The organism is Mucispirillum schaedleri ASF457 (assembly GCF_000487995.2).
Taxonomy (GTDB): domain Bacteria; phylum Chrysiogenota; class Deferribacteres; order Deferribacterales; family Mucispirillaceae; genus Mucispirillum; species Mucispirillum schaedleri.
Genome location: NZ_CP097562.1, coordinates 728,014 through 785,684 on the forward strand (window position 1 = coordinate 728,014; position 57,671 = coordinate 785,684).

The 57,671-nt window shown below is 30.5% G+C and carries 43 protein-coding genes and 1 other RNA gene (2 of these 44 only partly in view); 15 read left to right on the forward strand and 29 right to left on the reverse strand.

Going from position 1 to position 57,671, the window contains the following annotated elements:
- A protein-coding gene (dapF, locus tag N508_RS03490) for a diaminopimelate epimerase (protein WP_023275016.1) crosses the window boundary here: on the reverse strand, positions 1 to 286 show its 5' end (the start). Its footprint begins 527 nt before the window's first position; only the first 286 of its 813 coding nucleotides appear in the window; it begins with the start codon at positions 284 to 286; the stop codon falls past the left edge of the window.
- A 175-nt stretch (positions 287 to 461) separates the two neighbouring features.
- On the opposite strand from dapF, the gene smpB reads away from it, so the two are divergent.
- The gene (smpB, locus tag N508_RS03495) at positions 462 to 929 is read left to right on the forward strand and encodes an SsrA-binding protein SmpB (RefSeq protein ID WP_040636605.1); all 468 of its coding nucleotides are present in this window, start codon (positions 462 to 464) and stop codon (positions 927 to 929) included.
- A 97-nt stretch (positions 930 to 1,026) separates the two neighbouring features.
- Positions 1,027 to 1,375, forward strand: a transfer-messenger RNA (tmRNA) gene (ssrA, locus tag N508_RS03500).
- Positions 1,376 to 1,465: 90 nt separating this feature from the next.
- Here ssrA and N508_RS03505 read toward each other — a convergent pair.
- The 6 genes from N508_RS03505 to N508_RS03530 form a co-directional block, all read right to left on the reverse strand.
- Positions 1,466 to 4,372: a DEAD/DEAH box helicase family protein gene (locus N508_RS03505; RefSeq protein WP_023275018.1), complete on the reverse strand. Its 2,907-nt coding sequence runs from the start codon at positions 4,370 to 4,372 to the stop codon at positions 1,466 to 1,468.
- On the reverse strand, positions 4,372 to 6,735 hold the full coding sequence (locus tag N508_RS03510) for a DNA methyltransferase (protein ID WP_023275019.1): 2,364 nt from the start codon (positions 6,733 to 6,735) through the stop codon (positions 4,372 to 4,374). The genes N508_RS03505 and N508_RS03510 overlap by 1 nt, the downstream gene beginning before the upstream one ends.
- A gap of 172 nt (positions 6,736 to 6,907) precedes the next feature.
- A complete protein-coding gene (locus tag N508_RS03515) occupies positions 6,908 to 10,078 on the reverse strand; it encodes an efflux RND transporter permease subunit (protein WP_023275020.1) in 3,171 nt (1,056 codons plus the stop codon).
- A gap of 4 nt (positions 10,079 to 10,082) precedes the next feature.
- Positions 10,083 to 11,171: an efflux RND transporter periplasmic adaptor subunit gene (locus N508_RS03520; RefSeq protein ID WP_040636503.1), complete on the reverse strand. Its 1,089-nt coding sequence runs from the start codon at positions 11,169 to 11,171 to the stop codon at positions 10,083 to 10,085.
- A 130-nt stretch (positions 11,172 to 11,301) separates the two neighbouring features.
- On the reverse strand, positions 11,302 to 13,368 hold the full coding sequence (locus tag N508_RS03525; RefSeq protein ID WP_040636607.1) for a heavy metal translocating P-type ATPase: 2,067 nt from the start codon (positions 13,366 to 13,368) through the stop codon (positions 11,302 to 11,304).
- Positions 13,369 to 13,372: 4 nt separating this feature from the next.
- The gene (locus tag N508_RS03530; protein ID WP_023275023.1) at positions 13,373 to 13,720 is read right to left on the reverse strand and encodes an ArsR/SmtB family transcription factor; all 348 of its coding nucleotides are present in this window, start codon (positions 13,718 to 13,720) and stop codon (positions 13,373 to 13,375) included.
- 109 nt (positions 13,721 to 13,829) lie between these two features.
- On the opposite strand from N508_RS03530, the gene N508_RS03535 reads away from it, so the two are divergent.
- Positions 13,830 to 14,525, forward strand: a complete 696-nt coding sequence (locus N508_RS03535) for a response regulator transcription factor (protein WP_040636608.1) — start codon at positions 13,830 to 13,832, stop codon at positions 14,523 to 14,525.
- Positions 14,522 to 15,859, forward strand: a complete 1,338-nt coding sequence (locus tag N508_RS03540; protein WP_023275025.1) for a sensor histidine kinase — start codon at positions 14,522 to 14,524, stop codon at positions 15,857 to 15,859. Before N508_RS03535 ends, N508_RS03540 begins: the two co-directional genes overlap by 4 nt.
- A 137-nt stretch (positions 15,860 to 15,996) precedes the next feature.
- On the opposite strand, the gene htpG is transcribed toward N508_RS03540, so the two are convergent.
- On the reverse strand, positions 15,997 to 17,892 hold the full coding sequence (gene htpG, locus N508_RS03545) for a molecular chaperone HtpG (protein ID WP_023275026.1): 1,896 nt from the start codon (positions 17,890 to 17,892) through the stop codon (positions 15,997 to 15,999).
- A 271-nt stretch (positions 17,893 to 18,163) separates the two neighbouring features.
- Here htpG and N508_RS03550 point away from each other — a divergent pair, with 271 nt between their 5' ends.
- The 5 genes from N508_RS03550 (at position 18,164) to N508_RS03570 (ending at position 28,278) form a co-directional block, all read left to right on the forward strand.
- Positions 18,164 to 19,018 (forward strand): hypothetical protein, encoded by an 855-nt coding sequence (locus tag N508_RS03550; protein WP_023275027.1) that lies wholly within the window; start codon positions 18,164 to 18,166, stop codon positions 19,016 to 19,018.
- A 9-nt stretch (positions 19,019 to 19,027) separates the two neighbouring features.
- Positions 19,028 to 20,974: a M3 family metallopeptidase gene (locus N508_RS03555; protein WP_023275028.1), complete on the forward strand. Its 1,947-nt coding sequence runs from the start codon at positions 19,028 to 19,030 to the stop codon at positions 20,972 to 20,974.
- A gap of 120 nt (positions 20,975 to 21,094) precedes the next feature.
- Positions 21,095 to 23,719, forward strand: a complete 2,625-nt coding sequence (locus tag N508_RS03560; RefSeq protein ID WP_023275029.1) for a PD-(D/E)XK nuclease family protein — start codon at positions 21,095 to 21,097, stop codon at positions 23,717 to 23,719.
- The gene (locus tag N508_RS03565; RefSeq protein WP_023275030.1) at positions 23,700 to 26,732 is read left to right on the forward strand and encodes a UvrD-helicase domain-containing protein; all 3,033 of its coding nucleotides are present in this window, start codon (positions 23,700 to 23,702) and stop codon (positions 26,730 to 26,732) included. Before N508_RS03560 ends, N508_RS03565 begins: the two co-directional genes overlap by 20 nt.
- 817 nt (positions 26,733 to 27,549) lie before the next feature.
- On the forward strand, positions 27,550 to 28,278 hold the full coding sequence (locus tag N508_RS03570) for a hypothetical protein (RefSeq protein WP_023275032.1): 729 nt from the start codon (positions 27,550 to 27,552) through the stop codon (positions 28,276 to 28,278).
- Here the strand turns inward: N508_RS03570 and N508_RS03575 are convergent.
- The 4 genes from N508_RS03575 to N508_RS03590 form a co-directional block, all read right to left on the reverse strand.
- Entirely contained in the window at positions 28,275 to 28,799 is a 525-nt protein-coding gene (locus tag N508_RS03575) for a Gx transporter family protein (protein ID WP_023275033.1), read from the reverse strand. The genes N508_RS03570 and N508_RS03575 overlap by 4 nt on opposite strands.
- On the reverse strand, positions 28,796 to 29,173 hold the full coding sequence (locus tag N508_RS03580; protein ID WP_023275034.1) for a NusG domain II-containing protein: 378 nt from the start codon (positions 29,171 to 29,173) through the stop codon (positions 28,796 to 28,798). The genes N508_RS03575 and N508_RS03580 overlap by 4 nt, the downstream gene beginning before the upstream one ends.
- A 210-nt stretch (positions 29,174 to 29,383) precedes the next feature.
- A complete protein-coding gene (locus N508_RS03585; RefSeq protein ID WP_023275035.1) occupies positions 29,384 to 30,430 on the reverse strand; it encodes an HD-GYP domain-containing protein in 1,047 nt (348 codons plus the stop codon).
- Positions 30,427 to 34,578: an ATP-binding protein gene (locus N508_RS03590; protein ID WP_023275036.1), complete on the reverse strand. Its 4,152-nt coding sequence runs from the start codon at positions 34,576 to 34,578 to the stop codon at positions 30,427 to 30,429. The genes N508_RS03585 and N508_RS03590 overlap by 4 nt, the downstream gene beginning before the upstream one ends.
- Positions 34,579 to 34,877: 299 nt before the next feature.
- On the opposite strand from N508_RS03590, the gene N508_RS03595 reads away from it, so the two are divergent.
- Complete coding sequence (locus tag N508_RS03595; protein WP_023275037.1) at positions 34,878 to 35,174, forward strand: hypothetical protein; 297 nt, start codon at positions 34,878 to 34,880, stop codon at positions 35,172 to 35,174.
- Between the two features lie 486 nt (positions 35,175 to 35,660).
- On the opposite strand, the gene N508_RS03600 is transcribed toward N508_RS03595, so the two are convergent.
- The 4 genes from N508_RS03600 to N508_RS03615 form a co-directional block, all read right to left on the reverse strand.
- Positions 35,661 to 36,557, reverse strand: coding sequence for an IS3 family transposase (locus tag N508_RS03600; protein ID WP_155944386.1), 897 nt, complete (start codon positions 36,555 to 36,557; stop codon positions 35,661 to 35,663).
- Positions 36,488 to 37,045 (reverse strand): hypothetical protein, encoded by a 558-nt coding sequence (locus tag N508_RS03605; protein ID WP_023274985.1) that lies wholly within the window; start codon positions 37,043 to 37,045, stop codon positions 36,488 to 36,490. Before N508_RS03605 ends, N508_RS03600 begins: the two co-directional genes overlap by 70 nt.
- A 403-nt stretch (positions 37,046 to 37,448) precedes the next feature.
- The gene (locus tag N508_RS03610) at positions 37,449 to 40,592 is read right to left on the reverse strand and encodes an efflux RND transporter permease subunit (RefSeq protein ID WP_023275039.1); all 3,144 of its coding nucleotides are present in this window, start codon (positions 40,590 to 40,592) and stop codon (positions 37,449 to 37,451) included.
- Positions 40,593 to 40,606: 14 nt separating this feature from the next.
- Entirely contained in the window at positions 40,607 to 41,776 is a 1,170-nt protein-coding gene (locus tag N508_RS03615; protein WP_023275040.1) for an efflux RND transporter periplasmic adaptor subunit, read from the reverse strand.
- Positions 41,777 to 42,140: 364 nt separating this feature from the next.
- On the opposite strand from N508_RS03615, the gene N508_RS03620 reads away from it, so the two are divergent.
- Positions 42,141 to 42,698: a hypothetical protein gene (locus tag N508_RS03620; RefSeq protein WP_023274985.1), complete on the forward strand. Its 558-nt coding sequence runs from the start codon at positions 42,141 to 42,143 to the stop codon at positions 42,696 to 42,698.
- Positions 42,629 to 43,525, forward strand: coding sequence for an IS3 family transposase (locus N508_RS03625; RefSeq protein WP_143815552.1), 897 nt, complete (start codon positions 42,629 to 42,631; stop codon positions 43,523 to 43,525). Before N508_RS03620 ends, N508_RS03625 begins: the two co-directional genes overlap by 70 nt.
- A gap of 80 nt (positions 43,526 to 43,605) precedes the next feature.
- On the opposite strand, the gene fliQ is transcribed toward N508_RS03625, so the two are convergent.
- From fliQ to N508_RS03660, 7 genes are read right to left on the reverse strand one after another with little or no spacing between them, the layout of a single operon-like run.
- The gene (gene fliQ / locus N508_RS03630; RefSeq protein WP_023275043.1) at positions 43,606 to 43,878 is read right to left on the reverse strand and encodes a flagellar biosynthesis protein FliQ; all 273 of its coding nucleotides are present in this window, start codon (positions 43,876 to 43,878) and stop codon (positions 43,606 to 43,608) included.
- 12 nt (positions 43,879 to 43,890) lie between these two features.
- Positions 43,891 to 44,682 (reverse strand): flagellar type III secretion system pore protein FliP, encoded by a 792-nt coding sequence (fliP, locus tag N508_RS03635; protein ID WP_023275044.1) that lies wholly within the window; start codon positions 44,680 to 44,682, stop codon positions 43,891 to 43,893.
- Positions 44,683 to 44,690: 8 nt separating this feature from the next.
- Complete coding sequence (locus tag N508_RS03640) at positions 44,691 to 45,524, reverse strand: FliO/MopB family protein (RefSeq protein ID WP_023275045.1); 834 nt, start codon at positions 45,522 to 45,524, stop codon at positions 44,691 to 44,693.
- A complete protein-coding gene (locus N508_RS03645) occupies positions 45,517 to 45,801 on the reverse strand; it encodes a FliM/FliN family flagellar motor switch protein (protein ID WP_023275046.1) in 285 nt (94 codons plus the stop codon). Before N508_RS03645 ends, N508_RS03640 begins: the two co-directional genes overlap by 8 nt.
- A gap of 18 nt (positions 45,802 to 45,819) precedes the next feature.
- Positions 45,820 to 46,371: a flagellar basal body-associated FliL family protein gene (locus N508_RS03650; protein ID WP_023275047.1), complete on the reverse strand. Its 552-nt coding sequence runs from the start codon at positions 46,369 to 46,371 to the stop codon at positions 45,820 to 45,822.
- Between the two features lie 24 nt (positions 46,372 to 46,395).
- Positions 46,396 to 47,109: an OmpA/MotB family protein gene (locus tag N508_RS03655; RefSeq protein ID WP_023275048.1), complete on the reverse strand. Its 714-nt coding sequence runs from the start codon at positions 47,107 to 47,109 to the stop codon at positions 46,396 to 46,398.
- A gap of 13 nt (positions 47,110 to 47,122) precedes the next feature.
- The gene (locus N508_RS03660; RefSeq protein WP_023275049.1) at positions 47,123 to 47,887 is read right to left on the reverse strand and encodes a motility protein A; all 765 of its coding nucleotides are present in this window, start codon (positions 47,885 to 47,887) and stop codon (positions 47,123 to 47,125) included.
- Positions 47,888 to 48,287: 400 nt separating this feature from the next.
- On the opposite strand from N508_RS03660, the gene N508_RS03665 reads away from it, so the two are divergent.
- Both N508_RS03665 and N508_RS03670 read left to right on the forward strand, forming a co-directional pair.
- Positions 48,288 to 50,537, forward strand: a complete 2,250-nt coding sequence (locus tag N508_RS03665; RefSeq protein ID WP_023275050.1) for a phosphate acyltransferase — start codon at positions 48,288 to 48,290, stop codon at positions 50,535 to 50,537.
- Between the two features lie 134 nt (positions 50,538 to 50,671).
- Complete coding sequence (locus tag N508_RS03670; protein WP_023275051.1) at positions 50,672 to 51,646, forward strand: asparaginase; 975 nt, start codon at positions 50,672 to 50,674, stop codon at positions 51,644 to 51,646.
- A gap of 192 nt (positions 51,647 to 51,838) precedes the next feature.
- Here N508_RS03670 and N508_RS03675 read toward each other — a convergent pair whose 3' ends face one another.
- Genes N508_RS03675 through N508_RS03700 form a run of 6 tightly spaced genes read right to left on the reverse strand, consistent with a single transcriptional unit; the run spans position 51,839 to position 57,324 of the window.
- Complete coding sequence (locus N508_RS03675; protein ID WP_040636506.1) at positions 51,839 to 53,188, reverse strand: lysozyme inhibitor LprI family protein; 1,350 nt, start codon at positions 53,186 to 53,188, stop codon at positions 51,839 to 51,841.
- Positions 53,189 to 53,194: 6 nt separating this feature from the next.
- Complete coding sequence (locus tag N508_RS03680) at positions 53,195 to 53,611, reverse strand: secondary thiamine-phosphate synthase enzyme YjbQ (RefSeq protein ID WP_023275053.1); 417 nt, start codon at positions 53,609 to 53,611, stop codon at positions 53,195 to 53,197.
- Between the two features lie 58 nt (positions 53,612 to 53,669).
- Positions 53,670 to 54,341, reverse strand: coding sequence for a tetratricopeptide repeat protein (locus N508_RS03685; protein ID WP_143815576.1), 672 nt, complete (start codon positions 54,339 to 54,341; stop codon positions 53,670 to 53,672).
- A gap of 7 nt (positions 54,342 to 54,348) precedes the next feature.
- On the reverse strand, positions 54,349 to 54,912 hold the full coding sequence (locus tag N508_RS03690; RefSeq protein ID WP_023275055.1) for a hypothetical protein: 564 nt from the start codon (positions 54,910 to 54,912) through the stop codon (positions 54,349 to 54,351).
- A gap of 59 nt (positions 54,913 to 54,971) precedes the next feature.
- The gene (gene pncB / locus N508_RS03695; protein ID WP_023275056.1) at positions 54,972 to 56,522 is read right to left on the reverse strand and encodes a nicotinate phosphoribosyltransferase; all 1,551 of its coding nucleotides are present in this window, start codon (positions 56,520 to 56,522) and stop codon (positions 54,972 to 54,974) included.
- Positions 56,515 to 57,324: a cysteine hydrolase family protein gene (locus tag N508_RS03700; RefSeq protein ID WP_023275057.1), complete on the reverse strand. Its 810-nt coding sequence runs from the start codon at positions 57,322 to 57,324 to the stop codon at positions 56,515 to 56,517. Before N508_RS03700 ends, pncB begins: the two co-directional genes overlap by 8 nt.
- 267 nt (positions 57,325 to 57,591) lie before the next feature.
- Between N508_RS03700 and N508_RS03705 the strand changes: the two genes are divergently transcribed.
- Positions 57,592 to 57,671, forward strand: the start of a protein-coding gene (locus N508_RS03705) for an acyl-CoA mutase large subunit family protein (protein ID WP_023275058.1). 1,561 nt of this gene lie beyond the right edge of the window; only the first 80 of its 1,641 coding nucleotides appear in the window; the start codon lies at positions 57,592 to 57,594; its stop codon lies off the right edge, out of view.

Below are 57,671 nucleotides of genomic sequence, written 5' to 3' on the forward strand. Positions count from 1 at the left end.
TACTTTTACCTGCTATATTTTCAATAAAAGCATATCGTGCAGCACACCTTGCTCCATTGCCGCACATTTCTGCAACTGAGCCGTCAGAATTAAAAAACTGCCATTTAAAATCAACCGTGTCTGATTTTTCAATAAAAATTACACCATCTGCCCCAACAGATAAACCTCTTGCACAAACTTTTTCTATAAAATTTTTATTATATAATGATATGTATTTACCATCTCTATTATCTATTACAATAAAATCATTACCATTGCCGCTCATTTTAGAAAATGTAATATTCATATTTGCCCCATTATTTTAATCGTGTAACAATGAATAACATATTTATCATAATATTTCAATTAATTTTATATTCATATAAATACATCTATAATATTTTTAGTTTTGATTAAACTGCTGGTTTATGCAAATGTATAACCTATTGACATTTTTTCTTTTTAATATATATTATATCCCTATGAGTAAAAATGCAAATAATTCAAACCTTGCTACAAATAAAAAGGCTTATCATGAATATGAAATTTTAACTGAGTATGAAGCAGGTATTGAGCTGCATGGCACAGAAGTAAAATCTATCCGTGCAGGTAAGATGAACTTAAAAGAATCTATTGTAAAAATAATGAAAAATGAAGTTTATCTTATTAACTGCCATGTTTCCCCTTATGAGCAGGGCAATATTTTTAATAAAGACCCACTCCGCACTAGAAAACTACTCATGCACAGGAAAGAAATTAACCAGCTGATAGGTAAAGTGCAGGAAAAAGGGCTTACGCTAGTTGCAACAAAGGCATACTTAAAAGGAAGAAAAATAAAAATGCAGGTAGCTCTTGCAAAAGGTAAAAAACTCTACGACAAAAGACAGACTATAAAAGATAAAGATATTAACAGAGAACTTGAAAGAGATTTTAAATTAAAATTTAAGTAGTTTGTATTGAGTTAGCAGGCGGAGTTTACTTATACAAGTAAATGAGCATTGTGAGCAAAAATATAACGCAGTATTACGGAAAATTGTAACATATTAAGGGGGTGCTTGGTTTCGACAGGGAGCCAATATCCTCAAATGCATGTCAAGGCTGTCTGAGCCCTTGCCAAAACTCAGGCAAAAAAGTAAACGCTAACGACGAATTAGCTCTCGCTGCATAGTGTCAGCGACGCTCTTATAGACTGTCCGCCCATGACGGACTGTAAGAGTGTCAACTAATATGGGCTGGTATCTGCTTTGCTCTGGAGCAGGTATAAGACTTTAAGAGCTTTCCCCAAACTTACTTTGTCTGTGGAGATGGGCGGGGAAGATTTAAGCACAGACTAAACATGTAGTATTTGTGGAAGTAAGCTTTTTGGACAGGGGTTCGATTCCCCTCACCTCCATAAATATATCAAGGGATGGCTTTTGTCATCCCTTGATATATTTATATAGTGGGAATTGGTAAATCGTAAGATATTAAACTTTTTGATATATAATCAAGTAAATATTTTATTAATAGAGCAACTATCTATTCTATGTTCTTCTAACAAATTATTTGATTGTTTATCTTTATTATAATAATATAATTGTATTTCAATATTTTGTTCCATTTTATCAAACTTATATGGATTACTATTAAATATATTTCTAAAACCTTGAATTTTCTCTATTGGATTTTGTTCGTGTATAAGTCCTTTTGGATCAACAAATACTACTTTATATTTATTTTTTAATTTAATCCAAAAAATAAAATCTGGATAAAACTTATATTCACTATTATATGTATTTATATAAGGTATATATATTCCTTTATCATAATATTGATTAATTTTTGAAAAATACCACCATTCTACACTATCACTAATATTACCAATATACTTCAATAGATCATCAATAAATATTTTCTCACTTTCAACATCAATTGAATTTTTAAATTCAAACTCTGCTATATCTGATATGAATACTGGATTATAATAATGTGTTGTAATTTTTTTGATTGACTTACTAACAATTTTTGCATGACTTAATGCACTAACAGCCTCTAGTACTTTATTCTGGTCTCCACTTGACATAAAATTTATTATTTCAGCTTGAATATCAGCAATAGTTTTTTCATTAGAATGCATTATTTTATCAATTTTATCTGATAAATCATTATAAGTATGATCATTGGTAATCTTGACTTCTATATATTTATAATGAATAATATCATGATCTGTAATATTTCTAAATTTACTAAATAAATGCCGTTGTTTTGTATAAAACTCTAACATATTTATCAATAAATTCTCATTTATTAAAGCTTCATCTTTACATGATTTAACTATTTCTATTTGCTCATTATTTTCAATATTTTTACATAATTTTGGAAAATATTCAATATATTCACTTTTATTATGAATATATTCAAATAAAAATATTGTCTTTTTATTCTTAATAAAGCATTTTATTTCATCAAGTTGTTTTTTTGTTATTTTATAAATTTTATCACAATCTGCTATTTGATCATACTCAGGTAATAATAAATCTTCTTTTTGTGATATTGGTTGAATTTTATCACTAATATTTATGTAATTATAATCACCCTTTTCATCATATAATGATTTTAAAATAGAATTAATATTTTCTTGGTTTGTTGCAAATATGAATAAACTTTCTATTAATTTAATAGCATCATCAAATGAAACACTATTATTTGGTTCATTTTTTACTTGAATTGAGTCACAAACAGGTAAATAATCATTACGTTTACGATAATTCTTCATTGGCTCAATTCTAACACCACGTCCTATTGCTTGTAAAATAAGTTTACTATTTTCACTATTCATACCAAGTCCAATAAAATGAATAATGTTAGGTCTGTTTGAATCCCATCCTTCAATAAACATTCTTGAACCTAATAGCATAGTATATGTACTAGATTCATTGTTAATTTCTGAAAAATAATTTGAATCATCAATTGAATAGATTTCCGAACTCTTAGGTAATACATCTTCAATCCAATTATGAGCATCTGAAAATTTTAATAGTGCAAAAGGAGTATTTGAATTTTTTAATTTTAATGCAACTTCAGATTTATTATTGGACGATAATTTATATACTTCTAAAATACTCTTTGTATTATTATAAGCATTTAGAGAATACATTCCTATATCTTGAATTGTAATTGATTTTATAAAATCAATAGGAACATAGCCATCATCTCCAATAGTATAAGCTGGGTTAGGTTGGATATCACTTAATAGTATTGCCATTGATTCTTTAAAAATATTTTCGTCAATAGAATTATTTATTATATCATTTAATACAATAAAAAATTCTTTTAAATCACTTTTTATACTGGAAGTATATTTCTTATTAATACTATGTGCAAAAACTAATAATAGCGGATTATGATAATAACTATATAATAACTTCTTTGCTTTCTTTTGTGCAGTTAATAAAAGTAAACTTTGTATAATTGATATTTTTTTTTCTAAATTAGTATCGAGTTTATTAAATCCATAGTTCATAACTCTTATTTGTTTTCCATAACCACTTCTAATGAATTTATCAAGATTCATATTATAAACAGTATTAATTCTTTTTATTGTGTCAATAAATGTGGCAGAAAAATTAAACATAAATCCTTTTGATGACAATAAATGAAAATATGCTTGCGATGAACTATCCTCATCTCCTTTGTGAGCTTCATCTAAAAAAACATACCATTCACCATTATTATATACTTCTTCATAATTAATTCTTTTTCCTTCTTTATTCTTTTTAGATACTAACTTTTCACTAACAACAGATGAAGTAGTAGTATAATATACTTTTATTGATGGACCATTATAATATTTATTTTTTTTAAAATCCTTTAAAGGTACAAACTCTATCTCAATATCACTATTCTTATTAAAAATTTCTATATGTGTTTTTATTTGCTCTATAATAGTATCATTAGCTGATGAAATCATTATATCATAATTTGGGATTTTTTTATCTAAAATTAACATACTCAACATTTCTATTAATTTTATAATTACCAATGTTTTCCCACTACCCGTAGCCATCCAAAAACACATTTGTTTAAAAAAAAGTGAATTTATTCCAGAAATTGTATTTAATAAATCAAAATCTTTATGATAACACTTATCAACACTATTTTTATATGTTTGAAATATGTTATTTATATCATTAATTTTATATTTATTTAACCTATTAAAATATTGTTGTATATAATTAGTATTATTACTTTTATAAGTAAAATATAATACCACAAGAGCATTTTTTAATGCAGACAGTTGGAAATCATGCAAAGTCCATGTTAAACCAAACTGCTTATTTATATAACTTTCCCAATCATTAGGTAATAACGAAATATTATTTTCTGCAAATTTTTCTAAATAATTGTTATACATTAATAAGTATCCCACCAAATTAATTTTTTAAATGTATTTAAATAAGTTGCATCTATAATGATATTATCCATATCTATTTCTCCAATTGTATCAAGGAGCAACATATTTTTATTAATTTTTATTATATCATACCCAAACAGATTAGATAATGTTTCTGCAATATCACTATATTTATAATGTTCATCTTGAAAATTTGTATATCTATCACCAAGTTTTGCAAAATCAATTAGTATTTTATCATCTTTATAAGTAATAACATATGATAGTTTCTCATCCCATATCAAAATGTCATTTAAATTATTATGTTCTACATATCTTGCACTAGCTAAAACATCCTCATATGTTTCTAATTCATAATATTTAACAAAACCTCCAATTTTAAGATTATTTTCTTTTTTCAATGATTCACTTACACCAGATATTTTTCCATATAATGTTTGTTTTATACGTGGTATTATTACAGAATAAAAATGCTCACCCATCTCTACACCTATCCACTTTCGTCCCATTTTATGTGCAACATTTATTGTAGTTCCTGTGCCTAAAAAACAATCTAAAACTATTGAATCTGAATTTGATGATACACCAATTATTCGTTCCAATAATCTTTCTGGTTTTTGAGTTAATTTATATTCTGATGCAAGTTTAATATATTCTGCTGACATATTAAATACACTACTTATATCCCATACATCTGGACAAGCAACTATACTATAATACCCAATATTATCTTTTCCATTTTGAGCTTCTTTAGATTGATCTTCAAGTGCAGGTATAAAATTTAAATAACGTTTAATCTTAATGCTATTAAATATATAATTACCTGTTTTACTATATAACAATATATCATCATGTTTTTTTGCATACTCTTTCTTGCCTTTTCCACCCATAAAATATTGCCAAACGATATGATTAATCAGCAAGTCAGAACCAAAAACATTATTAAGTATTAATCTACCTAAATAATTAGCCCTATAATCCAAGTGCAAATAAAATGAGCCATAATTACTTAACATATTCTTACAAATCATTAATCTATTATCAATAATAGTAGACCAAGTCGAATCTTGAAAATTATCTATATATCCAAAATCACTCCCTGTATTAAAAGGTGGATCAATATAAATTAAATCTATTTTTTCATTATATTTACTTTTAATAGTATTTAAAGCCTGAAAATTATCACTTTTTACTAATATACCATCTATGTGTTTATCAATATCATCAAAACATGCTAAAATCTTATACTTTAAAGAACCACTAATATTTTTTGTATCTAATGGAAGATATTTATATTGCTCATCTTTTAAGTTAATCCATTTCCAACTTTTTGGAATAAATTCATAATTTAACCATTCATCATATTGCTTTCTTGGTTGTTCAGAGATTAGTATATCAATAATATCAACAGATAACATATCTATAGTAATAATATAATTAGAATTTTTCACCATTTTTGGTTTTTCCCAAATGCTTTTTAATTCATTTTCAAAACGAGCAATTAGCTCAATTATTTCAATTGCTAATTTTCTAACATCATGATATCTGTTTATAGTTTCTTCAGTAAACTTAGTAACAACATCTTTACCTATTTCTTCAAATAAATATATATCTAATTGTTCATTTAAAAACTCTTTTGCATTTTTATGTATAAAATAATCTATATCAGATTGTTTATTAAATTTCTTTATTGCATCATATAAATCATCTTTATTATATAGACTATATATTTTTTTTATTTCTTTCAGAAAATTATCACAATCTTTTTTATTTAATATATTATAGCCATCAATTATATCTTTATTACTTACAACATTGATACATACTTCACACAATATTCCTTGTTGTTCATTTAATTTTTTTATATTTTTATTTTGGATTATATAATAATAAGTGATTTTCTCATTAGCAATTTGTCGTTCAATTAAAGAAGTATCAAAAACATATTTGACATTATTCATATCAAAAGTCATAGATTCAAATACTTTCTCTGTTTTAATATAATATAAATCTTGTGTTTTCCAAAATAATGCAACATCCTTATTATCTTTTAATTGTACATAATTAGTATTATATACCTTTACATTACTATAAAAGGGAGTCCCTGTGTCATTTAAATATTTATTAAAAAACGTATATATTTTTTCATATATATGTTTTATGTACTCTTGTTGTTCTTTGTTAGTTGTTGCTAAAGAATATGACAATAACTGTTCTGTTTCCTTAATAGTCTTAATAATATCTTGATAATATTGGGATTTGATATATATAAGATTTATATAACCACTATTTCCCTCTAAATTTTTAATTCTACCTAAATATATATCTTCTAATTTTTTTAGAAATTCTATTTGAAAATCCATTAATATGCTCCATTTAATACAATATGATATTACCTATATTATACATAGATGTGTAAAAAAAACAAGTTTATAATAATGCTATTAATTTTTTATAATAATTATGCGATATAAATATTTATACTAATGTGGTAAAAGTTATATAATACAGGTGATAAATATTATCCACTATATCCTAATCATCAACATACCCTTCTGGCAGGTGGTCATTTCCAGATACTTTATCTAAAAAGAATGAGAGCAGTGCAGGTATTACAAACATGGTAAACACTGTTGCAAGGGCAAGACCGCCTAATATTACACTTCCCATACCACGATAAAGTTCACTTCCTGCCCCTGGTGCTATAACAAGTGGCAGCATACCAAAAAGTGATGTAGCTGTGCTCATACTAATAGGGCGTATCCGTGTTTTTAAAGCAAGGCGAACTGCTGCTTTGCCATTCATACCAAGTTTTATATAGTTTAATGACTGATACACTATTAAAATAGGGTTATTTACTACTGTCCCCACAAGCATAATAAAGCCAAGCATAGTAATAATGTCAAGCGGCTGCTCTGCAATAAACAAGTCTGTTAAAGCAAGCCCCATAAATCCGCCTGTTGCTGCAAGTGGGATAGAAAATAATATGATTAATGGGTATAAAAAATTATTAAGCAGTGCTGCCATTAAAAAATATGTAATAATAACTGCTAATATAAAGTTGCCAGACAAAGCATTTTTAGCATTTTCAAGTTTTGATGAAGCTCCACTTGTAGATATAATTATACCATTCAGCAGTCCTTCTGCCCGCATTGGCTCAATTACTTTATTCATAATATTATCACGAAGTTCTTCTAATACCATACCTTTTTGCAGTATAATTTTAAATTCAAAAGCTCTTTGAGAATTAAAACGCCTTATTCTTTCTACACTTAAAACTTCCTTAACATCAAACAAATTAGCAACAGGGACAGCAAGCCCAGTAGAAGAATTTACTACAAACTCGCTGACTTCTACAGGGTTTGTTTCCATATTTCCAGTTTCTTTTTCTTCATAAGGTCCACGGAGTGAAATATCTATGGTGCCTATTTCTGGATCTTTAAATTCACCTATTTTTCTGCCGTCTAAATAAACATCTACTGCTACACCCACTTCTTCAGTAGTAAGCCCTGAAGCCATAATTGCTTCCCTGTCTGGATTAAGCTGCACTTCTGGATAAACTGGATTTGCTGACGGGCTTATCTGCATCTGCACATCTGCCATTTCCTGATATATTCTTACCTGAATAAGCTGGACAATAGATATTAACTGGTCATAACTCATATTGCCAGATACATTCATTTTAAATTCGTTACCCTGTCCGCCGCCAACTTTAAATAATGGTGATTGAGAAGTAGAGCCGCGAATACCGGGTATCTGGTTTACAATATTTTGCAGTAATGGTTTATAGTCACCTGCTCGCTGTTCGTCTGTGCTTGTTAATATTGCCCTTACATTTGCACCGCCAGCAAATCCAAATGTATTAATGCGTGGATAGCCGTCTAAATCCTGCTGCATATATGGCTCTAATTCTTTATAAAAAAAATTACCAATCTTTCTTCTTTCTGCTAATGATATACCCGGTGGAACGGTAAGTTTTGTTTCTATCATATTTTTATTGCCAAGTGGAAGATAATCCATTTTAGGCATTAAAATATAAGCACTTATCAAAGATACAGCAGTTAAGCAGGTAACAAATATTATCCTTGTGCTGACTTTTGCATTTATTTTATCAGAAACACTTACTGTAAAATTAACTATTTTTGAGCCAATATTTCCAACAGTTTCATTAAAATGCTGGATTTTATTATGAAATTTTGAATGTGAATTAAACTTAAACTTATCAGTTTTTTCATATATTACTTTTGTTGCAACAGGTATTACAAATACTGATGTTATAAGGCTTAAACCAACTGATGAGCTGACAGCTATTGCAATATCCCCAAAAAGCTGTCCTGCTTCTTCTTTTATAAAAACAATAGGAAGAAATACTGCTATTGTTGTAAGAGTAGATGCTAAAATTGCACCCCATACTTCTCTTACTGCATCATAAGCTGCCAAGACTGCCTTTTTACCCATTTTCATGTGCCTGTCAATATTTTCAAGCACAACAATAGAGTTATCTATAAGCATACCAACAGAAAATGCAATACCTGCAAGACTTATTACATTTAATGACCGCCCTAATGCATTCATTATAAAAAATGTGCCTATAATACATATTGGAATAGTTGTGGCAATAACAAGTGTTGAACGGATACTTCTTAAAAAAATTAAAAGCACAATAACTGCTAAAAGTCCGCCTGCAATAATATTAGATTTTACTAGACTTACAGCATTTAAAATATATCCACGCTGGTCTGACACCCAGATAAATTCTATGCCGTTATCTTTTAATATAGTATTATTTAAATCATTTATTACTTTTTCCAAATCGTTAGTTAAATCTAATATATTATAGCCTGCCTGAGCAATAATACCGATATTCATAGCATTTTTATTATTATATCTAACAAAAGCATCCTTTTTCTCATAGCCGTAATCAACATGAGCTACATCGCCAAGTTTAAGCCTTGAATTATCACTGCTTACAATTACAATATTTGCTATATCATCAGGGGTTTTACCTTCTCCAATAGTTCTAAAACGATAATTTTTTGCACCATAAGCTCTTGTTCCTGCTGAAACATCAATATTTTCTTTCTTAACTGCATTAATTATTTGAGAAAGGCTGATATTATATGCCCCCATTTTATATGGGTCTACAATAATCTGCACCTGTTTTGCCCTGCCGCCCCAATACCACATATCTGCAACACCCTGAACACGCTCAATATATGGTTTGATTACTTCTTCAAAGTAGCTTAAATATTCATCTACACTTCTTGTATTGCCGTCTCTTGTTGTAAGCATTAATTCAACAGACGCAAATGAGTCGCTGTCTGCTGAGCGGATAGTTGGTTTATCCATATCATCAGGATACCCTTTAACTTCATCAAGTTTGTTTGATACAAGAAGTATTGCATCATCAACATTAACAGATAAATCAAAAGTAAGTTTTACATTACATCTGCCTTCCATAGCAGCACTTTCAAACTCTATCAAGCCCGGTATACTTTTTAATACTCTTTCCTGCCTGTCTATAATTTCTTTTTCCATATCATAAGGGGATGCACCTGTCCATGTTGTGCGAATAGTAATCTGCGGATATTCTATATTTGGAATAAGACGGTATGGCATATTCAAAGCAGCCTGCACACCAAAAAGCACTACAAAAAAGACTGCTACTAATACTTTTACAGGGTTCTCTAATGCATATTTAATCATAATATCAGCCTATTTTAGAAGTTATTTTAATTTTTACACCATTATTTACTGCATTATTGCCGTCTAATACTATCTGGTCATCTTTCTTTAATGAGCCTTCTGTTACAGAGCTTACTGCTGCATAGCCACCGTTATAGCCTATTATTTTCACTGGGATAAATCTTACTCGCTCATCTTCTGATACTTTAAATACTCCCTTAACACTGTTTCGCTCTACAACAGCATCTCGCGGAACTAATAAGGAATGGATTTTACTGCCTGATGGGATTAAGGCGATTACAAAAACTCCTTCTTTTAAATCTGGGTCTTGACCTAAATCTATCCTTGTTAAAAATAATCTGGTGGCTGGGTCACCTTTGGAATTGATAGATAACACTTTGCCAGTATATTCTTTACGGCTTGTCTTAACTGTTACTGACTGACCAGCTTTAATATAGGGAAGCACTGTTTCTGGAATATAGACTTTTGCTTCATAAGTCAAGGTAGCTACTCCTGCTACTACTCCGCCAGAATTAACCCATTCGCCAACTTCCACATTCTTACTAATCACTACTCCTTTTAACGGGGATTTGATTACCATTTTATCTTTCTGAGTCTCTAACTGCTTCTGCTGTGACAAGGATGATATATACATACTTTGTGCATTTGTGTAATCTGTTAATGAGTCTTGATATTTCTGCTGAGATATGGAATGCTGGTTATATAAGGCTTTATTGCGGTTAAAATCTCTTAATGCTTTATCTAAATTAGATTTTGCCTGCTTAGTAGATGCTTCTGCACTTGATACACTGTAACTTAATAAACTGTCATCTAAACTTGCAAGTGGCTGACCTATCTCTACTGCATCGCCTTCATTTACATATACTTTTAATACTTTGCCTGCACTTTCTGCTGCTACTTCTGAGCTTTCACTAAAATAGGCTGAACCCGTTATCATCATTGTTGGAAAGCTCATCCCTTCTGACACTTTCTCTACTGTTACTAATACTACACGCTCTTTACTAGATGATATGCCTGATGGTTGTTTTTGTGCTGATACTAAAAATGGAATAAAAAGAAGGATAATTAAAATTACTAAAAAGCACTTTTTCATAAACAGCCCCATAACACTGACATATATTTTAATAGATTATTACTATTAGTAAAAGTTCAGCAATTTTGCAAGCCCAAATTAAAATATAAGCAGTGTTATGAAGCATAATCATACATTTTAAATTATAAAATTATCGTAATACCCTCATAGAGTTTAATAATGCAAGTAAAGCAACACCTACATCGCCAAATACTGCCATCCACATTGAAGCAATATCAAATAAGCCTAAAATTATAAACAATGCCTTAATACCAAGGGCAAAAACAATATTCTGCCATATAATTCTTTTTGTTTTTTTAGCAACTTTTACTGCATCTGCAAGTTTAACTAAAGAATCATTCATTATAACAACATCAGCTGTTTCAATAGCTGCGTCACTTCCTGCTGCTCCCATAGAAACACCAACATCTGCCATAGCAAGAACTGGTGCATCATTTATACCGTCTCCCACATATAATGAATAACCGCTTCCTTTATATTTATCTGCAAACTCTTTAAATTTTACTGCCTTGTCACTAGGCAGTAAATCATAATAATATTCTTTAATACCAGTATCTTTTAATGTGGTTTCTGTTGCATATTTATTATCTCCTGTTAAAACAGTAATGTTTTTAATGCCTGTTTCATACAGTTTATTAACAGCTTCAATAGTATCATCTTTTAGTTCATCGCTTATTATAATATAGCCTGCATATTCTTTATCTATTACCACATGGGCAACACTGCCTAAAATATTACATACACTTTCATCATGAATAGTATTTGTAAAGTGCAGCAGGCTGTCGTTTCCTACCATTATTTCTTTATCTTCTATAGATACTTTTACTCCCCTGCCGCTTATTTCTTCATATTCATTAATGGAATAATTAATATTTCCTGCATAATCTACAATAGAGCGTGCAATCGGGTGGCTTGATTTACTTTCTGCAACAGCAGCATATTTAACTATTTCATCTTCAGAATATTTACCAAAAGATTTTACTTCTGTAACTGTAAAAATACCTTTTGTAAGAGTGCCTGTTTTATCAAATGCAACAGCTTGAATATTTGATAATGCTTCAAGATAATTTGCACCTTTTATCAATATGCCTTTTTTAGATGCTCCACCAATGCCGCCAAAATAACCTAACGGAACACTGATTATTAATGCACAAGGGCATGACACAACTAATGCAACTAATGCACGATAAAGCCACTGACTAAATGAGCCCATATCTAAAAGCGGCGGCACAACAGCTATTATAAAAGCTGTAAAAAACACAACTGGTGTATAATATGATGCAAATTTTGTAATAAAATTTTCAGTTTTTGCTTTATTTGCAGCAGCATTTTCCACCATATCTAAAATTTTTGATGCTGAACTTTCTGCAAATATTTTTTCCACCTGCACTTCAATAATACCTGTTAAACTTATCATACCAGATAAAACTTTATCGCCAATTTTAGCACTTCTTGGAACAGATTCGCCTGTTAATGCTCTTGTATCAAGAGATGTTTTTCCTTTAATAATTTTGCCGTCAAGTGCTATTTTTTCTCCAGCTTTTACAATTATAGTTTCGCCAATATTTATAGTTTCAGGGTTAACTCTGCATTCTTTGCCACCACGCAGAACAACAGCATAATCTGGGCGTATTTCTAAAAGTGAATGAATAGAACGGCGGCTTTTATGAACTGCCAAATCTTGAAAAAACTCACCAGCTCTGTAAAAAAGCATAACTCCAACAGCTTCTTCATGGCTGCCTATTGCCCATGCTGCAAGTGTTGCAAATGTCATAAGAAAATTTTCGTCAAATATTTTACCATGACGAAGATTTTTTATAGATAGTAAAATTACATCTTTACCTGCAACTAAATAAACTATTACTAATACTGCATAACTTACATAAGACATGGGTGGTGTTTGAAAAGTATGCAGCATATAAAACCCTGCTCCAAAAGCAGCAAGCAGAACACCTAAAAGCATCAGCTCATTTTTTACATTAAAACTTTCTTCCTGCTTTTTTTCATGTATAACAACACCTTTTTCTATTTTATCAATAGCCTGCTGCACCTGATATATATTATCAGTATCTATCATTAATGTTTTTGTGGCAAAAACTACTGCTGCATCTTTTACGCAGGCAAGATTTTTTACACCTTCTTCTATTTTTGCAGCACACATTGGACAGTCTAAATTTTCAAGTGTATACTTTTTCATTTCATTACCTCTTTTCATTTATATGCTCTAATCCCATTAAAAGAATACTTGTAATATGGTTATCATCAAGGCTGTAATATACATTTTTACCTTCCTGCCGTGATTTTACAATACATGTCTGCCTTAAAAACCTAAGCTGCTGTGAAACAGTAGACTGTTTTAATGATAATGCAGCACATATATCATATACACAAAGCTCTACTTCTTTTAAGGCAAACAATATTTTTATCCTTGTTGTATCTGCAAATACTTTATAAAAAAGTTCCAGTGCTGCAAAAGAATATTCAGAAGGCAGGCTCTGCCTTGCTGTATGCACTGCTTCTGCATCAATAATTTTGCTTTCATCTCTCATAAAAAACTCCTGTATTTATAACATCAATTCATCATATCATTATATGATGATATATAACATTAAAAATAATACTTGTCAAGAAGAAATTTTCAATGTAAATATATTTATTATGAGTGATAAAATTAATATATTAATCGTCGAAGACGAAATCAAAGTTGCAGAAACAATTAAGTCCTACTTAGAAAAAGAAGGCTTTAATGCTTCTTTTGCTATTTTAGGCTCAGCAGCGGTGAATATTTTAAATGAAAAAACATTTAATTTGATTATCCTTGACTTAATGCTGCCAGATATTTCTGGTGAAGAAATTTGCAAAATGGTTAGAAAAACAAGCGATGTTCCTATTATCGTCCTAACTGCCAAAAGCTCTGAGGATTCAAAAGTTAATGTTTTAAATACTGGTGCTGATGATTATCTTATTAAGCCAGTTTCTCCAAGGGAGCTGGTAGCAAGAGTAAAAGCAGTGCTGCGTCGTGCAGGGCTTTTCAGTGAAAATAGTGCTGTGCCTTACAATGACGGTTTATCCATTGATTTTGCTTCAAGGACTGTTAAGAAAAATGATATAGAAATTACCTTAACGCCTAATGAGTATAAACTGCTTAAATTTCTTGCCCAGAATGCTGGCAGGTATTTTTCAAGAGAAGATTTAATTGAAGGTGCTATTGGTGCTAAATATGACGGATATGACAGAGCAGTTGATTCGCACATTAAAAATCTTCGCCAAAAAATTGAAGATAACCCTAAAAGCCCAAAATATATTGTTACTCAATATGGAGTAGGTTATAAATTTGCTGGAACTAAAATATGAAATTAAGCATTAAAAAGCAGTTTTTATTGCTTTTTCTGCTTGTTACTATTGTTTCGCTCTTTATTCTGTCCTTTATGCTTAGGACCAGTATTGACAGCTGTTTCTATGATTATAAATGGGCAGAACAAAGCAAAATATTTGATTTAATCGTATCCCGTCTTGAAACATTTTATGCTGAACATAAATCATGGGATAGTTTTAATGGCAATGAAATAGGCAATCTGGCAATGAAAGAAGGATGTTATTTTACCTTATATGATAACGAAGGTAAATTAATATGGACTTCTGAGCATACTATTGCTGCCAGAAATAATACTTCATCAGTGCATAGATACTGGCGTAATATTTATCCTGTAAATTATAAAAATCAAATAAAAGGTAAAGTGTATATTGTCCAGTTTACTGACAGTATTTTTACTCAAAAAGATATTACTTTTAGAGAAAGTGTTCTTACATATATACTAATATCATTAATTATTGCATTACTTTTATCTTTACCTTTTATAATGATATTATCATCGCGGTTTTCAAGCCCTATTACATATCTTCAAAAAAAAGCAGAAAATATGATTAAAGGCGATTTAACTACTAAAATTAAAATATCATCATCTACTACTGAAATAATAAAACTTTCTATATCGCTTGACAGACTGAGAAAATCACTTCTTCAGCAGGAAGATTTAAGAAAACAGCTTGCATCAAATATTTCTCATGAGTTAAGAACACCATTAAATGTTATTCAAAACCAGCTAGAAGCAATAATTGATGGTATTTTTGAGCCGACAGAAGAAAGGCTTGACGGGCTTTTACAGGAAGTTATCAGGCTTACAAACTTGGTAGGTGAGCTTGAAAAAATCACAACAATAGAATCGAATGAGTTTATTCCAGATATTAAAGATGTAAAACTTGCATCTGTTGTTGAAAATGTATGCTCTACTTTTGAAGCAGCATTTCAAAGAAAAAATATTGATTTAATAACAAAACTGCAAAAAGGAATAATTGTTAAAGCTCAGGAAGATAAACTGATACAGCTTATTATAAATATTGTAAATAATGCTTTAAAATATACAGAAAGTGGCAGTGTTACAGTAAGCACTTATATGGAAAACGACCATGCAGTATTTGAAGTAAAAGATACTGGCATTGGTTTATCAGAAGAAGACAAAATAAAAATCTTTGAAAGATTTTACAGAGTAGAGAAATCTCGTAATAGAAACACTGGTGGTGCAGGACTTGGGCTTGCTATTGTTAAAAATATAGCAGATGCTCATGGCTGGGAAATAGAAGTAGAAAGTGATGGTAAATCCTGCACTACTTTCAAAATAAATTTTTAATATTTAGATTTAACCATACTGCAGCATATATAATTTAGATACTTCGCCTTTTAGGCTCAGTATGACAATTTAGGGACAAAAAATGAATTTACTAAAAAAATAAGGGAAAAGTCAAATAACCTTTTCCCTTTTTATTATTATTCTAAACCTTTTATCATTAAAGATGCTACTCTTTTTGCAAAAAGTCCTGCATCTACTGGTTTTGCACCTTCTAATATTAAGGCTTCATCATAAAGCAAATCTACATACTCTTTTAATACTGGGTTTTCTTTATCTGCATTAAACACTTCATTTAATTTAATAAATAATGGGTGTTCTGCATTTATTTCCATAGTGCGTTTTGCTGCCATATAAGACTGCCCCATAGCTTTCATAATCTGCTCTATGTGTGGGTCAAAATCTGTTTCGCCGCGAACAAGGCATACTGGGCTGTCTGTAAGCCTGCTTGAAAGGCGGACATCTGCAACTTTATCTTTTAACTGCTCTTTAATAAAGCCTAAAATAGAGCTTAATTCTTCAGTTTTCTTTTCTTTTGCAGCTTTTTCTTCATCAGTTAAGTTCATATCGCCTTTTACTACTGATTTAAACTGTTTGCCTTTATATTCATTAAGAGCAGATATTACAATATCATCTATATCATCAGTTAATATAAGCACTTCATAGCCTTTATTAGTTAAGCCTTCCATATATGGACTTGCCATAGCTTCTGCTCTGCTTGCTGATAATATATAATAAATATCGTTCTGCCCTTCTTTCATACGGCTGATATATTCTGCAAAAGTTGTATATTTTCCGTCTTCTGTGGCAGTTGATTCTGCAAGAACTAAATCAGCAATATTCTCTTTTTTATCATATTCAAAATGCAGACCTTCTTTTAATATTCTGCCAAATTCTTTATAAAATGAAACATACAAATCATATTTTTTATTTTTCATATCACTTAAAGCATCAAGCACTCTTTTAGTGATATTTTTACGCATAACTTCAATAAGTTTATTGTTCTGCAGAATTTCCCTTGAAATATTAAGCGGTAAATCATTTGATTCAACAACACCTTTTACAAACCTTAAATAAGGCGGGAAAAGTTCTTCACAGTGTTCCATAATCTGCACTCTTTTTACATAGAGCGTAGGTCCTGATTTATATTCTTTATATATAATATCAAAAGGTTTCATTTTTGGTATATATAAAAGCCCTGCAAATTCATGAGTGCCTTCCACTTTAAAATGAATTGTTTTTAAAGGGTCAGAATAATCATGAGTTATATGTTTATAAAAATCATTATATTCTTCTTCTGTAATTTCTGATTTATTTCTTAACCATATAGCTTTGCGGGAGTTTAAAACTTCTTCTTTTATCTCTTTTTCTTCACTTGGTTTGCCTTCTTCATCTTTTTTAGGTCTTTCAATATCCATAACTACTGGATGTTCTATATAGTCAGAATATTTTGAGACTAAATCTCTTAATGTCCACTCATCAAGATATTTTTTATCATCTTCTTTTAAATGAAGAATAATATCTGTGCCGCGGTTTGCTCTAACAGCTTCGCCTATTTCAAAAGTGCCAGCTGCCTGACTTTCCCATTTAACACCTTTTTCCTGCCCTGCTTTTCTTGTAATAACAGTAACTTTATCTGCTACCATAAATGCAGAATAGAAACCAACACCAAACTGACCTATCAGCTCCACTGCATCTTTGGCATTTTTTTCTTCTAACATTTTCATAAATTCTTTTGTGCCGCTGTTTGCAATAGTGCCAAGTGTATTAATTACTTCATCGTAATTCATACCTATACCGTTATCTGATACAGTAAGTGTGCCAGCACTTTTATTTGGTGTAAGTTTGATTTTCCAGTCAGTATCGTTTTCATATTTGCTTTGGTCCAGCAAACCTTCATAACGGATTTTATCTACTGCATCGCTTGCATTAGATATAAGCTCTCTTAAAAAAATATCCTTATTAGAGTAAAGGGAATGGATAACAATATCTAATAATTTAGATACTTCTGTTTTAAACTCCATAGTTTGTGACATAAATATATCTCCTAAATTAAAATAATTTTAAAATTATTAGCACTCATAACTAATGAGTGCCAAAGATAATGTAATAAGTATAAGCCATATTGTCAAGAGATTAAAATTAAATAATCATAATTTATTGTGATATATTATGATGATATACATAACAAACACATAGTATTCTACGCATAATAATATATTAACACAGATAAAAATATATAATTCTTGATTTATATACCTTTATTATGGTAAATTATGACTTTAATTATTTTATTTTGAGGATATTATGAAACAGTTTATAATAGTCATATCTATAATATTATTTCTTATCACAGGCTGCCAGAAAGAAAAAGTAAATGTTATGGCTGTGCCTATTCAGGCAGAAGATTTTTATGACTTACAGAATAAAATAAATATAGTATGTGCCCAGATTAATTCAACTGTATGCTCTTATATTAAAGGTCCAATATCTGTTTATTTACCAGAAGCCTTATCTCAAGGGTATATTCTATCAGGTGATGAGGCTGTATTGGCAGAAAGTTTGTATAAAAGACTAAACGGCAAAACTCCAGAACAGATTATTGCAGAATATAAAAAAATATTAAAAAATAAGCTTGATGAAGATATGGAGCGTGATAGAAATATTACAAAAATGCTTAACAATATAGAAAAAACATTTAAAAATACAAAAGAATATGCAAATGACATTATTATAAAAGATATTAATACTAATATTGGTAATGATAATATTATACAAATTTCTTTCACTCTGGAAAACAAAACACCTTTTAATATTTTACAGTTTTCTGGTGAAACAGAATTTTTTACTGGTATGGATACTTTTCTTGTCCGCTCAAAAGCTTTCTCTAAAAAAATAGAGCCATATATTCCATCAGGCAGTAATGCACGAGTTAATGTTATTATCAGCTCTATTAATGATAATGATGTAACTTTAATCCGTGCTGCAAAGGATTTAACTACAAAAGTTATTGTAACAAGTCTGCATACTGATTCTAAAGATAATCAAACATCAGCAGTAGTGCTTTCTCTGCCTTATTCTTATTTTCATTTAAGGCAGATGATAGAAGAAAGAGAAAATATATATAATGCTACACTTAAAAAAATAAATAATATTTATTAGGAGAAAAATATGTTTATAGATTTTCCATTAGACTGTATAAAAAATTCGTATGAAAATGTTACTGAAATAATTAAAAGCAACAAGGAAGAAATTGCAAGACTTTTAAAAATAGAAAATAAAACATATCTTAACTTTATGCGTCCACTTATGGAGCTTGAATGCCGACTTAATGACTATTTTACACCTGTTGCACACTTAAACTCGGTATGCGACAGCCCAGAAACAAGAGAAGCTTTTTCTATATGTTTAGAGCCATTAAGTATTTATTCTTCAGAATTAAGCCAGAATAAAGCAATATATGAAGCTGTAAAAGAAATAAGCACTCAGCATGATTTAACAAGTGAGCAGAAAAAAGTAATTAAAGACAGCCTGCAATCATTTAAATTAGGCGGTGTTTATCTAGAAGATAATAAAAAGAAAAGATTAATAGAAATAAATACAAGACTTTCAGAGCTTTCTGACAGTTTTAATAAAAATCTTCTTGATGCAACTAATGCTTTTGAAATCATATTAAAAGATGATACTCATATAAAAGATATGCCAGAAAGTGACAAAATGGCAGCAAAAGTGCAGCAGGGATACAGGTTTACACTGCAGGCACCATCTTATATAGCATTTATGACATACTGCAAAGACAGAGAGTTAAGGGAAGAAGTATATAAAGCATATATGACAAGGGCAGAAAATAACAGCCCTGTAATAGAAGAAATATTAAAACTGAAACATGAAAAAGCTAATATGCTAGGCTATAAAAATTACAGAGAAATGCGTAATGAAACTATGAGCTGCCCAAGTGCAGATGAGGCACTTGCATTTTTAAGAAATTTAAGCAAAAAAGGCAAAAAAATGGCTGAAAAAGAGTTGAAAGACTTATCTGACTTTGCAAAAAATAAAGGAATAGATAAAATTGAAAGCTATGATACAGCTTATCTTTCAAATATGCTTAAAAAAGAAGCACTTGGCTTTGATAGTGAGCTTTTCAGACCATTTTTTGAAAAAGAAAATGTTGTGCATGGGCTTTTCCTTTTTATGCAGAAACTTTTTAATATTAATTTTCAGGAAGTGCATGATATAAAACTATGGCACAAAACAGCTAAATGTTTTAATCTGCTTGATAATAATAATACTCCATTTGCAAGGCTTTATATAGATTTAGAAGCAAGACCTGAAAAAAGGGGTGGTGCATGGATGAATAACTGGCATACAGGCAGGCTTGATGATAAAAATAATATTCACCTTCCAGATGCTTTTATTGTGGCAAATTTTCCACCGTCAAAAGAAGGTCAGCCTTCCCTTTTACGCCATGATGATGTGCACACACTTTTTCATGAAGCAGGCCATGCAATACATCACCTTTTCTCAAAATGCAAAGAAAGTGATGTTTCAGGTATTAATGGAGTAGAATGGGATGCAGTAGAATTTCCATCTCAGTTTTTAGAAAACTTTGCCTATGAAGAAAAAGTATTAAAATTATTTGCCCGCCATTATGAAACTGGTGAAATGATACCTGATGAATTAATTAAAAAATTAATAGATAATAAAAACTTCCAGTCTGGTATGTTTTTAGTCCGCCAGCTTGAATTTGGTATATTTGACTTATCTATATATGACAATGCTTATACTTATGAGCAGGTGCATAATATTATACTTGAAACAAGAAAAGAAACTGCTGTGATTACTCCACCTGATTATGTAATATTTGAAAACGGCTTTGGTCATATTTTTGGCGGTGGATATTCTGCAGGGTATTACAGTTATAAATGGGCAGAGATGCTTTCTGCTGATGCTTATATTGCTTTTAGCGAAAAAGGTGTTTTTGATGAAAAAATTGCCGGAAGTTTTAAAGAAAACATATTAGAAAAAGGCGGCTCAGATACTATGCAGCAGCTTTTTATAAACTTTATGGGAAGAAGCCCTAGTGAAGAAAAACTTTTACAGCTTATGGGTATGAAATAACTACACACAACACATACTGCTGCATATATATATCATAATATATTATAAAGCATAATTTAAGCTGCAGGAATATATTTGCAAAATATTACTGCAGTTTATATATATTTTAAAGGATAAACCATGATAAGATGTTTAAGTATTCCAGAAAATATTACTCCCTATTCTTTTATATATAATCTTGCATTGGAATATGATAAAAAAGATTATAATACCTGCCTTGTTCTTCCAACAGAAAGAAATCTTAGATATATGGCAAACTGCGATTTTAAATATATAGAGTCTTATGCAGTATCAAACTTTTTTGAAATAATAATAGATACTGATAAAAAAATTATGCCAGTTGAACTTAGACCCTTTTATTTAAAAAAAGCAGTTAATAAGCTGACAAATGAAGAAATAACAGCAGTATTTAAAAGCGATAATAAAGAGTTTTTATCAAGTTTTATCCCTTTTGCTCAAAATACAAAAAATATATTTTCTTTTTTCAGAGAGCTTTTTGCGGAAATGGTAGATGTAGAAAGCCTTGTAAATGCTTCTCAATATTCTGATTATGAAAAACAGATAAATATATTAAACCACTTATGGAGCATATATTTAGAAATAATACATAATGACGGCTGGATAGATAAATATGAAACATATAAAAATATAAACTTAAATAACATTTTTATAGATAAATATGATAACTATATATTTTTAATAAGCGGATTTCTTACAAAATATGAACTTACTGTGCTGAAAAAAATAAGTGAAAATAAAAATGTTACAGCAGTATTTAACTATGCAGGACCAAAGCAGAGCCAGCATAAAGAATATGAAGCATTTTTTGAAACAAAAACATTAAATGATAAAAATATGCCTTTGTTTTCAAATAATAATATGCAGATATTTTCTTGTGCATCAGATATTTCCCAAATAGAGCTTATTACAAAAAAATCTTTTGAGTTTAATATTAAGCATAACATTCCTTTTAACAGAATGGCAGTGATTATGCCAGATACAAGCTGTAAAACTTACTTTATAAAACTTGATTACTATAATATATTTGATGTATCAGCAGGCAGAGATATTTCATCATGCAGTTTTATAAGTTTTATAAACAGCTTGATAGAATTATATTCATCTTTTAAAAGCGGACTTATAGAAGTATCAAGCCTTATTCATATATTTTCTAATGATATGCTGCAAAAAGATAACGAAATGCAGCAATTTATAAAAAATTTATATAAAATGCTTGAAAATAATAAACTTTATATGCAAAAAGATGATTTTTTAAATGAAAAAGTAATAAATGAATATTTAGCTTCTTTTTTAAATACATCAAACAATATTACTGTATTAGAATGTATTAATACATATAAAAAACTGCTTAATAATATTATACCTTTATTTCTGCTTGAAAAGGATATAATTACAGAAACTCTGCTTTTACTTGATAGACTTGCAGTAATATATAAAAACATAAATGATTTGCTTTTATTTGAAGAAACTGCATATATTATAATGAATGAAATAAACAGCCAGTCTATAGACCTGCCTAAAAAAGAAATAGCAGTAACGGGTATACTTGAAAGCAGAAATGTTGATTATGATGTGCTTTTTATACCATATATGACAGAAGAACTTTTTCCGCCAAAAAATGTAAAGGATTTGTTTATTAATACAGAAATAAGAAACCAGTTAAAGCTGCCTACATTTATTGACAGAGAAAATTTAATGAAAAACTACCTTTATCAACTTATGAGTAATGCAAAAGTAATAGTTATGTCGTATGCTGAAAATAATTCTGGTGCAAGAAGAAGCAGTTTCATAGAAGAGATTGTCATAAAAAACCACTTAACAGCACTAAAATATGCTCCAAGCACTATATCTTTAATACAGGAAGATAAATATTATTATCCAAAAGATACAGAAATAAGTATAGAAAAAACTGATAAAATAATAAGCTTTTTAAAAGATTTTTCTTATTCTGCATCAAATTTAAATATATATACTTCCTGCTCTCTAAGATTTTATCTGCAGTATGTGCTTAATATTAATGAAAAAACTGAGCCTGTTGCAAGCCTTGATAATAAAGTATTTGGAATAGTCATACACAATGTTTTTAAAAATCTTTTTGACAGGAAAATATCTGTTACAGACAACACTTATTTAGATAAGTTCCAAAGCGAATTTATTAAACAGATGAAAGATTATGATGCTTATTTATATAATAATGTGGAACAGTTTATTGCATCAATTATATATAATAACATACCAAAAATCATAGCTGCTGAGCAAAACCATATAAAAAACGGATATGAAGAAAGCAAAAGAGAGTATAAAGTGCAGGTTAAATTTAATCAATTTAATATTAAAGGTATAATTGATAAAATAGAAAACTATAAGAATGATATTATAGTTACAGACTATAAATATAAAGATGATGATAAAATAAAGCCTGTTTTAAATAACAATTTTGAAAAAATAGATGATATTCAACTGCCATTATATGCTCTTTTGCTTGATAAAGAGATGAAAAAACTGCCTTCTGATTTATTTTATTTAAGTATAAAAGAAAAGTTTGAATACAAGCAGGGCTTTGACATAAGTTTTTATAGTGACTTTAAAGACTATTTAGCTGGCATATTAAGTGATATAATTAATATTTCTAAACCTTTTGAGCAGACAAAAGAATATAAACACTGTGATTACTGCCCTTATAATACTGTGTGTGGGAGGGAAAATGGCTTCTTCTCTAAATAAATATAATAATCTTGCATTAGAAGCATCAGCAGGCACAGGCAAAACTTTTCAGCTTGCAATGCGTGTTGCTGGTATGCTTTTAACTGGTGCTGCCCCAAAAGATATTTTATGCCTTACTTTTACTAGAAAAGCAACAGCTGAAATGAAAGAGCGTATTATAAAATTTATTAACGGCTTTGCAGAAGGAACATCAGATACAAGTGAATATGAATTTATAGCTCCACTTATGAAAAAATATGCAGAGAAACTTCAAAGACCTTTTGATGATAACTTTATAAAAGAAAAAGCAGTAACTGCCAGAGATAATCTATTCAGTCATTTTTCTGAATTAAATATAAAAACGATAGATGCTTTTAATAATACTATTTTAAGAATATTCCCTTTTGAAGCAGGTTTCCGCCCAGATTTTGGTGTGCATTGCGACGAAGAAACAGCCCAAATTAAAAGAACTGCTTTTTATCAGCTTGTTTCAGAAATGCTTGCAGATAATAAATGGAAACAAATACTTGATAATATTTATCCTGTTTTAGGTGTGCAGACAGTTTCTCTTATTTCCACACTGCAAAAATATGCAGAATATGTGGCAGATAATATACTTAAACTTGAAAGTGCAGTAAAAAATGCACCTAGTCTTGATAATATAATAGAAATGCTTTCAAAAGCAGTAACAATGCAGCAGAAAATACCAGAATTATGCCAAAAATTTAAAAAAACATTTGAAAATGATAATCTTAGTGTCAGGCAGGCAAATGCTGTTGAAAAACTTGATTACAAAAAAATTCAAGATATATCAGATATACCTTTTTTTAAAAATACATTAGATGAAGCACCTAATTTCAAAAAATATGAGTTCAGCCAAAAACAGTATAATCTGCATGAAAATATATTTAATAAACTGCAGGAATACTGGCTTTTATATGGAGATATTATTACAAGCCTTTCTTTAAACCTTGGTAAGCTTCTTAATAATAAAATGGATATTTTAAAGAAAGAGAAGAATATGCTTACATACAGCGATATAAGCAATGCAGTATATTATATGCTTGCAGCAGATAACTCTAAAATAGATAAAGATTACCTTTATTTCAGGCTTGATGGCAGAATAAACCATTTATTAATAGATGAGTTTCAAGATACATCTATATCCCAATGGCTTACATTAAAACCACTAGCAGAAGAAGCAATGGCAGGATTAGGACAGCATGATAAAGTTGGCAGTTTTTTCTATGTTGGAGACCCAAAACAAAATATTTATCGTTTTCGTGGCGGCAGTTCTTCCCTTTTCAGACTGCTTTTACAAGAATATAAAGATAAACTTTCATCTAAAACACTTGATACAAACTATAGAAGCGGCAAAAATATTATAGATATAGTAAATAAAATATCAAATGAAATATATAAACAGTATGGTGAAAATTTTGCAATTTTTAATATTGACCAAAAAGCATATAAAGAAAATGGTGATGGTTATGTGGAAATAACACATAAAATGGATAAGCAGGATAAAGAAGAAGATGCTTATTATTTAACATACTGTCTTGATAAAATAAATATATGTATAGAAAACGGATTTCAGTATAAGGATATTGCAATACTTACAGTTTCTAATAACCATGGGAAAGATATTATTGATTATCTTGAAAATAATAATATACCTGTGCAGGCAGAAACATCTGCAAACTTAACAAGCTCCCCTGTTTTTAATATTATTATGGCATTAGCTGAATTTATAGAAACAGATGATGATTATGCCTTTTTTAGATTTTTATACACAAGCCCAAAAGCAGCACATAATAATATTATGCAGGATAAAGGCTTATTCATAAATGAAAAAAATAAAATAAAAAATATGCTTAATAATATAGAAGGGCTTTCCATATTTGATAAACTGCTCTATCTTTCAAATAAACTTGATTTACAAAGCAGGTTTAGTTCAAGTCCTGATTACTATGTATGTTTTGATATTATATCAAAAACAGCAGCCAATGAAACAAATATTGCTGATTTTAAAGAAACAGTTTTTAAATCAGCATCAAGCGAGCAGGCTCTTTCTGCTGCACAAAAAAATGCAGTTACAGTTATGACTATCCATAAATCAAAAGGACTGCAGTTTAATGTTGTTATTCTTCCTAACTTATCAAGAGATATAACAGTTAATGCAAAAAATTCACCACTATTTATTGCTGATAATAATGTTTTTGGAGATTCTAAACTGTGCTGTGTATATTCTAAAAAACAATATCCATATATTTCTGGAACAAAAGCAGAAGAATATATGAAAAATGAAAATATGCTTACACTGCAGGACAGTGTTAATATGCTGTATGTTGCAATGACAAGGGCGGAAAAAGCACTTTTTATAAATGCTGAAATGCCAAAAGATATGCCATTAAAAATATCACATATTGCAGGGCTTTGTTTTCCTGAAAAAGTGCAGCAGGGTATACTTAAAGCAGAAATAAACAAAGAAAAAGAACAAGTAAAAAGCATAAATATTGAAATAAATATAAACAAACAAAAAGAATTGATTGATACAAAAGCATTTTACAGCAGAAAAGAAGATATTACTTTTAATTATTTATCTGCTCTTGCTGGTGAGTGCCTGCATGCGGGTCTTTTTATGCTTGAATATGGCAGGGAAGAAACCATCTCAATAGCAGAAAAATGTATGTATGCTAAATATGGCTCTGCACTGGATGATAAAACATTTGCTGATATAAAAAAATATATTCTTACAGTTTATAACAATACCCAGTGGCAGCAGCTTTTTAATGGAAGAGTGTTTAAAGAACGCCGCATTGGTAAAGATAACAACCTTTATTCTGTAGATATTTATAGTGAAATGGAAGATAAACTTGTTATTATGGATTATAAAACTGGTGCATTAAATGACAAAATATTAGATGAATATAAAAAACAGCTTTTCACATATAAAGAAATACTAAAAAAGCTTTATAATAAAAAAACAGAATGCTGCATTTTCCATATAGAAAAAGGAATTTTTACTTTTTAGTATTTTTGAGTATCAGTCATTTTGAGCCTGATTTTTACAGGCGAAAAATCTATAATTATATATTTCAGCAGTGCATAATATATTAAAAGTATCTTATTTTTAGATACTTCGCTTATAAATCAAGCTCAGTAAGACATAAGTTGAAGTGTATGAGTGCTTTACTTAACTTTGTATATTTTTAATGAAGTAAAATTTTTATGCTGCATACATTTTTGAAATACTAAAATATGTCTTCCTGAGTGAGTATATGCGAGCGAAGGAACTATTAAGATTATAGATTACTATTATAGATACTTCGCCTTTCAGGCTCAGGATGAGCCGTCTTTAGTGAGCGATAGGCGAACTTGTTTCGGCAGAGCGTGATTTAAAAAATACAGGGATGTATTTTTTAATAAAAGATAAATTTAGATACTTCGCCTTTCAGGCTCAGGATGAGCCATCTTTAGTGAGCGATAGGCGAACTTGTTTCGGCAGAGCGTGATTTAAAAAATACAGGGATGTATTTTTTAATAAAAGATAAATTTAGATACTTCGCCTTTCAGGCTCAGGATGAGCCGTTTTAGTGAGCGATAGGCGAACTTGTTTCGGCAGAGCGTGATTTAAAAAATACAGGGATGTATTTTTTAATAAAAGATAAATTTAGATACTTCGCCTTTCAGGCTCAGCAAAACATAGTAGTAGAATTTACCAAAAAATATATGTATAAATAAAAAATAATAGTTTTCAATCATAAAATACCCTATTTTCACTTTTGCACTTATCAAGGAAAAGTAAAATTTTACTTGATTTTTCATATTAATATATTCATATTATATCTATGAAAAAATTAAATTTTGTATTAATTGCTGCTGTATGGTTTAGCTGTGTTTCATATTCATTTGCAGAAACTGCTGATATAGAAATAGAAAATGTGCAGATACAGAAGATAAACAAAAACTTAATCTATCATTTACCCCCCCCCATCTCTTATGATACAGCATCCAGCAGTGCTGTTAAATATAATTTATATAAATTTAAAGAAAAAAATGACCTGCTTGATTATATATCTAACCCATATATATCTGAATTAAGCAAAACTTTTGATAAAGAAAGCCTGTATACTTATGCTCTTACTTATCACAGTAATATTGCAGAATACGATGTTACTGCATCCCCTGTAAAAAAATACAGTGCAGGTATTACTACCTTTTCACTTAAAAGTATGAATATATTTTCTACCAGTGATTATGATTCTGCCATTAATGATTCCATATACAGTTTTATAATAAGCTCAGTTTTAGGGTTTACTACAAAAGATTTAATTGGCTTAAATATTTGGAGTGGCACAAATAATGACGGTGTTTCAGGCTTTCAGGCAACTATCCGCCCTTTTAAAAACCTGCATGCAGCCTATTCTTATTTAACAGACCAAAAATATAATAGAAGTATTATTAAACTAAACTATGGATATAAAAAATACAGTAATCTTGCCTTTAAAACTATGAATACTTTTAATGACCACCACATAAACACTACTATTGGTATTGAGTGGCAGTTTTATTTCTAGCCTTTTAATTCAAGCCTTTCAAACATTGATTTTATCTGCTTATGGTTTACTATTTTATATGCAATTATCCCCATTAGTATGCCTGTAATAACAGCAGAAAGCAGCAATATTCCAGCAATATTTGTATAAATAAGCCCTTTTACATAAAAAATGCTTACAACTGCAAGCTGTGTGATTATATGAAAAACTGCACCAATTACACTGATAGTTATAATACTTAATTTGTTTTTAAAATAATGATAATTTACAGACATAGCAGCAAATGAAACAAATACAGCAGGCACACTTAAAGACATTTTAAATATAATATTGGCAGATAATACTGGCACAATTAAAGCCTTTAAAAAAGATACCTGAAAAGCATATTTACTGCCTGCAAGATACAGCATAATAATAATAGGAACATTAGCAAGCCCTAATCGGATTGCAGGCACTGGAGTAGGGATAAAATTTTCAATAACACCTAAAATTATACTGCATGAAGCCATAAGCCCCGTTAATATATATATATTTATTTTCATTTCTGAGTAATATCCTTATCTGAACAGTCAATAATAACAGCAACCCTGTTTGGAGCACATATTATAGTATCGCCGCAGTTTTCTATCCATGAAGTATTTACACATATCTGGTTTGCACAGTCTGAATGTAATGCCTTTACTCTGCCACCAGCAATTTCAAACTCCATACCTTTATATACACTATGCTCGTTGCCAAAAACATCTTTAACTTTCCCAAAAAGATTAAAATATCCGTCTTTATATGGTATATAAAAGCTTTCATTTTCTACAACAAGCATTAATTTTTTTGCTGAATAACTATAAGGCTTAAAAATAAAAACAATAGATAATATAATGAAAAATAAAATAATAATTACATCAATTTTACGAAACATATATAACCGTCCACGGATAAGACTATATTATAATATAGAAAAAGTCAAGTTTGGACTTATATAAAAAAAGTTAGACAAAAACCATATAAGCATCTTATAAAGTAAATAAAGACGGCTCGTCCTAAGCCTGCTTCCATGTCATATATATAATTTAGATTTTTCGCCTGTAAAATCAGGCTCAAAATGACTGTAATACAAATTATTATCAAGTTATTTTTCAGGCATAAGATTTTTGAAAACAGCTGCTGCATCATCTATTTTTTCAAGGAATTTTTCAATAATTACTGGGTCAAAATGAATACCAGCTTGACTTTTTAAATATTCTACAGCATGCTCTAATGTCCATGAATTTTTATATACTCTTTCAGAAATTAATGCATCAAATACATCTGCAACAGCAACAATTCTGCCATATAAATGTATGCTGTCCCCTTTTAATCCATTAGGATACCCACTGCCATCATATTTTTCATGGTGTGATAAGGCAATAATGGCACCAGCTTCTAAATACTTGCTTTTAGTGCCTGAAAGTATCTCATAACCTTTTGTGGCATGAGTTTTCATTATATTATATTCTTCTTCTGTAAGTTTTGATGATTTATTTAATATGCTGTCTGAAATACCAATTTTACCAACATCATGCAAAGGTGCAGAATAAAGCATTAATTCTATATCTTCATGACTCCCGCCTAAATTTTCCATTATTATAGCAGAATATTTGCCTACTCTTAGAATATGGTTTGCAGTATCTTTATCTTTATATTCTGATGCTCTTGCAAGCAAAAGCAGTGATTCAAGCTCTCTTTCCTTAACAGTTTTTACTGCCTGCTCTATTTCATACTGTAACATATTAGTTTTATTATACAGTTTAAGCCTTGAACCACGAAGACATGCCATATTTTTTAATAATGCCTGCAATATATGACTGCTTAATGGAAGTAAAAAAAAATCTATTACACCAGCATTATATGCCTTGATTTTTTCTTCTTCACTATCAATATCTGTTATTAAGTAGATAAGCAAATCTTCATCATACTTATGCACTTTTGAAACTAAATCAATAAGTTCTGCTCTGCCATCATAGTCAATAAAGAATATATCTATACTGTCGCGGCTCATAATATGCTTCATCACTTCATTAATATCATTAATGTATGAAACACCTATATCTATTGGTATGGCTGCATTTGCTACTATATCCCTGCAATCAGAAAATGTATTATAATATAAAAGATTTAACTTTCTTGTATCTGTCATTTAAAAATCTCAATAGAATGTTTTATTTTATATATAACATCTTTTAGTTCATCAATTAATGAAAAAACATTCTCATTCATACCATCTTCAACATTCTGCTTAATTTTATAAAGCACATTTAAAGCAAGTGTAAACTGATATTTTTCTGACAAGGCAAGCAGTTTATTAATAATATATAATGATGAGCCTTCATTAAACTCACTTACTGCATGTAAGAGAGTTTGAGCATAATGCCATGAAATTTGGCAGTATTCATTCACCGCTGCAGCAATTAATTTATGGTCATCAGATTTAATATACTCTGCAACACCTTTTGCTACATCTTCATTAAACAATATCTGCTCTTTATTTAAATATCTGTTTAATACTACTTCCAGTTTATTTTTTACAATAGGTTTTGCAACAAAATCATCCATTCCAGCATTAATATATTCATCAACATCATCTTCTACTACATTAGCAGTAAGAGCAATAATAGGAACATGAGGCAGTTTCATTTCTCTTTCATAAGCAACTATTTCTCTTGCTGCAGTTAACCCATCTTTTATAGGCATATATACATCCATAAAAATCAAATCATACATGTTTTTCTTATATTTATCTACTGCTATCTGTCCATTTTCTGCTATATCAACTTTAAGCCCCATATTTTTAAGCAAAATTTCTGAAAGCCTGTTATTTACTTCATTATCATCTACAAGCATAATAGAACCAGAGAAAATATTTTTTTCTGTTTTTTTGTTTTTAGCAAGGTATGATTTATTGTAACCAAGTATATCTGACAGCACTGATATAAGTTTTGACATACTAAGGGGTGGAACAAGCGGATACACATTTGTATCACCTAAATCATATATTCTATTATCAAGAGAAGTAATACTGAATATGATAAAAGATTTTTCAGGAAACTCATTTACTACTTTTTTAATAAAGTCATATTCATTATCATCATAACTAATACCAACTATTTTTATATCATCTGGACGAATATCATCTATATTTGTAGTATAGCGAACTTCAACTTTAAGATTTTTAATATATTCTTCATAAAGCTCTTTTGCAGGGCAGTTTTCTTCACATCCTAAAAGTATAATATGTGTATTAGAAAAATCTGTTTTCATTTGTGTATCTTTTCTATCAACAACAGGCAGCTCTAATGTAAAATAAAACTCACTGCCTTTGCCGTATTCACTGTATACATTTAGTGATGAGTGCATAGACTGAGTTAAACTTTTGCATATTGCAAGCCCTAAACCGCTGCCGCCATACTGATGGGTAATAGATGTATCTGGCTGTGAAAAAGCATCCATCATCATTTTCTGCTGCTCTTTTGCTATGCCTATACCATTATCTTTAATAGATATTCTGATTTTGCATTTATCACTGTTTTTTGAAATTACTGTTGCTCTGACTATAACTCTGCCTTTTACATCAGTAAATTTAATAGCATTAGATATAAGGTTAATTATTATCTGCCTGATACGCAGCGGGTCACCTAAAAGATATTTAGGCATATCTATACTAAACAAGCATATTAATAAAATATTTTTATCCATTGCTTTTGTCGCATAAATTGCAACAGAATCTTCAAAAACTTTCCATGAATTAAACTCTATTGATTCCAGCTGCATTTTACCACTTTCAATTTTAGAAAAATCTAATATATCATTAATAATACTAAATAAACCATCTGAACTGGAATTAATAATTTTTAAATATTCTTTTTGTGTAGTATCAAGATTAGTTTCCTTTAATAAATCAATAAATCCCATAATACCATTAAGTGGTATGCGAATTTCATTACTCATATTTACAAAAAATTCACTTTTTGTTTTTTCTGCATCTTTTGCTCGTTTAAGAGCAGCCTGTAACTGCCTATCCTGTTTCTTCCTAAGAGATGCATCTCTTAATATATATAATATACTAAGTTTATCCTGATACATTATTTTAGATATTGATATGTCTACAGGAAATTTTGATTTATCAGAGCGAAGTGCTTCAATTTCTAAAGATTTACCTTCTTGAGTATCTGAAAGAATAACATTTTTATATTCATTTGATATGATATTAGTAATAACAGGCTTGCCTACTAAATCTATATAATCTACTTCAAAAAGTGATTCAAATGATTTATTAACAAGTAAAATATTATTATTTTCATCTGCAATTAATATTGCATCATAAGCTTTAGAAAATATTCTATGAAACATAGATGCACTTTCTTTATAGCTTTTTTCTGCTTCATATCTTTCTGTAACATTTACACCTATTGCAGTTATAAACTGAACAAGATGACCATCTTCAAAATCTCTGCTTGTAAATACAGAAAAAGTCCATTCTATAAAAGCTGTTTTGTCATTCAGCTTTATTTCAGTAATTAAATGAAGTACTTGGGCATCACCAGCTCTAAGCATTGATACAATATATACTATTCTTCGTTGATATTCATCAGGCACTATTTCTTTATAGTTTAATCCTAGTAAATCTAAATCTGGATAAAAATCCTTAATAGCATTATTTGTTCTAATAATTTTATCATTATCATCTATAACAAATATTATAAACCCTTTGGCATCAAGAATACGGGTAATAAAATCTTTTTCTTTTTTTAATTCCTGAGCAATAAGTGCCTTATTAGATATAGTATCTTCTAGCGCCTTTTTTACTTCTTCTGTCTGCTTTTCATTTTCCATTAATATAGTAATCATTGTATCAAAAGATTTTACCAAATCATTAATCTCTTTATAAGAGCCATGCACATCTATTGGTAAACTTTCACCAGAAGCAATAGCCATACAGCTTTTCTGCATCTGTCTGATAGGCTTTGTAATAAAATATGCAAAAGCCGTAGTTACTGTCAGCAGAATAATAAGGACTGGTATAATCATATTACGCATTAATATTTTAATGGGAACTACTTCGCTAATTATTTCACTTAATTCCATGCGGACAAATAACATCCATTTAAGGTTTCCAATATTAACTGGTGAATAATATGTAACAATATCTATTCCATCAACAGTTTTAGAAAAATCATAACCTTTATTTCCTGCATAAGCATCTAATGATGGATTTCTTAAAATTGAACCATAGTAAGCAACTGTGCCAAACTGCTCTACCATATCATAAGCAACAGATGGATTTTTAATATTTTTTAAAAGTGCAAGATAATCCTGCCTGTTTTCAACTAAATACCGCTTATTTGAACGAAACTTATCATTTAAATTTGTAATATAAACATCACCAGTTTTACCTAAACCTTCTTTCTGCCAGTTATTGTTATCTGATAATATTGTGTCTATAAATAAAGATGACAAAACTAAAACAATGCTGCCATAATATTTAGAATCTTTAAATATTGGCGAAATAATAAAAAATGCAGGGTATCCATCTAATGGCATATATGGCTGCATATCTACAAAATAATAATCAGTGCCACCTTCATTTACCATAGAATGAAATTTTGAAATTTGATTTGAAAGACCCTTTATCCAGTGTGATGATATAAGATTATGACCTAAAACAGAGCTTTTTCGTGGAGTAAAAACTATGTCATCATCAGATGACACAAACAATATATTTTCAAATCCTGATGTATCTAAAAGTAGAGAAAAAGTATTAGAAAAATATTCTGACAGCTCTTTATATTTTTTAATAAATGGCTCATTATAATTAATATCTTTCATAGACTCTATGCCTATTTTCTCCATTAAATCCATACATTGAGCAATAATGCCAGAGTTACTTACAGGCACAGCATAATTAGATGATATATTAAGATAATTAAGAATTGGCTTATTGTTATACTGCCCTGCATACTGTTTTGAAAGCTCATTTCTGCATACTTCAACAGTTTCACTGCTGATACCATTTGACAGATTATTATAAGCATTAAATAATTTATCTAAACCATACGCATCTGAATTAGTCTTTAAAAACCTAAGAATAGGATTTTCCATATAGTGAACAGCATTTTGAAGCTGTTTAACTTTTATATTATGAATAATTTCTAAACGGTCAACTCTTGTGTTAATAACATGATTTTTTACTGCAAAATAAACAACAGCCATCATTAGTAATATGGCTATTGCACTTGTTAAAAAGAAACCTAAAAAAAACTTTACAGCAATACTTTTGTTACGCAACATACTATATCCTTATAATGCAATACTAAGCATTATTTTAACCGCTATATTAAACCATATTTATTATATGAAATCAATTAAAAATCTATGCTGATATATACTATTAAAGATATTTAAAACTTTATTTTTAAACTAAATAATCATGTTGCATAAAATGAAACATACATATATATTATAAATGTAAACACTGATTCTCTAATGATGTTAAGTTTATTATTAACTATGTTATACAGTAAAATAACCATTAATTTTTTTAAGTGTATGCCGATAAGTTAATAAACCACTTTGCAGGAGTGTCTAGTATGAATTATGAAGAATATATCACAGATATACAGCAGGCAGCAAAAGAATATTTAAGCACTGGCAATATAATATTTGGTATACTACTGCTTATTGGTATAATTGCAGGTCTTCTTTTCTTTTTTATATATGTAAGAAAAGAATATTATAGAAAACGCTCAGAAATAGATACTTTTCTTATAGAAGACAAGCAGAAAACAGACATTTTTGTTCCCGGTCTTTCTGACAAACAGGAAAGAAATCCACATAAAAAAACATTTTTTGAAAAATTATACAGAAAATTAAACCAAGATGATTAATTTAGATTTTAAAATGATTAAATCTAGAGTTTTTGTAAGTTCAATTATGAATGATATATGTCATACTGAGCCAAAGGCGAAGTATCTTAATAAATTTATATTAAAAAATTCATCCATGAATTTTTTAAACCACACTCTGCCGAAACAAGTTCGGCTATCGCTCACTAAAGACGGCTCGTCCTGAGCCTGATTCCATGTCATATATAATTTAGATTTTTCGCCTGCAAAATCAGGCTCAAAATGACTGTAATATGAGAACTCTAGGTCTTACTGAGCCACGAAGTATCTTAATAAATTTATATTAAAAAATTCATCCATGAATTTTTTAAACCACACTCTGCCAAAACAAGTTCGGCTATCGCTCACTAAAGACGGCTCGTCCTGAGCCTGATTCCATGTCATATATAATTTAGATTTTTCGCCTTTAAAAATCAGGCTCAAAATGACTGTAATATGAGAACTCTGAACTTACCCAAAAATTTTGAACTAAGCCACTAAATAAATTTCTTTTTCCTGTAAAGGTGTAAGTCCATTAGCTTTTATTCTGTAATTATTATAGAAATCAATATATTTTTCAAGTTCATATTTAAACTGTTCTATATTTTTGAATTTGTTAATATAAACCAATTCACATTTTAAAGTAGCAAAGAAACTTTCCATAACAGCATTATCATAGCAGTTGCCACGCCTTGACATACTCTGCTCTATATTATTTTCCTTTAATAACTTTCTAAATTGATTAGCCTGATATAATATACCCTGGTCTGAATGTATCATTAACCCTGTTGTATCTTTTGTTTTATCTATTGCCTGTTTTAAATTATCTATTACCATTTCTTCATTATTATATTTGCTTACACTGTATGCTGTTATTTCTCTGTTATACAAATCCATTATTGCTGATAAATACACCTTTTCATTATTAATTTTTATCTCTGCCACATCTGTTACCCATTTTAAACATGGTTTCTCACTTGTAAAGGCTCTGTTTAATTTATTGCTGCATATATGACTTACTCTGCCTTGTTTATACCTTTTCTTAACCCTGATTATTGATGAAATATTTAATTCCTTCATTAATTTTGCTACTGTCTTCCTGTCATAAGTATAACCCAGTTTCTCTAATGCCTTTGTTATTCTTGGATAGCCGTAAGTCTTGTTAGATTTTTCATATATTTCTAATATATATGCCTTGACTTCTGCATATTTATCTAATGCAGCAGGCTTTTTAACATTATAATAGTAAGTGCTTCTTTTCATATTACTCACAGACAACAGGATATCCAAACTGTAATACAGCCTTAATGCAGTTATTATTTGTGCTTTTTCTGTTGAACTCTCTGTTCCTTTGACTGCATTAAGGCTTCCAGCTTTTTTAAATATGCATTCTCCGCTGACTTGTAATAAAGCTCTTTTTCAAGCTCTGATATTCTCTCTTTTAATTGTCTTACTTCTTCACTATCATCTGATTTAGTGAGTTTAATATCAGTAGAGTTTGAGTGTTTACTCTTTTTACTGTTCGGGATATTCTTATCTGACATATTATCTCCAATAAACTTACTGCAAAACTTATTCCAGTCATATATTACTGATGCTGATGGTATATTAAAATATAGTGCTGTCTGCTCATAACTTAAATTATTTGATGCCTTATAAGTTAACACATTTAATTTAAAATCTCTACTATATTCATTGCGGGTAAAGCTATGATGTAAACTTGATTCGCCTGAATGCTTATATCTGTTATAGATATTACATATTACTCCTTTATGAATTTTACAGCATCTTGATAATTCACTGGCACTCATTATTCCATTTTCTATGACTGTTACTAGATATTTCTTAAACTCATAGCTGTATTTTCTTGCCATATACACTCCTTATATGGTTAGTACAACTTTTTCGGGTAAGTTCACTCTATGTCTTACTGAGCCAAAGGCGAAGTATCTAAAAAATAAATAATTTAAATATATTATACATTACTGCAATATAAATAGTATATATATTATTTCACTGCTGTAATATATGTAATTTAAAGTATATGCTTCATTAAGCTGTTTTCTATAAAGCCTATTTTGTCAGAAAAATATCCCCGCAAAAAAAGAATATCATAATAATATATATTATATAAGTTAAAACATACATTTATCATATTAGTGATTAATTATTTATCAATTATTTCAGTATTATTTTATCATATAAAGCTCTTAAAATGAAAAGAACCCCACTTGTTTCTACAGCAAATGGGGTCTAAATCAAATCATATTTTAAATTTTATTCAAATTCATCTTCTCTTGGTGGGAAAAGTTTTATTGATATCCACATAATCCATTTAAAGAAAAATGGAACAAAAAGCGGCAGTAATATTGTAGCAAATGTCATACCCCCTACAACTGCCCAGCCTAATACATTACGGCTGGCAGCACCTGCACCTGTGCTTAAAGCAAGAGGTATTGTTCCAAAAATAAAGGCAAGAGATGTCATAATAATAGGTCTAAACCTAAGCTGAGCACCAGTGAATGCTGCTTCTTCTAATGAGCAGCCACCTGCCCTGTATTTTTCTACAGCAAACTCTACAATTAAGATTGCATTTTTAGCTGCAAGACCTACAAGTGTTACAAGAGCAACTTGAAAATAAATATCGTTACTGTATCCTTTTAAGAAAGTAGCAAGTCCAGCACCAAGAGCTGCAAACGGAATAGATATAACAACTGCAAACGGAAGCGACCAGCTTTCATACTGAGCTGCTAATATTAAGAATACCATAATCAAAGCAAGAGCAAATACTGTAACTGTGCTGCCAGAAGATTCTCTTTCCTGATAAGACTGACCTGACCACCCTATTGTATAGCCACTTGGAAGAATATTTTTAGCCACTTCTTCAATAGCAGCCATCGCTTCACCTGAGCTGTATCCAACACCATTATTTCCAAAAATTTTAGTAGACGGGAAGTTGTTAAACCGCTCTATAACATAAGCACCACCTTTTTCTGTATATTTCACCATAGTAGAAACAGGCACCATATTACCACTGGCACTGCGAACATAGAGCTTATCCAAATTATTTGGAGTAGAACGATATTCTGCATCGGCCTGTGTATATACTTTATATGACCTGCCAAATAAGTTAAAATCATTTACATAAGCCTGTCCAAAAGTAGAAGAAAGCACAGAAAATATATCAGATATAGAAACACCCATTGCAAGAGCTTTTTCCTTATCAACTTCTAGCTGCAGCTGTGGAGCTGTAATACTCATAGATGTTCTTACACCCTGCACTTCTGGTCTTTGGTTAGCAGCCATTACTATCTGCATAGCATACTCATAAAGTTTTTCAGATGTATCACCTGCCCTGTTTTGTATCCACATTTCAAAACCGCCTGTGGCACTCATCCCCGGAATAGGTGAAGGATTAAAAGCAAAAGTAACACCCTCAGGGGTTACCATACCCATACCATAGATTTTCTTAACAAGTGCATTTGCAGACAAGTCTTCTGTTTTTCTTTTATCCCAGTGGACAAGGTCAATAAATACAGCTCCTGCATTAGGACGGACAGAGCCTGAAAGCATATCAAATCCAGCTAAACTTGTAAATGCTTCAACAGATGGCTCATTTAAAAGTTTATCAGAAAATTCCTGCATATATTTTGCTGTTCTATCCATAGATGTTCCATCTGGAAGCATTGCAACGGATAAAACAACACCTTGGTCTTCCTCTGGAACAAGCCCTGTTGGAATATGAGTGAATAAATATGCTACACCCGCAATCGTTACTCCAAATATGATTATGGCAACTATATTATTTCTTAAAATAAATTTAACACCATGCAGATAGCCCTTTGTCATAAAATCAAAACCTTTATTAAAGCCACGATGTAAAATATGTTTTTCTTCCTTGCCATGTTTTAATAAAAGCATACAAAGAGCTGGTGTAAAAGTTAATGCCACAATACCTGAAATAATAACAGATATAACAATAGTAATGGCAAACTGTTTATACATTACTCCTGCTAAACCGCCCATAAATGCAACTGGGATAAAAACTGCAGATAAAACAAGCACAACAGCAATAACAGGACGAGTTACTTCATGCATTGCCTGAGCTGTTGCTTTTTTAACACTTAAACCAGTAGCCATAAGCCTTTCAACATTTTCTACAACAATGATTGCATCATCTACAACCATACCAATAGCTAAAACCATAGCAAACATTGTTAATATGTTTATAGAGAAGCCTAGTGCATACATACCTGCAAATGTGCCTATAATAGATACTGGCACAGCAAGAGATGGAATTAATGTTGCTCTCCAGTTTTGCAGGAATACATAAACAATTATTATAACTAAAATTAATGCTTCTATAAGTGTTTTTACAACTTCTTTTATGGATACTGTAATAAATTTTGTATTATCAAATATAAAGCTGTGTGTAATCCCTTCAGGAAAATTAAGTGAAAGCTCATCCACTTTAGCCTTTACTGCATCAGCTGTTGCAAGTGCATTTGCATCAGGAGAAAGATATATACCCATAACTGTTGACATAGCTCCATTATAACGAGATTCAACACCGTATGTTTCAGAGCCTAATTCTAATCGGGCAACATCTTTAAGACGCAGAGAGCTTCCATCAGAATTACTTCTAATAATAATTTCTCCAAACTCTTCTGGTGTGCTGTAACGGACAGGCGGAAGCACCTGCCAGTAAACATCAGCTTGATTGCCATCCATTGGTGCAGCACCTAAAGACCCTGCTGCAAACTGAGCATTTTGAGAGCGGATAACATTTGAAACATCATCAGGTATTAAGCCATAATATGCCAGTTTATTAGGATCAAGCCATACACGAATGGAATAATAATCTCTTCCAAAAAGACTTACTTCCCCTACTCCCGGAACTTGTTTTAATTCATCCACAACATTTAATAAAGCATAGTTTGCAAGATAAACTTTACTGTAACTATTATCTGGTGAATTAAGAGATACCAGCATAAGCATAGATGGGTTTCTTTTTGTAACAGTAATACCTAACTGCTGAACTGCAGAAGGAAGTTGAGCAAGAGCTGTCTGCACTTTGTTATTTACATTTATCGTTGCTAAATCAGGGTCTGTTCCTATGGCAAAAGTAACAGTAACACTAACATAGCCGGCACTAGAAGAAACAGAGTTCATATATATCATATCATCAACGCCAAATATCTGGCTTTCCAAAACAGCTGCAACATTTTGAGCGATAGTTTCTGCATCTGCACCATTATAGTTAGCCTGCACATTAACCTGCGGCGGCGTAAGGTTAGGATACCTTTCAATAGGCAGTATTTGTATACATATTAAGCCTACCAGTGTTATAATGATGGATATAACCGTTGCAAAAATAGGTCTTTGAATAAAAAATCCTGCTTTTATTTCTTTATTTTCCATAATAAATACCTGTATTATTTAGCCTGCTGCTGTGGAGCCTGCCCTGCTTTTGACTGCATAGTTTTTGCATCCATAACTAAAGCATTATCACGCATAACTTTATTTGTTCCTTCAACAACAATTTTATCCCCAGCTTTTAACCCATCTAAAACCATAAAATAGTTACCCATATTTATTCCCAGTTCAACAGGTGTAAAATGGGCTCTGTTCTGACCATCAATAACAAGAACAAATTGTTTACCTTGACGCTGTATTATAGATTTCTGCGGAATAACTATTGCATTAGTAAGAGTATATCCATCTAGTGTTGCCCTAACATACTGACCGGGCAGAAGTGCCATATATGGGTTTGGAAATTCTGCTTTAATTTTAATATCACCTGTAGCAGAAGTAATCACTTTATCAAAAAAGATAACTTTGCCAGTTTCAGGATATTTTGTATCATCACCAGTATAAACTGTAGATGATAATTCTTCTGCAGCAGTAACTTTTCCTTCATTTGCTAAAATTCTTAACTGAGTCATAGTTGTTGCAGGAATAGAGAAGTTTACATATATTGGGTTTACCTGATTAATATATGTAAGTGGTGCAGCTGCACTTGTAGAAATCAAATTACCTTCAGTAAAGTTTGCTCTACTTGTGTATCCTGAAACAGGTGCAATAACATTTGTATACCCTAAACGGATTTTAGAATCGCTTAAATTACCTTGAGCTGTTTCTACCTGTGCTTTTGCTGTTTCATAAGCAGCAACTGCTGCATCATAATCTTTTTTACTTATAGAATTAGTTTTATAAAGATTAGAAAACCTATCATAATCAAGTTTTGCTTGAATAAGCTGAGCTTTAGCCATATCAAGATTACCCTTAGCTGCTTTTAATGCTGCTTCATAAGTATCTGGCTCAATAGTAAAAAGTACATCGCCTGCATTTACATACTGACCTTCCTGATATAAACGCTCTCTTAAAATACCACCAACCTGAGCTTTAACTTCAACAGATTTGGAGCCCTCTGTTATACCAACATATTCTACAACAAAAGGAGTATCTTTTTGTTCAACAGTCATTAACTCAACAATAGCAGGTGTTTCTGTTTTTTGAGTCTGCTCCTCTTTTTTACAACCTGAAAAAACAAGAAATGAAAAAATAACTAATGGTATTACTTTTGCAATACGGTTTTTATGCATAATACTCTCCAATACAATTAATCTTTATGCTTATAAATACAAGTCTATATTTAAAACATATTTTTTTTATTTGAGCAATAGAAACTATTATTAATGTGGACACATTTAATAACAATGTTAAATATCACTTCTGTAATTTATTTATACTACAAGACATTATAGAATAATAAAAAGTTCAAAATATTTGACAATATTAAAAGCAATGTTAAAGTCAATTATTGAAAATAGTTAAAATATTTTATCTGTGAATATAAGCTTGATTTATAGTGAAATATAAAAAAGTTAGATAATTTAAATATATTATACACTTCTGTAATATATGAACTTACCCAAAAAAGTTGGACGAGCCATATAAGGAGTGTATATGGCAAGAAAATACAGCTATGAGTTTAAGAAATATCTAGTAACAGTCATAGAAAATGGAATAATGAGTGCCAGTGAATTATCAAGATGCTGTAAAATTCATAAAGGAGTAATATGTAATATCTATAACAGATATAAGCATTCAGGCGAATCAAGTTTACATCATAGCTTTACCCGCAATGAATATAGTAGAGATTTTAAATTAAATGTGTTAACTTATAAGGCATCAAATAATTTAAGTTATGAGCAGACAGCACTATATTTTAATATACCATCAGCATCAGTAATATATGACTGGAATAAGTTTTGCAGTAAGTTTATTGGAGATAATATGTCAGATAAGAATATCCCGAACAGTAAAAAGAGTAAACACTCAAACTCTACTGATATTAAACTCACTAAATCAGATGATAGTGAAGAAGTAAGACAATTAAAAGAGAGAATATCAGAGCTTGAAAAAGAGCTTTATTACAAGTCAGCGGAGAATGCATATTTAAAAAAGCTGGAAGCCTTAATGCAGTCAAAGGAACAGAGAGTTCAACAGAAAAAGCACAAATAATAACTGCATTAAGGCTGTATTACAGTTTGGATATCCTGTTGTCTGTGAGTAATATGAAAAGAAGCACTTACTATTATAATGTTAAAAAGCCTGCTGCATTAGATAAATATGCAGAAGTCAAGACATCTATATTAGAAATATATGAAAAATCTAACAAGACTTATGGTTATCCAAGAATATCAAAGGTATTAGAGAAACTGGGTTATACTTATGACAGGAAGACAGTGTATAAATTGATGAAAGAACTAAAAATTTCATCACTAATCAGGGTTAAGAAAAGGTATAAACAAGGCAGAGTAAGTCATATATGCAGCAATAAATTAAACAGAGCCTTTACAAGTGAGAGACCATGTTTAAAATGGGTAACAGATGTGGCAGAGATAAAAATTAATAATGAAAAGGTGTATTTATCAGCAATAATGGATTTGTATAACAGAGAAATAACAGCATACAGTGTAAGCAAATATAATAATGAAGAAATGGTAATAGATAATTTAAAACAGGCAATAGATAAAACAAAAGATACAACAGGGTTAATGATACATTCAGACCAGGGTATATTATATCAGGCTAATCAATTTAGAAAGTTATTAAAGGAAAATAATATAGAGCAGAGTATGTCAAGGCGTGGCAACTGCTATGATAATGCTGTTATGGAAAGTTTCTTTGCTACTTTAAAATGTGAATTGGTTTATATTAACAAATTCAAAAATATAGAACAGTTTAAATATGAACTTGAAAAATATATTGATTTCTATAATAATTACAGAATAAAAGCTAATGGACTTACACCTTTACAGGAAAAAGAAATTTATTTAGTGGCTTAGTTCAAAATTTTTGGGTAAGTTCAGTATCTAAAAAATAGATAATTTAAATATGTTATACAGAACTTTAATATATATACTTTCTATTTTCCTACATAAGTATTCATATTTTGAATTAATGCAACAGTATATTCCATTAATGTAGAAAGCATCCATGGAAAAGTAACACCTATTAGGACAACCATTACTATAATTTTTGGTATAAATGAAAGTGTCATTTCCTGAATTTGTGTTACTGCCTGAAAAATACTTACTAAAAGACCAACTGCAAGCCCTGCTATAAGAACAGGTGCAGATATAACTAATGCAAGCTCTAAACCTTTTGATACAAGTGATACAGCAATATCAGGGTTCATAATAACCTCCCTTTATACTACATAACTTTTTACAAGTCCTGTAACCAAAAGTGACCAGCCATCAACTAACACAAAAAGCAGTATTTTAAACGGCACAGAAATCATTACAGGAGGCAACATCATCATACCCATAGCTAAAAGCACACTGGATATGACAAAATCTATTATTAAAAATGGTAAAAATATTAAAAAACCTATCTGAAAGGCAACCTGCACTTCACTCATAACAAATGCAGCAACAAGCACTAAATCTGGTATTTCATCTACCGTTTTCGGTCTTTCTGTGCGTGATAAGTCTATAAATAATATTAAATCTTTTTCACGAGTATTTGAAAGCAGAAACTGCCTCATAGGTTTTCTGGCTTCTTCTACTGCCTGTTTAAAAGTTATTTCTTCATTTACATAAGGTGCAAAGGAATTTTTATTTATTTCTGATAAAACAGGGGTCATTATATAGAAAGTAAGCAGTAAAGCCATACCTGTTAATATTTGGCTGGGCGGCATAGTCGCTGTCCCCATAGCTGTTCTCAAAAAAGAAAATACAATAATAATACGAGTAAAACTTGTCATAACCATAATAATAGATGGTGCAAGAGCAAGAATAGTAAATATAAACACTACCTGCAAAGAAAAAGCCACATCCTGAGGTGTTTCAGCACCTTCTACACCAAAACGAAATGTTGGTATAGGTATAGTCTGATTTTGAGCATAGCTTACCCCTGCAAAGCCTAAAAAGGCAATGCCTAAAAACAAACCAAAAAGTAAAGATTTTTTAATTGTTTTTTTCTTTATAAATTTTGCCACAATATCCTCTACAACTGCTTTTTCCTGTTTCTAATAGAGTTAAGTTTTTCTTCTACTATTGCATTACTTGATGTCAAATCATCATCAAGATGTGCTTTTCTTTTAAAAAATGACATATATCCTTTAAAGTCATGTTTTTTTATAAATCCTGAGCGAATTTTAGCAGCTTCTGCCTCATCGCTGATTTTATCAATAACATTCATACCATTATCAGTTATTCCAATAATATATATTACATCACCTATTTCATAGAAATAAAGAGATTTTCTTAAATCTAAATCAACCTTGCCTAAAAGCCTGCCACTGCCGGGAATATCAGAAAAAAGCTGTTTTTTAAAAAATATTTTTAAAACAAAAAATAGTAAAAATATTAATATTACAACAAATATAAGCCCTGAAATCATTTTTACATAGCTGGATGTTGAAGGCATAGATGGGTTTGCAGCAGGCACCAAAGCAGCAGCTGCATTAATTTCAGGCTTTTTTTCAGGAAGTGGAAAAACAATAGAGATTTGCCTGTCTGCTTTATTAACTATTGGCTCTATTATTGTATCTTTAAATTCTATAAAAAAACGCTTTTTATCTTTTGATAAGAGATAAGCACTTTTTATAGGCATATCAAAGTAATTCTGCCTTTCAAATACTATATCTTCAGAAGTATCAAATGTAAATATAATAGTATTGCGTGTTTCATCTGAAAGCTGCTCAAAAGCAGAATAACCTTTTTGAAATGTAAAAACATATTCTGCCCTTTTGTTATCTACATCAGCTTTCAGCTCTGCACAATAACCTTGAAATGCAAATATTGCAAAAAATATGATAAATAAAAGCTTTTTAGCCATACAGCCCATCTTTAAATTTTTCAACAAGCTGTTCTTTTGTTAATATTTCACTTATACGAATACCAAACTTTTCATCAAGCACCATTACTTCCCCATAAGCAAGGGGCTTTTCATTAACAAGGAAGTCAACTGGTTCACCTGAAGTTTTGTTCATGCGTATTATCGTGCCACTTTCCCACCTGAGCATTTCACCAATGGTTACTTTTTTCCTGCCAAGCTCAACACTAACATTAAAAAGAACTTCGCCAAAAATCTCTTTTATTTCTTCCCTAGTCATATATTTACCCTTATAACCCTATCTTTGGACAGTAAATCCTGTAATATATACATTATATAATCTGCCCTTTGCAAGCATAGCATTTATTCTTCTTAAAAATTCATTTTTAAGATTTACTTTACCTTGAGAAGTAGATATTTCTTCATAAGCTTTTGAAGAAAGAATAGTAATAATCATATCTGTAATTCTAGGCATTTTTGTTTCTACTTCTTTATAAAGGTCTGAGTTTTTAGGGTCAAACTCTAAGGCCAGCGTAATAGCAAGATAAGTTATACCAGTAGGGTCTGCTAAATTAACATTTAATGTAGGGATAGGATAAATCTGTCCCATTTCAGCATTTGATACACCCATATCCATTCCGCCGCCCATAGCAGGAGCTGGGGCTGCTGGCACTTGTTGTTGTGCAGCAGCCTGTTCGTCTGTCTCCCCTTTAGGTGCAAGGACAAGCATATATACAACAGCTAATATAACAACAAGCAGCAGTATTGCAATTAAGCCTATTATAATAAACTTTAATTTAGATGATTTTTTCACTACCTGCTGTTCTGTATTTTCATTATCTTCTGGCATAATAACCTCCAAATAAATACTATATTAAAAAGAACTTTTACCTGATTCAGCAAATTCAGGCGTAACCATATTTATTTCAACACGCCTGTTCATACTTCTATTCTGCTCTGTAATATTAGGAAGTATTGGATGATACTGACCATAGCCAGATGCAGAAAGACGAACAGGGTTAAAATTAGCTTTTACAAAATAAGATATTACAGATAATGCTCTATCTGATGATAATCTCCAGTTTAAATCAGGGCTGCCTGTATCATCTGTATGACCTTCTATATTTATATAATATGAAGAATCTTTTACAATATTAATTATTTTATCAAGTATTGGACCAGCCTGTGGCATAAGCTCTGAACTTCCAGGCTTGAAAAGTGCAGAATCTAATATACGGACACTTAAACCTTTATCAGTTTTCACAACTGACACCATACTATCCATATTTTGAGCCTGCATCATTGATTTTATCTGGCTTTCTACCTGTTCTTCTGTTTTAGAAACAGTATCTTTTATAGAGCGTTTTGAAACTATATTCATTTGGCTTAATGGTGTAACACTAGGGTTATTCATAATACCGGAAGAGCCTGCTAATATACCAAAAGACTGCTCTATTTTTACTTTATCAAAATTTGCCATAGATAAAAGTAAAACGAAAAATGTCAAAAGCAGAGTTGTCATATCAGAAAATGTTGTCATCCATTTTGGAGCCCCTTTTGGACATTCTGGGCATTTTTTTTTAGCCAAAACTTACCTCTTATTAATCAAATTGAGATTTACGCTGAGATGGTGGTAAATATGCATTTAATTTCTGCTCTACAATACGCGGGTTGTCTCCTGACTGTATAGCCATAATTCCAGCAAGCATAATTTCTCTTAAATGCTGTTCTTCAATAGAACGGATTTTCATTTTAGTAGCAATCGGTGTAGCAATCATATTCGCTATTAATGAGCCATAAAATGTGGTAAGCAGTGCAACAGCCATTGCAGGACCAATTGCAGCAGGGTCACTCATGTTTAAAAGCATGGCAACAAGTCCAATAAGTGTTCCAATCATACCCATGGCAGGTGCAATATCTATAAAATAACCAACAACTGCAATATTATTATCATGACGCTTTACCATATTTTCAAAATCCATCTCTAAAACAGTGCGGATAACTTCAGGCTCTGTTCCATCAACTGCTAAACGGATACCTTTTTTAAGAAATTCATCTTTCATATTTTCTTCTTCAGATTCAAGAGATAAGATACCATCACGGCGGGCTTTTACTGCAAAATCAACAAGCTGAGAAATAAGATTCTGCTCTGACTGCGGAATATAAATAAATGCTTTAGATGCAGATTTTAAACCAACAATAAGTTTATTAATAGGGTTAGCCGCCATTACAATACCAACAGAACCACCTATAACAATTAAAAAAGAAGGAAAATCAATATACGGCCCAATACCAACCCCAATCACTAATGACCATAATACTAATGCCCATGCAATAACTAAACCTACAATACTTCCTATATCCATCTTCGCTCAATCCCATAAATAAAATAAGTTATACTGCATTACAATAACAAATATTATCATAATTATCAATGACTATTTTTATTTTTACAATTAAAAATGTCTTTTGTCTATATAATTTCTTATATCGGCTTATATTTATTTTATCTTTAATAATTAATCTCACCATTTTATTTACAACTTTATACTGTTTATATATAAAACACCTTTCAAAAAACAAAAAGATTATCATTATACATTATCATATATTCTACTTATTTAAAAAATATCATTTTATATTTATTCATCAAATAGTTACAAAAAATTATCATATAAAATGGGAACGATAAAAACTTTTTTATATTGATTTTTTATTTATTTAAGATAATATTAAAGGTTAATCATCACAAAATCGGAGGACATTGTGAATAAAAAGACTGATTTAGCAGAAAATGCTTTAAATTATCACAGCAGCCCAGTTGCTGGTAAAATAGAAGTTATATCAACAAAACCATGCGATACTCAAGATGAACTGTCACTTGCTTACACTCCTGGTGTTGCAGTTCCCTGTCTTGCAATAAAAGACCTGCCAGAAAATGCTTACAAATATACTGCAAAAGGCAACCTTGTTGCTGTTATATCTAACGGCACAGCAGTTTTAGGTCTTGGAAATATTGGAGCAATGGCAGGAAAACCTGTTATGGAAGGAAAAGGTATACTTTTCAAAAAATTTGCTGATATTGATGTTTTTGACATAGAGTTAAATTCTGAAAATACTGATGACATAATAAAAACATGCCAAATGCTTGAACCTACTTTTGGTGGTATTAATTTAGAAGACATTAAAGCCCCAGAATGTTTTATTATAGAAGAAGAACTTAAACGCACAATGAAAATACCTGTTTTCCATGATGACCAGCATGGAACGGCTATTGTTGGCGGTGCTGCTTTATTAAATGCATTAAAAGCTGCTAATAAAAAAATAAAAGAAGTTAAAGTTGTTATGAATGGTGCTGGTGCATCAGGGCTTGCTATTGCACAGTTAATAGTGAACCTTGGTGTAAAAAAAGAAAACCTTATATTATGTGACACAAATGGGGTAATATATAAAGGCAGAGAAAAAGGCATGAATAAATATAAAGAGAAATTTGCAACTGAAAGTTCATGCAGAACTCTTGCTGAAGCAGTTAATGGAGCTGATGTATTATACGGACTTTCTAAAAAAGGTGCTTTTTCTGATGAAATGATTAAAAGTATGGCACAAAACCCTATTATATTTGCAATGGCTAACCCTGACCCAGAAATCACTCCCGAAGAAGTAAGTAAAATAAGAAATGATGCTATTATGGCAACCGGCAGAAGTGACTACCCTAACCAAATTAATAATGTTATGTGTTTCCCATTTCTTTTTAGAGGTGCATTAGATGTTCGCACAACTATTATTAATGAAGAAATGAAAATAGCAGCAGCTTATGCAATTGCTGAGCTTGCACATACTGCTGTGCCTGATGAAGTAAGTAAAGCATATAATGGAAAAAACTTTACTTTTGGTAAAGAATATATTCTTCCTACACCTTTTGACCCAAGACTTTTAACCGCTGTTAGTATGGCAGTTGCCCGTGCTGCAATGGATACTGGTGTTGCAGAAAAGCCAATAAAAGATTTTGACGAATACAGATTAAGCCTTGAAGCTAGAATGAACCCTGCTAAAAATATGCTTTTATCTGCTTATAAACAGGCTAAAAAAAATAAAGGCAGGATAGGTTTTGCATTTGCTGATAAAGAAGCAGTTTTATCTGCTGCAGCTAAATTTCATGAGCTTAAATTAGGAACAGCATGCCTGATAGGAGATACTAAAAAAATTAAAAAAACTGCTGACATATTAAATATAAGCCTTGAAAATATGGTTATTATTGACCCAGAAACATATAAGGATACTGATAAAATTATACATAAACATTATGAAAAATACTGGAGGTCTGGGCTTACTCAGCAGCAGGCTGCTCAGGAAATAAAACACGGCCATTATAACAGGTTTGCTGGTGCTGTTTTAAATAACGGTGATATAGATGCTTTTGTAGGATATGCTTTAAAAGATTTAGAGACAACTTTAGCTGCTGTTGCAGATACTGTTGATTTAAGTGAAGATTATTACACAGCATCATCTTCTGTGCTGCTTGCAAATAAGCATAAATCACTTATTATTGCAGACCCTGCTCTTTATACAGAACAGGATGAAGAATATTTATCAGAAGTAATTTTACAGACTGCAGATATTTGCAAAGTAGTAGATATTGAGCCAAATATTGCAGTTATATCTAACGGCTGCTTTGGTAAATCTCTTGACAGTGAAGAAATTATGGAAGCAATAAATCTTGCAAAACAAGCTAATCCTAAACTTAAAATAGAGGGTGATTTAGATTTAGAAACAGCTTTAACCCCTGCTCTTGCAAAATCATACCCATACACAAATGCAGATGGTAATGCAAATGTGCTGATATTTAGTAATGCTCAGGCAGCTGATGCTGCAATTAAATCATTAAAATTATTTGGCGGCTTTAAAATATGTGCAAAAGTTATTCAAGGATTTTCTGCACCTGTGCAGATTGCAGAAAATAATGCACTTTCTGAAGAAATATTTAACCTTGCTGTAATTGCAGCTGCAAATATATAGTTTAAATACAATTAATAATTTTGAATATTATAAAGCCCTTTTAAAAGGGCTTTTATTTTGCTGTTATATTATATTCCTGATAAAAAATACAAATTTAAAACATATAAAATAAAGCATTAGCTGGAGAATAATAAATGAAAAAAATATTAATGATTGCAACAGGCGGAACTATTGCCTGCATTCCATCTGATAATGGGCTTATACCAAGTTTATCTGGTAAAGAAATAATAGAGCTTGTGCCTGCATTACAGCATATATGCACTATTGATATTATAAAAATTATGAATATAGACAGCTCTAATTTATCGCCGCATAACTGGATAAGCATGTTAGATACTGTTGAAAAAAATTATAATGACTATGACGGCTTTGTTATTACTCACGGCACTGATACTATGGCTTATTCAGCATCTATGCTGTCTTGTGCCATAAATAACCTTAGCAAACCAATAGTATTTACAGGCTCTCAGCTTCCTATTAAAGTAGAAGGAACTGATGCCTGTAAAAATATACAGGATGCATTTTTATCTGCATGCAGTGATAACTGCGGTGTTTTCCTTGCCTTTAACGGACTTATACATAATGGCGACTGCACAAAAAAAGTATACAGTCAAAATTTTACTGGCTTTTTATCTATTAATCAGGAACCGGCAGGTATTTCTGATAATGAAAAGATTATATGGAATATAGTAAACAAAAAACCAGAAAGCAGCATTTCTTTTAATAAAAATGTATCAGAAAAAGTCTTTGTATTAAAAATGGTGCCATCATTAAAACCTGAAATTATTGATATACTTATTAATATGGGCTATCTAGGTATAATTATAGAAGGATATGGTGCAGGTGGTGTGCCAACAGAAGAATGTGAAAATAATTTTATACCTGCAATACAAAAGGCAATTGAAAACGGTGCTGTGATAGTATGTGCTACACAATGCCTGTATGATGGTGTTCATCTTGATAAATACCCTATGGGAATAATAGCTGAGAGATATGGTGCAATATCCTGCAAAAATATGACTATTGAAAAAACACTTGCAAAACTTATGCTTGGACTAGGCTCTAAAATGAGTTTAAAAGAATTAAAAGAATATATAGAAAATGATTAATAGTGTTCTAAAAATTTCGCAATTTTCATTATAAGAAATTAACTCATACTGAAAGTGATTTATAAGCAAAGTATCTAAAAAATAAGATAATTTAAATATATCATACACTATTGCAATATATACAATTTAGATTTTTCACCTTGAAAAATCAGGCTCAAAATAACTTATATAGAAAATTTTTTAACTCCAATATTACTTAAAACTTATAAGCATATCAATATATGCCTTATATTCCTGCTGTATACACTGTCTGTCTATGCTGCACTGGTTTAAACTATCAAGAAATTTTTCTTTCTGTTTTGCTAATTCCTTGCTTTTTTTAGAATTATTTTTTACATCTCTATATAAAAGATAATACTTTCTGCTGCTTATTTTATCAAGCATTCTTAAAAGAAAACTTTCACATATTATATTCTGCTGCATAGTCATATTATCTCTGCATACAAAAGACGGAGATGAGACAAGTCTGTTAACAACCTGATTTCTTATAAGTGTATATGGCCAGACTGTTTTTCCATTAAAGGTTTTATCTATCTTACTGTATGTAATCTCTGCATAATACGGAGTATCAATATATTGCGGGTTATAATAATTTATTTGAAAAATTTTTTTATCTTCAAAATCCTGCATGCTCAATATAAATGTCTGTTTATTAAAAGGAAATATGTAAAAATTATCTTTATTTAATTTCTGCCCCTTTTTATAATCCCATATAGTCCAGTAGTGGTTTACTTTTGTGCCTTTAATATCAAGCCTAAAATGCTTATTTGTTATAATATCCATATATCCTGCATTTATATAATCTACAAAATATTTTATAATATTACTGCCTGCATAAACTTCCCTGCTGCTGATAATTGTATAGAAATCTGCATTAAATATATCAAAAAGCCCTTTTTCAAAAATAAGTTTATCATAATATCCATTTTCTAATATATTAATAAACTCTTTTGTAATAGATGGATTTTCAGATATATTTGCAATATATGAAAAAAATTTATATCGTTTCTGTCTTTCTTCCCCTTTTATTTCTGGAAAATCGTCCCCACCAAGCCTGAGCCATTCTTTAAAGATTTTCTTTAATTTATCAAGTTCATAAAGACCATCACTGTATATATATGAAAGTCCTGCAGCAAGATATACAAGGCTTGTTTTATCATGGTCTGGCACATTGTCTAAAACTTCCCTTGCTTTTAAAAGTGCCTTGTTCTGCATTATAAGACTGTTTATTTCAGGATAAACCATTGCAGACATTTCTGTAATATTTGTCTGAATTTTATAGTTTTTGATAAAATTGATTACTTCATCTCTTAATATGCGGGAAGTATATATCCCAAAATTTTTATAAATAAATTCATCATAATATGTTATATCAATTTTAGAAGATAATTCCTGCCAAAGCTGGTTATAATTATTTATATAACTGTAATCTTTGATAATATACCGTGATGAATACTCTTCTTCTGGATAATATATCTGCTCATATCCATAAGCACTATGAAAAAGCATAAAAAAGAATATTGACAGTAAACACTTTTTCATAAAATCTTATTCACCAATGATTTTAATTAAAAGCCTTTTATCCCGCATACCGTCATATTCGCCATAAAAAATCTGCTCCCATGTTCCAAAATCAAGTTTACTGTTAGTTACAGCAACAACAACTTCTCTGCCCATTACCTGCCTTTTCAAATGAGCATCTGCATTATCTTCATATCCGTTATGATTATACTGATTGTGTGGCTTTTCAGGAGCTAATTTTTCAAGCCATACTTCAAAATCAGAAAGCAGTCCATTTTCATCATCATTTATAAAAACACTTGATGTTATATGCATAGAATTAACAAGCACAAGCCCTTCTTTTATACCGCTTTCTCTTAAAGCATCTTCCACTTGAGAAGTTATATTTACATATCCCCTGCGTTTTGGGTATCTGATAGTTAATTCTTTCCTGTATGATTGCATTACTTTTCTCCAATATTTTTATATTCCTGCCAGAATGAATATTTATAAAATTCATTCACTACTCTCCCGATTTTTTAAACCATTTCACAGCTTCTTTATAATCTCTTTTTACTCCTCTGCCGCTTTGATACATAAAGCCTAAGTTATACATAGCAATAGTATATCCCTGCATAGCAGCCTTTTTATACCAGTTGACAGCAGCCTCATCATCTCTAGGCATACCTCTGCCGCCTGCACACATTATTCCCATATTATACTGGGCTTTCATATTACCTTTTTCTGCTGCAGGCTCCAGCCATCTAAGAGCTTCTATATCATTTTTTGGCACACCTTTTCCATTTTTATAGCAAAAGCCTATATTAAACTGTGCTTCTGTATGGTCAAGTTCTGCAGCTTTTAAATACCATTTGGCAGCTTTATTAATATCTTTCATAACACCTTTGCCGTTTTTATATATTTCACCAATATAAAACATAGCATCAGCATTGCCCTGTTCTGCTGCAAGCTCAAACCACTGCAAAGCATATTCATAATTTTTTTTAACACCTGTTCCATAGTATAGAAAAAAGCCTGTCAGAAACTGCGACTGCGGGTTATTGTTTTTTTTAGCATCTGATACAAAGCACTTAAAAGCAGCAGCAAAATCATTTTTATCTGCTGCCATGGAGCCAAGCTCATAAAGAGTATATTTTGGTTTGCGTTTAAATATTTTTTTTAAAAACTTAATCATAAAAGTATTACATACATTTTGCAGCACCAAGTTCTACCAGCCTGCCATTTCGCCTTTCCTTTTCATCATATATTGTAACATTTGATGCCATAATTCCTTTGCTGTGTAAAACAGAGCAGTATGCTGCAGCAATATCATCTTTTCTTAAACCGTCATTTAAGCTGTATATCCATACAGTAGGGTTTTCCACCTGTGTTGCAAGCTCTATATATTTTATTTCTGGAATTTCTACCATCATCTGCTGAAAATTCTCATTATGAAGTGCTGTATCGTTTAATATTAATGGTCTGTCTGCACTGACTGCTTCACTGATAGAAGAAGCCTGCTGTTTAGATGCATTTCCCTGCCCCTGCGAACTCTGAGGCATATCAGATAAACTCTTTCCTTTAACACCTGCCCCGCCTGTGCCAGCTCCATAATTGCTGCTTGATACAGAAGTATTATTATTTGCAGGAAAAAAATTCTTTTTAATAATACTATAAGGCACAGAAAGAAGAAGTATTATAATAAAAATACTTAATACTTTATACTCAAACCGCATTTCTTTAATAAATGTTTTAAATTTTTCCATACTATTACCCTGAATATATATTTTAATAATTATTTTGCAAAAATCGTGCCTGATTAAAACTAAATATTACTTCCTTTATCCATTTGTAAAAGCATATTTCGTGTCATATATTTTTTCACATTAAACACTTTTTCAGATAAACTAACCTTTGCTCTGTGTGGCTTTACAATTCTTTTGTATGACCAGTCAAGACAATCCAGCTCATTTTTAGAATTCTGCCTTATTTCAAGCAAAGACTGGCTGCTGTATCTGCTTTCAAATGAGCTTATGTTTCCATTGCTTGTATAAACAAGCGACTGTCTTGGCTCGCCTATAATAAATGCAGAACTGTTTACCATATATTTACTGTCATCAAAAATATGCAGAAACCTGCTTGTGTTTTTATAATCTTCATCATAAAAATATATAAGCGATGTTACATATTCCCCATTTTTATCTTTAACAAATGCACTTCTAAGATTACCGGGTATTGTTGTCTTCTCATTATGGTTAGATATTTTTAATATATAACTGTTTTCAAGCTCTGATATTTTGCATACTCCACCTAGTGCAGGGTCTCCCCATGCTGTTGCACCTTTTGTGCCTATGCCAAATGATATATGTTTTATTATATGGCTTTTACCTGCCTGATTAAACTGAGTAAAAATATCCTGAATACTGTTTTCTTCTAAATCATTGCTTAAAACGACTGTAACTTTTTTTGTTTCAAGCTGCTCTGATAACTGCTCATAAGCCTGCACTGCAAGATATGCTAAATCGCCGCTGTCAATACGGACACCAATTTTCTCCCAGTCATTAGACAATATCATTTTATTTTTATGCTTTAAAAATGCCTTTACTGCATTTTTTAAACCGCTTTCAAGAGTGTTTATAGTATCTATTAATAATACAGGCTTGTCTGAATTAATTTCAAGCCATTTATCAAATGCGTCATACTCAGAATCAAATGACTGAATAAATTCATGTCCCATAGTGCCTGATGACGGTATGCCAAAAATGTTATTTACTTCACAGTTACTTGTGCCGTTAATACCTGCAATATAGGAATAAAGTGATGCTTTTAAACTGTTTTGAGCCCTGCGTCTGCCAAACTCCATAATAGGACATTCGCAGGCGGCTTTTTTTATTCTGTGCCATTTTGTAGCAACTAAACTTGCAAAATTCATTTCAGAAAGCAGTATGCCTTCTAATATTCTTGCATCATGCAGGTTAGTTTCTAATATAATAATAGGCTCGTTAGGGAAAGCTATAGTGTTCTCTGGAAGAGCATATATTTTAACAGCCAGCTTATCCCTTGTTTTAAGATAGTCTGTGTATTCTTTTTTATAACCTTTATTTTCCAGATAAGAAGTTATCTGTTTATACGAAAAATTTTCCACTTTTGATAAAAATGCCGTAAGACCAGCAGTAATAATATATGAACTGCCAAATGGTGCAGTTCTGTAAAAATATGATTTTACTGCCTTTTTATTATGAATATTTAAAAGCACATCAGTTTGTGCCATAACAAGATGATACTCATCAAAAGGCAGCAGCTCATCAAACATTTTTGTTTTTAGAAATATATCTTTAAGGGGTGTATTTAAAAGCCTGTTTTCAAAATTAATCATTAAAAAATACTCTCATATCAGTTGTTTTCATAACTCTTATACCTAAATCAAATGCTCTGTCTAAAAATATTTCTGATAAATATTCAAATCCATCTACTGATGATACAGCATCTTCTAGTAAAACAAATTTTTTAAAATCTTTTGAAATATATTTTGCAATATCAAGCAGAGAGTTTGCAACACAATGGCTTAGTGCTTCCCCTGCTACTAATATCATATCATTTGCAGCTACAGTATGGGCTATACGGGAACTTGCATATATATTATCCTTTTCTCCCATACTTACATCTGCTCTTAATACAGAATACTGCTCTGTAAAAGAGTTAGTGCTTTTATAGATATATTCTGTTGCATTATATTTTTCAGAATTATATCTTTCTATCGCATCAAAAAGCGGCTTATAGATATTTGCACCATTTGAGCCAATAATACAATGCGGCGGCCAGATACAAAGCTCATATCTTCCGTTATTTTCAAGCTCCCATACATAATATTCTGCCAGTTTCTGATAAGCTGGCACTGCTGCATAATATCTGCCTGATAATACATCCTGCTTTTTTATAATTGTAAAAAATTCAGGATGAGTGCCTGTTTTACTGTCTATCCAGAAAACGGGACTTGCAATGTGAAAACTTTTATGCACATCAAAAGTAATTGTAATGCCGCTTAAATGCTGCCTGTATGTATCAATAAAGTCAGCAAGCCTTTGCATATCCTGCTCTGCACCTTTAACATACAATGCACCATCTGGGTCACAAAAATCATTCTGTGGATCTATTATTAAAAGATGAATTTTCTGCATTCTAATATTCCTTATTAAAATTATTTTATTATTATACAATGTATATATATAAAAATCAAGTTTGTTACTCAAAATTTTTTAACAGGACAGGCTTGATTTATACTACCACTTTTCTATTTTTTGTGATAATATATATTAACTTGTTTATTTCATAATCCAGTTATAAAATTTAAAACTGCATTATTGCCAGAATTTTTAAAATAATTATTGCAATTTAAGCAATATTTAATGATAATTGATTAAATATTATTTTTAGCGAGGTCAGCTATGTACGAAAAATGGAAAGAACAGTATGAAAAAACAATCAGTAAATTTCCTGAGCGTAAAAAAGTTTTTAAAACTACTTC

Bases quoted from the DNA above. Each gene is read 5' to 3' on its own strand.
- N508_RS03540 (WP_023275025.1), top strand. From the start codon at position 14,522: ATGAAATTAAGCATTAAAAAGCAGTTTTTATTGCTTTTTCTGCTTGTT.
- N508_RS03690 (WP_023275055.1), bottom strand. From the start codon at position 54,912: ATGGAAAAATTTAAAACATTTATTAAAGAAATGCGGTTTGAGTATAAA.
- N508_RS03645 (WP_023275046.1), bottom strand. From the start codon at position 45,801: ATGACTAGGGAAGAAATAAAAGAGATTTTTGGCGAAGTTCTTTTTAAT.
- N508_RS03615 (WP_023275040.1), bottom strand. From the start codon at position 41,776: ATGCATAAAAACCGTATTGCAAAAGTAATACCATTAGTTATTTTTTCA.
- N508_RS03555 (WP_023275028.1), top strand. From the start codon at position 19,028: ATGTTTATAGATTTTCCATTAGACTGTATAAAAAATTCGTATGAAAAT.
- N508_RS03660 (WP_023275049.1), bottom strand. From the start codon at position 47,887: ATGGATATAGGAAGTATTGTAGGTTTAGTTATTGCATGGGCATTAGTA.
- N508_RS03560 (WP_023275029.1), top strand. From the start codon at position 21,095: ATGATAAGATGTTTAAGTATTCCAGAAAATATTACTCCCTATTCTTTT.
- pncB (WP_023275056.1), bottom strand. From the start codon at position 56,522: ATGATTAATTTTGAAAACAGGCTTTTAAATACACCCCTTAAAGATATA.
- N508_RS03510 (WP_023275019.1), bottom strand. From the start codon at position 6,735: ATGGATTTTCAAATAGAATTTCTAAAAAAATTAGAAGATATATATTTA.
- N508_RS03700 (WP_023275057.1), bottom strand. From the start codon at position 57,324: ATGCAGAAAATTCATCTTTTAATAATAGATCCACAGAATGATTTTTGT.
- N508_RS03505 (WP_023275018.1), bottom strand. From the start codon at position 4,372: ATGTATAACAATTATTTAGAAAAATTTGCAGAAAATAATATTTCGTTA.
- smpB (WP_040636605.1), top strand. From the start codon at position 462: ATGAGTAAAAATGCAAATAATTCAAACCTTGCTACAAATAAAAAGGCT.
- N508_RS03610 (WP_023275039.1), bottom strand. From the start codon at position 40,592: ATGGAAAATAAAGAAATAAAAGCAGGATTTTTTATTCAAAGACCTATT.
- N508_RS03595 (WP_023275037.1), top strand. From the start codon at position 34,878: ATGAATTATGAAGAATATATCACAGATATACAGCAGGCAGCAAAAGAA.
- N508_RS03565 (WP_023275030.1), top strand. From the start codon at position 23,700: ATGGCTTCTTCTCTAAATAAATATAATAATCTTGCATTAGAAGCATCA.
- N508_RS03650 (WP_023275047.1), bottom strand. From the start codon at position 46,371: ATGCCAGAAGATAATGAAAATACAGAACAGCAGGTAGTGAAAAAATCA.
- N508_RS03580 (WP_023275034.1), bottom strand. From the start codon at position 29,173: ATGTTTCGTAAAATTGATGTAATTATTATTTTATTTTTCATTATATTA.
- htpG (WP_023275026.1), bottom strand. From the start codon at position 17,892: ATGTCACAAACTATGGAGTTTAAAACAGAAGTATCTAAATTATTAGAT.
- N508_RS03515 (WP_023275020.1), bottom strand. From the start codon at position 10,078: ATGATTAAATATGCATTAGAGAACCCTGTAAAAGTATTAGTAGCAGTC.
- fliQ (WP_023275043.1), bottom strand. From the start codon at position 43,878: ATGAACCCTGATATTGCTGTATCACTTGTATCAAAAGGTTTAGAGCTT.
- N508_RS03520 (WP_040636503.1), bottom strand. From the start codon at position 11,171: ATGAAAAAGTGCTTTTTAGTAATTTTAATTATCCTTCTTTTTATTCCA.
- N508_RS03640 (WP_023275045.1), bottom strand. From the start codon at position 45,524: ATGGCTAAAAAGCTTTTATTTATCATATTTTTTGCAATATTTGCATTT.
- N508_RS03525 (WP_040636607.1), bottom strand. From the start codon at position 13,368: ATGAAAAAGTATACACTTGAAAATTTAGACTGTCCAATGTGTGCTGCA.
- N508_RS03585 (WP_023275035.1), bottom strand. From the start codon at position 30,430: ATGACAGATACAAGAAAGTTAAATCTTTTATATTATAATACATTTTCT.
- N508_RS03575 (WP_023275033.1), bottom strand. From the start codon at position 28,799: ATGAAAATAAATATATATATATTAACGGGGCTTATGGCTTCATGCAGT.
- N508_RS03680 (WP_023275053.1), bottom strand. From the start codon at position 53,611: ATGCAATCATACAGGAAAGAATTAACTATCAGATACCCAAAACGCAGG.
- N508_RS03530 (WP_023275023.1), bottom strand. From the start codon at position 13,720: ATGAGAGATGAAAGCAAAATTATTGATGCAGAAGCAGTGCATACAGCA.
- N508_RS03550 (WP_023275027.1), top strand. From the start codon at position 18,164: ATGAAACAGTTTATAATAGTCATATCTATAATATTATTTCTTATCACA.
- N508_RS03675 (WP_040636506.1), bottom strand. From the start codon at position 53,188: ATGAAAAAGTGTTTACTGTCAATATTCTTTTTTATGCTTTTTCATAGT.
- N508_RS03685 (WP_143815576.1), bottom strand. From the start codon at position 54,341: ATGATTAAGTTTTTAAAAAAAATATTTAAACGCAAACCAAAATATACT.
- N508_RS03535 (WP_040636608.1), top strand. From the start codon at position 13,830: ATGAGTGATAAAATTAATATATTAATCGTCGAAGACGAAATCAAAGTT.
- N508_RS03670 (WP_023275051.1), top strand. From the start codon at position 50,672: ATGAAAAAAATATTAATGATTGCAACAGGCGGAACTATTGCCTGCATT.
- N508_RS03620 (WP_023274985.1), top strand. From the start codon at position 42,141: ATGGCAAGAAAATACAGCTATGAGTTTAAGAAATATCTAGTAACAGTC.
- N508_RS03570 (WP_023275032.1), top strand. From the start codon at position 27,550: ATGAAAAAATTAAATTTTGTATTAATTGCTGCTGTATGGTTTAGCTGT.
- N508_RS03605 (WP_023274985.1), bottom strand. From the start codon at position 37,045: ATGGCAAGAAAATACAGCTATGAGTTTAAGAAATATCTAGTAACAGTC.
- N508_RS03590 (WP_023275036.1), bottom strand. From the start codon at position 34,578: ATGTTGCGTAACAAAAGTATTGCTGTAAAGTTTTTTTTAGGTTTCTTT.